Source organism: Chryseobacterium sp. JUb7 (assembly GCF_024806495.1).
Lineage (GTDB): Bacteria > Bacteroidota > Bacteroidia > Flavobacteriales > Weeksellaceae > Chryseobacterium.
The window spans coordinates 1-57,671 of the sequence record NZ_JANUFF010000015.1; the positions used below are offsets into that span (position 1 = coordinate 1).

Sequence of the window (57,671 nt, forward strand, 5' to 3'; positions counted from 1 at the left end):
ACATTGTATAATCTCGCTGCGTGCGCTTGGCTTTTATCTTATCTCGATTTTCCATAATAAGTCTATTTTGTGTAAACTTATTGTAGGACGGGACAAACTAAAAAAGAAAAGCATTTCACTTCGAAATGCTTTTTTTGTGGTGTTGAAATATACTATTGCTGATTAATGTGATTATTCATTATGATATGACTTATTTTTAGGTTTAATTTTTAATGATTAATCTTTTAATTAACAATTTTTATTAATTATTAGTAAAATATAATGATACAGACGATGAATTTTTTTTCAGGAAAAATATTATATACAACGATTGTTTTGCTAAACATTTTTAATTTCCAATAGTAAAAAAGCTTCTTAAGGTTTTAAAATAATCATTCTTTAATTAATTTTAGTGTAGTTAACTGTTTGTTTTTCAAATAAATATTGGTTTGATATGTTAACTGTTATTAACATATTTGTCCCCATTAAATACTAAAATTGAAAAACATGAATGTGAAACTATGCATTATAACGACTGCTGCTTTATTCTTTACAGGGCAGGTTGTAATGGGACAAAAGAAAACGAATGATTCAATACAAGAAAAAAATATTGAAGAGGTTGTAGTAACGGGATATCAGAAGAAATCAAAAGATGAGGTGACTTCAGCAATTACTGTTGTTTCAGGTAAAGCATTATCAAATTTTTCCTCTTCCACAATGGGGACTAATGCTTTACAGGGTAAAGCTGCCGGTGTAGACATCGCTGCTTTAAATGGTAAACCAGGTGGAGGATCAATGATAAATATTTGTGGATTAGGGAATATTACAACAACTGTAGGGGCATCAAACCCTTTGTTTGTTATTGATGGGTTCATCGTAGGTAATGATCAGAGAGCGCAGGATGTTTTCAATTCCATAAATCCAAATGATTATGAAAATATATCTATTTTAAAAGATGCCGCCGCTGCTGCTATTTATGGATCGCAGGGAGCAAATGGTGTTATTGTTTTGACTACAAAAAGTGGAAAATCAGGAAAACCTGTTATTACCTTAAGTTCTCGTATAGGATTCTCTGAAAAAATTAAAGATATCAATTTCAGAATGATGAATTCTGCTGAAAAAATTGATTATGAGAAAAAAATGTTGGGCCTTGGAGTTGCAGGATACACAAACTGGACGGATGCAAACATGGCTTCGGCCTTAGCTTTAGACCATAATTGGCAAAAAGATATTTTGAGAACTTCTGCAATAGAATCTTATCAAGTTGGGATACGAGGAGGGAATGAAAAATCAAAATATACTTTCTCATTAGGCTATGATTCGGATAATGGGATTGTTGAAAATGTTCATGCTTATAAACGCTATACGGGGAGAATGAAGTATGAAGCCAATCCTACTGACAGATTGAATATAGGAGGTTCAATGGGCGTGAATTATACGATGTCTCAAGAAATAAGAGACAGAAATAATGCTCAAAATCCATTTAGAGCAATGTATTCTTATAATCCTTATGAGCCAGTTTATAATGCAGATGGAACTTATAATCCAACAAAGCAAGGTTTCCCTATTTTAGAGGCTTTAAAGAATAATCCTGAAAATATTAATTCTTTAATTTTTGACGGAAATATTTTTGCTCAATATAAAATTGCTAATGGACTGAATTTCAAAACTCAGCTGGGTGGCTACTTTAATAATATCAGAAGAACTTCTAAGACTTTAAGAGGTTCATATTTAGATACCATCTTAGGAATAAATGGGAGTGTTGTGGAGCAGAATCAAAATCGTTTCAGATATACAAATTCTAATACACTTAATTATGTAAAGTCTTTTGGTGATCATAGTTTTGATTTATTAGGATTAGTCGAATACACTGAATTTAGAAATGATTATATCAGCGGAACGGGTAGAAACTTTTCATCACCTTCTTTAAGCGAACTGGATAACGCTTCAACTCCTTTTGAAGTGAAAGGGTATAATGAGCTCTACAGAACCTTCTCTTATGGAGCCTTTTTAACCTATGACTATGCAAAGAAATATGTATTAACGGCTTCAATCCGACAAGATAAAGACTCGAGATTTGGTAAAAATAATACTTTGTCGGAGCCATTCTGGTCATTAAGCGCTGCCTGGAATCTTACCAATGAAGACTTCTTAAAGTCAAATGATGTTTTGTCGTTATTAAAACTTAGAGCTTCTATCGGAACTAGAGGTTACAATAATATTGGTCTCAATCTGAATAATGTATTAATGTCAGGAAGTAGCTACGGAAGTAATCCTACGATTTCTCCAAATGCTAATTATGGAAATGCCGATTTAAAATGGGAAGTTACTAAGTCACAGAATTATGGTGCTGAATTTGGATTCGTAAAAAATAGAGTAAGAGGTACTTTAGACTATTTCATTGATCAAAAAAAGGATTTTATCCTATTTGTTCCTAACCTTAGTTCAGAAGGAGGAGCTTATTCTCAGAGTATCAATGCGGGAGATCTTAAAAATAAAGGTTTAGAGGCTAGCTTATCTGTAGATATCATAAAATCTAAAGATTTTGTATGGAGTGTAAGAGCTAATACAAGTTTAATGAGCTATAAACTTAATAAGTTAAGAGATAAAGAAACAGAAAGAGTGGTTGGCTCAATCAATATGTTAAGAGAAGGTCAGGAGCCGTTTTCTTTTTATTTAGTTAGAAGTGCCGGGATTAATCCTGAAAATGGGAATGAAATTTATTATACAAAAGATGGAGGCACTACAGAAATATACAATTCTAATGATGCTGTTTTGTTAGAAGGAAAATCTCCACTCCCTAAATTATATGGAGGCTTTGGGACTTCATTATCATATAAAGGATTTGATCTTCAGGCTGATTTTACTTATAAATCAGGGAATTATACGTACAACTACATGGCACTTAATATGTTGAACTATGCAAATGGTACAACTAGTAATATGAGAGCCGACGCAGCAGATTATTGGACTGCACCAGGGCAAACGGATGTTTTGCCTAGACCGAATAATACAAATAATGCCCCAGGAGGTATAACTGGTCTGCAGACAACAGATAGATTTTTACAGGATGCTTCATACATAAGATTGAGAAACGTAAGTATAGGATATACTTTTGATAAAAGATCATTTGGGGAGTCATTCCCGGTAAATAAAATTAGACTGTCGCTTACTGGTCAAAACCTGGCAACCTGGACAAAATTCCAGGGAGATCCTGAGGTGTCAATTGGTTCTGGGGAAAATCAGACAGGGGCTGGACAGACATTTATTAACGGAGCTTTCGCCTTATACAGTTATCCGGCAGTAAAAACATATTTATTCGGAATAGAAGTAGAATTTTAAAAACACATAGAATTTATGAAAAAAATTTTTAATATATCGTTATTATCTCTGGTATCCTTATTTTCATTACAATGTAGTGATGATAGATTTGATGTTCTTCCAAACAATCAGGATTCTCCAGAAACGATTTTTACGACAGAAGCAAACTATAGACTGGTATTAGATGGAGCTTATGATGCCTTTAAAAGCCCTACATATTATAATGGCGATACGGGAAGCTCTATTATTTTGGGAGATGTATTGGCTGATAATCTTATATTAAATACACAGGGTAGACAAACTAATAAAGCGGCGTACGAATGGTCTTACACTCCTCAGAGTGGTGCTGTAACATCTTTATATTCCTCGGCATATTATGTAATTTCCAGAGCAAATATTGTATTAGATAACCTTAATAAAGTGCCTTATACTAATTACATGAAAAATGTAGAAGCCGAGGCAAAGGCAATCAGAGCGATAGCTCATTTCGATCTAGCGAGAGCTTATGCAAAAATACCAACACAAAGTGCAGACGCATCATCATCTTTAGGGGTGGCTTATGTAACGACTTTTGATCCGAATATAAAATTATCAAGAGATGCATCTGTTACTGTAACTTATGATAAAATTATCGCTGATTTACAGGAAGCTTTATCCAAAATAAATACTGATAACGGAACTATTGGAAGACTGAATAAAACATCTGTATTAGGTTTTTTGTCCAGAGTTTATCTGTATAAAGGAGATTACGACAAGGCTATACAATACGGAGAACAATGTATTTCAGCAAGCCCATCGGTAGGAGCAAATGCTAATTTTGTAAATATTTGGAGAGATGCGTCTGATGATGGAGAGCTGTTTTCTATTTTGAACGCTAACGTTAGTAATGATAATGTGAATGTTGGAGTGGCTTATAATCAAAACTCATCAGGAATTCGTTCAGAATATAATGTAAACTATGATTTGTTCACAAAATATGGAAGCTCAGATGTAAGAACCTCTGCATATGTTCTTACTGCTAACTTTGGATCAACTCCTTACAATAATGTCATAAAATATAGATCAAGAACAGGTTCCACAGTTGGTCAGGTTGTAGATGTTAAATTTTTAAGATCAGCAGAAGTATACCTTAATGTGGCAGAAGCATATATGAAATCGGCTACACCAAATCCGGTACGGGCGATTCAGCTACTTAATATTTTAAGAGCTCAAAGGTATTCATCTTATATTCCGGGAGCAGAAACAGGAACAAATCTGTTAAATGCTATTTATAATGAAAGAAGATTAGAGCTAGCTTTTGAAAACGATAGATTTTGGACAATCAAAAGATTAGGACAATCTGTTGTAAGATCAGATTTTGGATCAGCGGCTAATGGAGGAGGAGGAGATGCTCCTACAGGAGCATTGAAAACATTGCCTGCCAATAGTTTTAGATTTGTATTGCCAATCCCACAAGATGCAATTAACTTAAATCCTAATTTGGTTCAAAACCCAGGATACTAATAATTTAAAAGCTCTGCTTCGGCAGGGCTTTTTTTATGATCCCAAAAATAAAACTTTATCCTGATAGCTCTTTGGCGTCACGCCTACAAACTGTTTAAAGACTCTGGTAAAATAGTTAGCATCAGAAAAACCGGTTTGATAAGCCGTTTCTTTAATACTATTCTGGCTGGCTAACAATTCTTTTGCTTTGTTAATTCTTTCCTGCAGAATAAACTCATTCGGAGAGGTACCCAGTTCATCCTTAAACATTTTAAAGAAATTCGACTTGCTTACATAAGCCAACTTGGCAATGCTGTCAATAGACAGCTTCTGGTGTAGATTTTTTTTAATATAATCCACTGCAAAACCAATTCTTGACTTATTTTTAGCGATATTTTTTTCTACCATACTTCGTGCCTGAGTCTGCATCAGCCGGATTAGAAGTTCCTTTAGTGCAAAGTCTGCCATAATATCCTTTTGTGAATTATCATCCATTGCAATTCTCATAATATTGTTCGTGGCAGAAGCCAGAGATTGATTATTAAAAAGAAAGTATTCATCCAGTTCAATATTCCATTGAGAAGTTTCGTCAACTTTCGGAAGATGGTAGTTGAGATGATTCAGAGAATTCTCAATAAATTCAGGGTTCAGACTCAAAGAAATACATTGTGATGGCGTTTCATCAGCTTCAGGAAAATCAATAACCATAGTTTCTCCGGGCGATACCAGAACACTTTCTCCAGGAAAATAATCGAAATAACCGGTTTTATTATCAAGTTTCATATGCTTTTTCCCACGAAGCATAGCCGTAAATGCAATCGTCTCAAAATGCAGTTTTACGTCGAAAGCAGCCTTGTGAGTTTCATAAATGCTAAATTCACAGTTGTTTAGATTGAATTTTGTCTGATTTTCAATTAGGCTCAAAAGCTGATTTTCCTTCTTTAATTCAGGAGTATTTAATAAAAATTTATGATCATTCATCTCTAAACATTTTTTGTTGCCCGTTTACTCAAATATAGAAAATTATCAACGTATATAACTGTTAATGAAATGATAAAATTAGCAGTCTGCACGATTTTGATATTTTTTTATACGATTGTGCTATACGAATGTCAGCGGTAAGTGTAATTTGGCAATAGATAAAAATTAAAATTACACTAATATGAGCACTACAACACAACAGCAATCAGACACTCTTTTGAAGTGGCCTGAATTCAAAAACAGATATGATAATTATATTGACGGAAAATTTACAGCGCCGGTAAACGGACAGTATTTTGACGTTGTTTCACCAGTTGACGGCAGAAACTTCACACAGGCGGCTCATTCATCCAAAGAAGACTTGGAATTGGCTGTTAATGCTGCTGATAAAGCTTTTCAAACCTGGAAAGATACATCTTCTACACAGAGAAGTATTATTTTAAACAAAATTGCCGACAGGATTGAGGAAAACCTTGAATATTTAGCTACAGTGGAAACAATCGATAACGGAAAAGCGGTAAGAGAAACACTGGCAGCTGATTTACCTCTGGCCATTGATCACTTTAGGTATTTTGCGTCAGTAATCAGGGCAGATGAAGGTTCTCACAACGAATTGGATAAAGATACGGTTTCATTAATTGTTCACGAGCCACTGGGGGTAATCGCTCAGATCATTCCATGGAATTTTCCTTTGTTAATGGCAATCTGGAAGCTTGCTCCGGCGTTGGCAGCAGGAAACTGCGTCGTTTTAAAACCGGCAGAAAGTACACCTATTTCTATTATGGTTTTAATGGAAATCATAGGAGATCTGCTTCCTGATGGAGTGGTAAATATCGTTAACGGTTTTGGAGCAGAATTAGGAAGAGCATTGGTTACCAATCCAAAGGTTGCAAAAGCCGCTTTCACGGGTTCTACAGCCACGGGTCGTCTGGTAATGCAGTATGCAACCGAAAATATCATTCCGGTAACATTGGAATTAGGAGGGAAATCTCCAAATGTTTTCTTCAGTTCAGTGATGGATGCAGATGATGAGTTTTTAGATAAAGCGATTGAAGGAGCGGTTCTTTTTGCTTTAAATCAAGGAGAGATCTGTACTTGTCCGTCAAGATTATTGGTTCAGGAAGATATTGCAGATGCTTTCATTGCAAAAGTGATCGAAAGAGTAAAAGCCATTAAGGTAGGAAATCCATTGGATAAAACGGTAATGATGGGAGCACAGGCTTCTCAGATTCAAAAAGATAAAATTCTTTCTTACATCAAATTAGGAAAAGAGGAAGGTGCTGAGGTTCTTGTCGGAGGCGATGTAAACCATGTTGGAGAAGGTCTTGAAAGCGGTTACTACATTCAGCCGACAATCTTTAAAGGAAACAACAGAATGAGAATTTTCCAGGAAGAAATTTTCGGGCCTGTTTTGGCATTCACGACATTCAAAGATGAAGAAGAAGGTATCAAAATCGCTAACGATACAATTTACGGCCTTGGAGCAGGAGTATGGACGAGAGATGCACATCAGCTGTATAATGTTCCGCGTCAGATCCAGGCGGGTAGAGTTTGGGTAAACCAGTATCATTCTTACCCTGCAGGAGCGCCTTTTGGGGGGTACAAGCAGTCAGGAATCGGTCGTGAGAACCATAAAATGATGTTGGATCATTACCGTCAGACCAAAAACATGTTGATTTCATACAACAAAAACAAACTAGGTTTCTTTTAATTTTAAATATTAGGGCGTGCCCGTTTTCCCCGTCTCGGCAACGGGGAAAAACGGTCGGGCTATCCAGGGCTTCACTTCGTTTCGGTGCTCCGCACTCTCGTTTTTCAAACGAGACCCTTTCTATCCCTCACGTAAAAATATTCGTTCTTATCTGAACATTTCAGATGAGCAATAGATCTTATGTCTTTGCTGAGCCTTGTCAAGGTTCAAAACCTTGACAAGGCTTTTACATAAAAAATTGCAAGGTAAAATCCTTTGCAGTAAAACAATTGTCAATTTAAATAAACTAAAAGCTAACTCAAAAAAATCAAAATATTATGATTCCAAAAACAATGAAAGCAGCGGTTGTTCAAGGCTATGGACAACCTTTAAAGATAGAAGAGGTGCCTGTAAAAGTACCGGGAAGATATGAAGTATTGGTCAAAGTAATCGCCTGTGGAGTTTGTCACACCGATTTACATGCTGTTGATGGTGACTGGCCTGCAAAACCAAAAATGCCTTTAATTCCGGGGCACGAAGGAGTCGGAATTGTGGTGGCCTGCGGACCTGAAGCTCAGGTGAAGGAAGGAGATGCTGTTGGAGTTCCATGGTTGTATTCTGCCTGCGGATGTTGCGATTATTGTATCACAGGTTGGGAAACATTGTGTGAAGCTCAGAAAAATGGAGGTTACAGTGTCGACGGAGGTTTTGCTGAATATGTAATTGCTGATTCAAGATATGTGGGGCATTTAAAATCAGATGTTAACTTTTTAGAAATTGCTCCCATCCTTTGTGCGGGAGTGACGGTCTATAAAGGTTTAAAGGAAACAGAAACAAAACCGGGAGAATGGGTTGCTATTTCAGGAATCGGAGGATTGGGACATGTTGCGGTACAATATGCAAAAGCAATGGGAATGCACGTTGCGGCAATTGATGTTGCAGATGATAAGCTGGAGTTGGCAAAAAAATTAGGAGCAGACTTAGTTGTTAATGCAAAAAACACAGACCCAGGTGAATATCTACATAAAGAAGTCGGCGGAATGCACGGCGCATTGATTACGGCAGTTTCTCCGATCGCCTTCAAACAGGGAATTGATGTATTGAGAAGAAAAGGAACGATTGCCCTGAACGGACTTCCTCCCGGTTCTTTTGAACTTCCGATTTTTGAAACAGTGCTGAAAAGAATTACCGTAAGAGGATCGATTGTAGGAACGAGAAAAGACCTTCAGGAAGCATTGGATTTTGCCAATGAAGGATTGGTGAAAGCAACAGTGACTTCAGCAAAACTGAAAGATATCAATGATGTTTTCGATAAAATGAAAAAAGGGCAGATTGACGGTAGAATTGTACTCGATATTGCCGGAAGTGCCAGCTAAATTATGATGAGTTTTTTTAAGATTCGGCGAAATGAAATTTCGCCGAACTTTTTAACTTTATATAAAAAATGTCATTGCGAGAAACGAAGAAACGAAGCAATCTCAGTAAGAATAGAATTTTTAGTTATTCAATAAAATAAAAGAATATGCAAACCAAAATATCACGGCTGTCAGCCACAGAAAAGGCTTTAGAAGTCATCTGGGAGTTAGAAAAAAAATATGGTGATCTGATGTTTTATCAGGCCGGTGGTTGCTGTGAGGGTACTCAGCCTCAATGTTTCGAAAAAGGAGGTTTCTTCCCAAGAATGAATGATGCCATGATCGGAACACTTAATAATCATGAGTTTTGGATAGATCGCGACCTTTTTGAATACTGGAAATATTCACATTTCACCTTAGATGTTGTTGATGGTTTCGGACCGGGTGGATTTTCTTTGGAAACACCTTTAGGAAAGACATTCAAAGTGATTTATAAGCTTTTTACTCCTGAAGAACTTGAAAATTTGGAACCAGTTAAACGCAGTGAATAATTTTGAAGAAACCTTCATAACTAAACATACTTTGTGTATAAGATAAATCAGAGCCACAAAGTAGGGCATAAAATAGGATAGGGTGAAATCCTGTGTAAAATAATATAAAAATTCAGACGATTATATTTAAAAAATTCATGTAATTTTTGCCTAAACAATAAATCAGACCTTCACAAACCGATTCACAAACATCGAAGCCACCAATTGCCCAACAGCGTTTAAAACCGTTGCCAGAGGATCTACCAGAGTTCCGATAATCATTACTGCAGGAATGGCCTCCTGTGGTAACTTATACACAGAGATCATCAGCATTTCCCCGATATATCCGCCATTTGGAATTCCGCCTGCAACGATGCTTACAAAAACAGTAATTCCTAATGCCAAAAGTAAATTCATCGGATCAAAAAAATCTCGTCCTATGATTAAAAATGCAACATATATCTTTATAATAGATGACATTGACGAACCGTTTTTATGTAAAGTTGTTCCAATCGGAATTACAATATTTGAAATCTGACTCGGAACGCCGATTTTTGTAGCAGCCAGTAAATTGGCTGGCATTGTAGCAAAACTGCTGCAGGTACTTAAAGCGGTTAATGTCGGATAAATGGCATTTGTCCAGAAGCTTTTCACTCCATTCTGACCCTTTGCCATAAAGGCATACAGTGAAAAAAATACTAAGAAATACACAATTCCGGCAATATAATAAAGCCCTAAAGGCTTAGCATAAAATCCAAAAAGCTGAGGTCCCAACGTGGCCACCTGATATGCAAAGTAGGCCCCTAAACCGATCGGTGCAATTTTCATGATTAATAAAAGGAGTTCTTTCATGACTTCATATCCTGAAGCGATAAAAGCTCTGAAAGCCTGTCCCTTTTCCCCCGCTTTTCTGGCCGAAAAGCCCGTCATGAAGGCAAAAATCAAAAGTGCAAGCATATTTTGTCTCGAAAAAAGCTGCGTAAATTCTCCAACAGTAAAGAAGCCGACAATTCTGTTGCCCCAACTGTCATTATCAGATGCTGCTTCTACAACTTCCTTGCTTCCTGAAACTCCTGAAACCGGAAAAAGATAGACTGCACAAATGGTGAAAATGGCTGCTGTTAAAATGAAAAACAGAAAAGTAAAAGCCATCGTTACCATGATTTTTCCAAACTTCGACTGCTGTTCCAATGAGGCAATAGAATTGGAAACCGCAAAAAAGACCAATGGAACGACACTCACAAAAAGTAAGTTCAGGAATATATCTCCTAAAGGTTTTATGTAATCAACAATGGAGGGTGCAACGATTCCGATGATGCTTCCAACAGTGATTCCGAACAATAAAAGTATAATTCCTGAATAGTTTTTTAAGACTTCTTTCATGCGTGCTTTTTAATCAAAGATAGCTTTATTTTTAACATTCCGTTATATTAATTTCAGGCATAAAATTCTTAAATTTGAGTAAATATCGTTTCTATGGCTTATATAGATTACTATAAAATTTTAGGCGTAGATAAAAGCGCAACACAGGAAGACATTAAAAAAGCGTATCGGAAACAAGCCAGAAAATTACACCCTGACCTTAATCCCGATGATAAAGAAGCTGAACGGAAATTCAAAGAACTGAATGAAGCTAATGAAGTTCTCAGTAACCCAGAAAACCGTACTAAATATGATAAATACGGTGAAAACTGGAAACATGGCGAAGAATACGAAAAAGCTCAACAGCAACAACGACGACAATATCCGGGAGGTCATGCAGGTGGAGCATTCTCTGGTGCTGACTTCGGGGAGGGAGAGGATTTTTCAGACTTTTTCCAGAATATGTTTGGTGGAGCTGGAGGTGGCTTTGGCAGAAGCACGAGGGGAAGTGCTTCAGGGAAATTTAAAGGCCAGGATGTGAATGCAGAACTTAATTTAAGTTTAAAAGAGGCGGCAACAACGCATCAGCAAACGTTTGATATCAATGGTAAAAAAGTAAGAATTACAATTCCGGCGGGAGTGTATGACGGGCAGCAAATTAAGCTGAAAGGTCATGGTAATCCCGGTTTTAATGGTGGTCCGAACGGTGATTTGTATATTACGTTTAATATTCCGGCTGATTCCAATTTTGAACGAATCGGAGATGATCTGAAAACAAAAGTCTCGATTGATCTGTACTCTGCTGTTTTGGGAGGTGACGTAAAGGTGGCTACTCTGGACGGAAGCGTCAATCTTAAAGTTAAACCGGAAACACAAAGCGGAACAACAGTCAGACTGAAAGGAAAAGGATTTCCTGTCTACAAAAAAGATGGGCAGTTTGGAGATTTGTTTGTGACCTTCGATGTGAAATTACCAACAAATTTGACTGAAAAGCAGAAAGAACTTTTTGAACAACTTAAAAATTCCTAAGCCATGAGTGAAAGAATATCGCGGGAAGAACTCGTAAAAATATACAATATTGAAATCACTTTTTTTGATGAACTGGTAGATTCCGGGTTGCTGAACATTCAGACGGAAAATGAAATCCGTTACCTGATGTACGAAGATTTACCATCTTTTGAAAGGTTTACCAATTGGCATTACGATCTCGAAATCAATCTCCCAGGTCTTGAGGTTATTCATGAAATGCTTCAGAAAATGGAAAATTTAAAACAAAGAAACCGTGAACTGATCAGTAAACTTTCAGCAATTGGGGATGATTTTGTTGATGGCTGATGGTTGTTGGTTGCTGGAAGTCCCGAAGGACGAATTAGGTCAGGGAAGGATGTAATGCTATCATTGTTTGAATTGAAGAATGCAATCCTATTGAATATAGATGTGAATTTCTAAATTTTTCATTTAGCTTTGCACACAGAAATTAATAATTATGAGTGAAGAAAAAGTGATCGTTTTAAAACCTGAAAGACAGGACTTCGAAGAAATATATTTTAGTGGAAATCAGGGGAGTTTATTTTTTTCGTCGACAACGAAAGGAAAAATGGTTACTACGATTGTAGTAGGATTGATTTTGTTAATAATGTTTTTCTTTAAAGATGATTTTACAAAAGAAAAATTCGGAATTTTATATTTTGTCAGTTTCCTGTTTTTACTTTGTGCAGTTTTTCTTTCTGTAAGTATCAACAAGGTTTCAATATGGAAAAAACAGGTGAACGGTTATTTGACTAAACTTGAAAACTGTAAAGTCTATGAAATCACATTCGATCAAAATTTCTTTACCGTAAATATTGATCACGAAAAAGAAACCAGTGAATGGAAAGATTTTCAGTATTTCGACAGTACTGAAAAATATATAGCCTTGGAAGGAAAATACAGCTATATGTTTCCGAAAAAATCAATGAGTGAAAAAGATTATAATATCTTAAAACAGACCGTAAAGAAAAATATCAAAGAATAGCATAAAAAAACTCAGAGCATTTCTGCTCTGAGTTTTATTTTTATAATGAAAAGCTGATTAATCCAACCAACCCATTTCTTTCATCCATTCATCGTTGTAAATTTTCCCAACGTATCTTGAACCGTGATCGTGAAGAAGTACAACAATCACATCATCTTTTGTAAACTGATCTTTCATCTGAATCAAAGATGCAATCGCACTTCCTGCAGAATATCCACAGAAAATCCCTTCCTCTTTAGCTAATTTTCTGGCATAAACAGCACCGTCTTTATCCGTTACTTTCTCAAAATGATCAATGACAGACATATCATAATTTTCAGGAAGAATATCTTCACCAATACCTTCTGTGATATAAGTGTAAGCATTTCCTAAGTTAATTTCTCCTGTTTCATGAATTTCTTTCAGAATTGAACCATAGGTATCAACACCAATTACTTTGATATCAGCATTTTTCTCTTTAAAGAATGTACCACAACCGGTAATCGTACCTCCTGTTCCGGCACCAACCACAAAGTGCGTCAGCTTTCCTTCCGTCTGTTCCCAGATCTCTGGAGCCGTTGACTCATAATGAGCCGCTCTGTTGGATAAGTTATCATATTGATTGACATACCATCCGTTTTCCGTTTCTTTCGCTAATCGTTTGGAAACTGAATAATAAGAACGTGGATCTGTAGGCTTTACGTCTGTTGGACAAACAATTACTTCAGCTCCCACGGCACGAAGGATATCACATTTTTCTTTTGACTGTTTAGAGTTGGTTACAAAAATACATTTGTAGCCTTTGATGATGGCCGCAAGAGCCAGCCCCATCCCTGTGTTTCCGGAAGTTCCCTCAATGATGGTTCCACCAGGTTTTAATCTTCCATCTTTTTCTGCGTCTTCAATCATTTTCAGGGCCATTCTGTCTTTTACAGAGTTTCCCGGATTGAAAGTTTCAACTTTTGCCAAAACTAAGGCAGGAAAATCATCACCCAAAACTTTATTAAGCTTTACCAATGGTGTGTTCCCGATAGTTTCAAGTATGTTGTTTGCGTATTTCATAAATGTTTTTTATAACCGGGCAAAGATACGGCTTTAAAATTATTATTCGAGTTAAGGGAGCGTTAAAGAAAATCAATTTAAAACGATGGAATGATACCAAACAAAACCTCATAGATTACGGAGACCTATGAGGTTTGGATATGTAAAATATATTTTTTAAATAATTGCCGTAGAAAATATTAGTTATATTTAATCGCCTTCACAGGAGAAATTTTACTGATCAGATAACTGGGAATAATTAATGCCAGACCTGAAATAATTAAAATTCCTACAGAGATAGAAACAATCGCAATAGGATTGAGGTCTACAGGAACAGTGCTTACATAGTAGTTTTCGGGATTCAGTTTAATGATACCGAAGAATTTTTGAAGCAGAATTAGCCCTAAACCGATCGCATTTCCATATAACAGCCCCGGAATCATAATAATCAGCGTGTAATTAATGAATGTTGCTCTGATCTGAGAATTGCTGGCTCCTAAAGTTTTTAATAAACCGATAGAATTTGTTCTTTCAATGATTAAAATTAAAAGAACCATGATAATATTAATAACCACTACAATCAGCATAATAATGATAATTAATGCGATATTCGTATCAAAAATACTGATCCAGTCGGTAATCTGAGGGAATTTTTCAGTAGCTTTTTCAGCATAATTTTTATACCCTATTAAACCCTCAATTTCAGGAAAATCACTGTCGATATCATTTACATTTTTTAGAAAAATATCAATTCCTCCGATATCTTCAGGCTTCATATCCTGAATCTTTCTTACGTGATTGATATCCCCGATGACGAACTGCTCATCAATCATTTTGATATCAGTTTTGTAAATTCCCAAAACTTCAAATTTTCTGTAAATGGGTTTTTGATCAGCTTTGGAAAAGATAGTCACAATGCTGTCTTTTACTTTTAGGTGAAGGTCATTAGCTATTTTCTGTGAAATAGTGACTCCATTATTGTAGCCTGTACCGGTAATTTTCGGAGTAGTTCCTGCGATAAGAAATTTCTTAAACCGTAAGCTGTCGAAGTCTTTTCCGACTCCTTTAAAAATAATACCTGCAAAATTATGTTCATTACGCATGATTCCTGTAACGGTAGCATATTTTTGAACACTTTCGACATCAGGAAGATCTTTAATTTTTTTTATGTCCAATCCCTGATTATCAAGAATTGAAGTATTGTATGAAGAGTTGGATTTTGTAGATCGTACCGTAATATGGCCACTGAAATCTGCTAATCTCTCTTTAATTGCTTTTTTGGAGCCGAATCCTGTTGCAACAGTGATCAGAGAAACAATAATTCCCAAAGCTACAGAAAGCCTGCCAATAAAGATGATAACTCTCGAAAGGTTATTTTTGTTATCTTTGGAAAACGCTATTTTTCTAGAGAAATATAAAGGAAATTTCAAGCTTATGAATTTAGATTTCAAAATTAAAAATTTACTTCTTATTTGCCTAATTTTTTTAGGAGTATTCAATCAATATTATTCTCAAACTCAATATAAAGTTGATTTTAAAACCGGAGCAGACCAGCCTGAGCTGTATTTACCTTTACTAAAAGGAAAAACGGTTGGGGTGGTGACCAATCAAACCGGATTAATGAGTGACAGAACACACGTAGTAGATTTTTTAGTTAAAAATGGAATTACTATAAAGTCAATTTTTGCTCCCGAACATGGTTTCCGGGGTGATGCAGATGCAGGAGAAAAAGTGAAAAACGGGGTTGATGTAAAAACAGGAATTCCTATCGTTTCTTTGTATGGAAATAACAAAAAACCAAAACCTGAGCAATTGAAGGGTATTGATATTGTTGTTTTTGATATTCAGGATGTTGGAGTGAGATTTTATACCTATATTTCAACGCTGACTTATTTAATGGAAGCGGGTGCTGAAAATAATGTAGAGGTTATGGTTCTAGACCGCCCAAATCCACATGACGGCTATACGGATGGTCCTGTTTTAAAGAAAAAATGGACGAGTTTTGTAGGGATGCACGAAGTTCCGGTAGTATACGGACTGACAATAGGTGAATATGGAAAAATGGTGAATGGTGAAAAGTGGCTGAAAAATGGAGTTCAGGCAAAATATACTTTAATTCCGATGAAAAATTATCATAAAAATCAGCGTTATGCTATTTTAGATAAGCCATCTCCCAATTTACCCAACGATAAGTCGATCAATCTGTATCCAAGTCTGTGTTTTTTTGAAGGGACGCAGGTTTCTGTAGGAAGAGGGACAGATTTACCTTTTCAGATTTATGGTTCTCCCTGGACAGTAAATCTACCTTATCAATTTACTCCTAAACCAAATTTTGGAGCTAAAGATCCGTTCCTGAACGGAAAATTATGTTATGGTGAGAACCTTTCTGATTATCCGGATGATTTGAGATCATTAAATCTGGAATGGGTTATTAAAGCATATCAGAATTATAAAAATCCACAGCAGGATTTTTTCCTTAAAAATTTATGGTTTGATACCTTATCCGGAACAGATGAGCTAAGAAAACAGATTATTGCAGGAAAATCTGTTGCAGACATTAAATATTCATGGAAAGCAGATTTAGAAAAATTTGAAAAGATCAGAACCAGATATATTGTTTATGAAAACTAAAAAAAATGTCAATTGTAAAATCTACAATTGACATTTTTATTTCATATTTAATTAATCAAAATGCTGGGGAGGGTTTTTATCATCTTTTCCTTTATTCATGATGACAAGGCCAATCGTTAAGCCTATGACACCTGCTCCTGCTATCATTAATGCACTTTCCAGTTTATCAGGCTGATCGTTTCCCAGATAATTCATTAAAAAAAGAATTCCGAATGTGATGATACAGATAATGATATGATTTTTTCCGAATATTTTCATTGAATTATTTTAGTTTATAAGAAATCATTACGCCACCTCTGTAAGGAAGAATTTCGCCGCTTTTATTGTAACCTTCAGGATGATCATATCGCTTGCCTGTTGTACGGTCATAGCCTTTATAGAAATCCTGAGAAGATCCGATACTGGCATATACATCGATATTTAATCTGTCAGAAACCTTAAACTGGTAACCTCCTGTAATACCAAAAATTATTGAATATCCTTTTTGATAAAGGTTTGATTTGTTATAAGTAATTCCAGTGTCCTCATCAGTGAAAATACCATCTTTCCAGTAATTCCATTTTTGGGCAATAAAACGGGATCCTGCAATATTTGCACCGATGTACCAGTGTTTAAAGGCTTCATCAAAATAATATCTTCCTTCTAAAGATAATGAATAATACTGTAATTCGTGCCCCGCAAAAGACTTCCAGGGAGAGATCAAAACATCTCCCTGTACGGTAAATTTCTTGCTCAACTGGTGTTCCAGCCCTACATTTACAATTCCGATCGGAATAAGTAATGCATTACCTTTTACATAAACGCTTGTTTCATCGGTTTTTTCCTGTGCATTTATGGTTCCTAGTAAAAATAAACAAAAGAAACCTGCGTACAATTTTTTCTTCAACATTAGTATTTATTTGATTTGCTTTAATAATTCTTCTGCCAAAGCAGAGTCTTTATTAGCTTGTTTTGCTAGATCTCGGGACATTTCAGCATATGTTTTTGCCATTTCTTTATTTCCGGTTAGAGAATAAATTTTGGCAAGAATATAGGTGTTTTCAGAAGTTTCACTTCTCATCACTGATTTTTCTGCCCATTCAGCTGCTTTTTTTAATGATGCAGGAGTTTTTACATGTTCAGAAAAAATCCATGCTGCCTTTAACAATTCGTTGGGTTCAAAAGAATCTGAATTTTTATAGTATTCCAATGCTGCTTTTTCATATTCTGCAAAATTTGCATTCTGTTCGTAGTAGCTTAATTTTGTCTGATTTAACTTAAGTTCAGCATTGTATTTTCCAACTAAAGGTTCTGCTGTTTTCATGAAATACTCTTCATTGATCCTTTTGTTTTTATCATCAATAGACTGTTCCAATACTTTTGAAAGTTTGATTTGATTGTCAAATTCTTTGTAGGTTTCTTCGGGAAGATATTTGATGATATCTGCTTTTTTTGCAGTAAAAACTTTGTAGTTCGGATCATCAGCAGATTTCAGAAAGAATAATAAAAATCCGATGTCTTCTTTTGAAAGCTCTTCTGTTGCTTTTTTATTTTGAAAATATCTTTCTGAAGCCTTTTTAGCAAAATCGAAGTCTGATGCAGAGTTTAATTTCATAATATTAATTAAAAACTCAGAATCTTTTTCTCCTTTAGCAAAGCGCTCTTTCAAAGAACCTTTTTTGTTGTTGGGAGAATTGATCTCTTTTGCCATTGTTATAAAAGGAGCTTCTTCCATATAGCCGAAGTTCTGGGAAACAAGTTCGCCATCACCATTCAGAAATAGGTAAGTAGGATAGGAGCGAACGCCATATTTTGCCGCAACTTCTCTTCCTTCCCCTTTTTCCATATCGATTCGGGCATTTACGAAGTTGGCATTATAATAATCACCAACAGCTTTTTGGGTAAATATATTTTTCTCCATCATTTTGCAGGGTCCGCACCAAGACGCATAGGCGTCAATAAAAACAATTTTGTTTTCTTTTTTCGCTTTTGCAATAAGATCCTTGAAAGGGATATCCTGAAACTGGATAGCTTCCTGTGCAAATGTAATGATACTGGTAATTAAAAATAATCCAGAGAAAATCTTCTTCATTTTTAGAATAAAATTAAAAAAGCGAATATACTTCTTTTCAACGTAAATTATGAGGTTATTAGTATTGTAAATACGACCATATCTACAAGTTTAACATAGCTTTAACACATAAATGACTTTAATAATTCAATTCTGATTCATAAAAAAGCCGCCCTTGGGAAGGCGGCCAACTGATGACTGTGAAACCATTAAAAAGTTATTTTTTGATAACTTTTTTAACTATCGTAGGTGCATTTCCCTGATCTATTTTCAACAGATAAACTCCTTTCGTAAGATCTGAAATGTCAATGCTTGTTTTGTTTTCCGCAGTTAAAACGAGCTGTCCTGCGGTGCTATAGATTGTAGCTTTAAATTTAGCGGTGTTATTGGCAAATTTAATATGGATAACATCCTGGGCCGGATTAGGATAAATACTGATATCATCTTTGGTGATCGCAGGATCAGATGTTCCTAAGGATGAAAAATTAATTACATCTTTCAGCACGCCTAAAGAATAAGTTGTAAGATATACTTCAGCGATTGTAGGACTTACAAAGCGTACTGCACCATCCTGAATAACAGTATTGAAATAATTGGAAGCATTTCTTTCCTGCCACGTGGTCCCGAAATCATTACTGTAGATTACTTTTGAAGGCGTATTGTTTGTAGTCTTTGCTAGCGCAACAATTTGTCCGTTTTGTATCGTCGAATGCTCAACTTTGCTAATGATTCCATTATATATTTTAGTCCAGGTGTTTCCGGAATCTGTGGAAGTATAGATTCCGTTTGTAGTAGCCAGTGTATACTGATTTACATTTAACGGGTTTTGAGAAAAGCTGATAATATAGTCTGGTAAATTCAATCCCTGTACTGTTGTTTCAACCCAGCTGCTTCCTCCATTTGTTGTTTTATAAATACTGTTTCCTATGGTAACCATTGCAATATTAGAATTGCTTTGGTTTATTTTAATTCCCGATATTCCATAATCGTAAGGATAAGTTGGGAAATTAAGATCGGTTGTAACAGGATTTGACATAGTACTGAAATCAACCTTTGTTAGCGGAGTGCCTCCATTATAAGTGGCAAGCCATGCGATATTAGAATTTGAAGGATCAGTTTCTGCCGCGGTAAGTGTATTGTCATAAGTTTCCAGTAATGTATTGGTTGTAGCACCATAATCATTACTCATTTTAATCACTCTTGGGAATGCTGTACCATCAAAAATATATGTTCGTCCCGCTATATTTTTGTTGATAAAGAAGGGAGCCATTTCCTGTCCGTACGGGAATGTTCCTAGCGGTAATACTGTGGTCGGTGTTTCCTGATTGTTTTCAAGATTTTTTACAGTATAGCCCCATTGTACTCCATAGACTAGCTTATCAACATTATTATCTTTTAAAGTGTAAACGGTGCCCATGTTAGTGAAAAAAGGATTGAGGATCGTTGTAAGGGTAATTCCTCCATCTGTTGAGATTTTCGGAAAACGCTCGTTTGCAATCAATACCTGATTGGTATTGGTAGGATTAAAGGTAGCTCCTGACGGATAAAAATAAGAAGTTCCATCTGCAAGTCCATTATGAAAAGTAGTGGTCCATGCACTTCCTCCATTAGTTGTTACAGCAATTTTATGAACACCTAATGCTAGAACATGATTGGTATTATTCGGGTCAATAACGAGTTTGATCTTTCTTATGGTAGCTAGCGGATCAGTTGAGCTCCAGTCAATCCCGGTCTGCTCAGTCCATGTTAAAGCTCCATCGGTACTTTTATAAACTGCCGGGTGCATGTTCGGCATGGCGCCCTGAACAAAATGAGCCGTTCCTGTATAAATGGTATTCGGATTTTGAGGATCCACAGCGATTGATTCTAAAATGATATTATTTAACGTCTCTGTCCAGGTTGCTCCGGCATCCATAGATTTAAGAAAACCGCCCTGAACAGATGATTGTGGTCCTAATCCTTTTGCAATATAAAGTATCTGTGGGTTTTGAGGATCTGTTTTGGCATCCGATAATATATGCTGCCCGGAATCATAAATATTAGACCATGTTGTTCCGCCATTGGTCGTACGGTATAACTTTCTGTTATAGCTGGAAAAACCACTGCTGCTGTCCTGTACAATCATAAGGACTGTGTTCATGGTTCCGTCATCAAAAACAGAATATCCGCCGATAGCATCTATCTCCCCCTGAGGGAGATTAAACTGCTTAATGATGTTTAGAGAATTTAAGTTTAATATACTTATTTTACTCTGGTTACTGGGGCCAAAATCTTCAATAAAACTTAATGCCGTTCCATTATTGACAAGACGCATTTCTTTAATGCTAGGAGCTTGCAGAGGATAAGGAAGAGTGTATAATACATTCCACGTAACGCCATTGTCGCTGGATACTAAAATGTGTTTATCAACATTGGTCGTTGCATAGATTTTACCTTCTACTGTTTTGTCATAAACAAAATTCTGCATACGTCCATACTCAGGATTTCCGGTAAAGCTTACCTGGGCAGATATTGTTTGTACCGAAAGCGTAAATAATAAAGTAAATAGTAATTTCTTCATAATACTGTCTTTTTCTATTTTCAAACAAATGTATTTTTTAAAGAAAATTTTAAAGAATATATGTTGAGAAATAGTAAGACGAAAACAGGAAAAAACGTGACTTTATTATTTAAATATTTGATATATAGCTGAATAGGTCATTGGAGTTCGAGAGGTTTAATTTTTTTGAAATCCTTTCTTTTCTTTTTCTGCACGCTTCTATGGTGATGTTGAATATCGATGAAATCTCCTTTGTAGATAGATTCATATAGATGTAGCTGATATATCGAATGTCATTTAAGGTGAGGTCTGGATGTTTTTCCTTAAGGTTGTCGATAAATTTACTGTTGATCTTTTCAAAATGAGTTAAAAAATCATCATTAGTATCTTCTTTGGTCAAAATTAATTTTAACTGATCCAGCTGCTGAGAAAGCTGCTCATTTTTCAGAATTTCCGGGCTCTTTTTTAGCCTGAGAATATACTGTTCTATTTTATCATTTCTTTGTGCAATATGAATAGCATTGGCGGCTAGCTTTCTGTTTCTGCTTTCCAGTTCGTTTTTAAGCTTCTCTTTTTCGAGTAAAGCTTCTGTTTCTTTCTCCTTGATCTGCTGTTCAAGAAGGAGGTTGTCATTTTCTTTATTTTTAAGTTCCAATGCGATGATCTGTTCATTTCTTTCTGCAATAGTTCTTTTCTGTCTGTTCTTTAAATAAAGAGTTCTGAATAACCAGCTTAATAATCCCAATATCAGAATGCAAAATCCAACAATATAAAACTTTAGCTTCTTCTCACTTTTAAGCTCTTTCTGAGAATCCTGAAGCTTCAGTTTTATTTCGCTGTTCTGATACATGGCCTGATTTTTAATGGCATTCATGGAGTCTTTTACAAGTACAACAGAATCTTTATATTTCATCGCTTTCTCATAGTCTCCTAGACCCAAATAAATATTTGAAAATTGTGTATATATGTCTTTTGTATTGCTGAAATTTAAATTTTCTTTCTGGGCTTGCTGAATGTAATTTTTTGCCTTGTCATTTTGCTTTTGAGCCTGAAAAACTTTGGAAATAAGGATTAAGGCAGAAATCTTATGATCTATATTTTCTTTATTTTTTAATTTGGTTAGTAAAGGAGTAAGAATGTTCAGAGATTGATCATATTCTTGTCTTTCCAGAAAATTTTTTGCTTCTGCAAGATCAAGGTCAAGATCGATTCTCGGGTCATTATTTATTTTTAAAGCATTTCTTGAAATTTTAATATATTCTGAAGCTTTATTTAGCTGATGGGTCGTATTGTAAAGATCTGCCAGCCCGCTGGAATATATAGCAATACCAATCTGATCATGATTTGAAACGGCCAGGTCATAAGCCTTTTTCAGATGTCTTTCGGATTCTTTATATTTTCCCTGTTGAAGATAGACAAGGGCAATGTTATTTAAAACTGTCATCTCACGATCGCTTTTGAGATGCTTCACGGCAATAGAGTAGGCCTCGAGATAATAATCTAAAGCTGTGCTGTAATCGGACATTTGATAATAGTTTAACCCGATACAGTTTGTGGAAATAAATTGCTGCTCATACAGCTTATTCTGTTCCGAAAATTTTTTGACTTCCGAAAATATTTCTAAAGAAGTCGAATGGTCCTTTTTGTACAATGCATCAATCCCTTTTTTTATTAAGGCATCAGAATATTCTTTAGGGTCATCAGAAGTTGATGTAAATAAAAATGCAAGTAAAAAGAACAAATATTTCATTATTTCAATTGATGGTAATGTTTTAGGATAGGTGGAATATGTATTGTGATTAAAATTACATAAAAAGTATAAATTGATCAAAATAATAAGATTTGATTTGAAATATCAGAAAGAAGAAAGCCTCTAAAAATAAAAAAGTGATAAAATGAATGTCTGACGGATAATGATTTGCGCAATAAATTGTGGAGTTATTGGTGTTAAAAATTAGATTTTACGGCAGTGTGGCTTTCTGCATTATGTTATTTGCAGAGAGAAAGATAATAATTGGAGCATGGGCAATACATAATACACGCAACAGATACCGTCATCAAATATTCGGAAATATAGCAACCTTTGATTGTAAACCCCAAAGCATTTAATTAATTCCTACTTTTCAGATCTCCGGTTATAAACATGCCCAGAATTACAAATCATAATCTTACTGTATTTCGGATAAAATACAATTAGGTTAAAATATTTTATTCGATTTGGCAGAAGTCACTATAGAAGTGCTTTGAAGTTATCATTAACAAATTTACTCTTCTGTTTATCATCCTTCTTTAGAATCTCAAATTGATTATAATTTTGATATTACTTTCATTGAAAAAATATCTCATTATTTCTAATTGATTTGCATCTAATTTTTTATTTAAATAATTTTTTATTGAAAATTACATAGGAGATTTTATAATTAATCACTTCACCAGATAAGAAATCAACATGTAATTTTTTCTGATAAATACCGAATAGATAAGATGAAAGAATATATACAAGCTGCTTTTCTTCAGTATGATCTGGTATACTGATTTTATAAAATTCTTCTATTTCAGCTTTAATAAGATGCAACAAACTATTTTTAGATGTACACATGGCGATAAAAAGATAAATTAATAGATTTCAACAGAAATTTTTAACAAGATTAGCAAAGAATAGGCGGGGAATAGCAACAATTTTATTTACGGAAAATGTCTGCTGAAAGGCCGTGATGGTTTAGTGAGTGCAATTTTATTAAACCCTAGCTATACAAATGTAAATGCTTAAACAATCATAAAAGAAGTAGAAAAACCTTTTCCATAAAAATATTTTATAAGTATTTTTAGTTTAGTGTTAAATGTACAAATTTTTACAGAATTTTTTTAATTTATTTTAATTATAAGTGAAAAATAATGTTTTTGTCATATTTTATAATTCATGATAAACGTTATTAGTTTAGTATTCCCATTAATGAGATAGAATATATGACTAATATTGATATGATTTCTACAAATATTAATTCCGGTTTTGCCAACTGAAAATAATAACCAATCCAAAATATTATAACTCAATGGAAACAATGTATTTACCCTCGATGGACAATCCTACACCATGGTATCATCACATGCAGAAAGGAAATTCAATTTATTTTGACCCTGATTTTAACTTCTTTTTTGGAGGTAAGGGAGGGTGGCAAATTTTTAATTATGATGATGTTAAGCTGGCAGCAGTGATTATCAGCTTTTCTCCAATCAGTACCTTCCGAGCTTAGGGGAAGATATTCTTGGGGACAGTTTAGTGACTATGGATCCGCCCCGTCACAAAAATTTACATGCCCTGGCAAGCAAGGCTTTTTCAATGGGTATGATTTCCCGGCTGGAACCATGGCTTTATGAGCAGTCCCGGAAACTGATTGACCCATTTCTGCAATCTGGCGAAATGGAGTTCGTAAGCGGTGTAGCTGTGCTTCCAAGTCTTACTATTGCGCGTTTGTTGGGTGTCCCTGAAGAAAATAATCAGCAGATTGGTAAATGGGTTAGAGCATTGATCTCTGATCCTGCTGTGATAGGGATGGAAATTTATCTGCAGAGTATGAAAGATATGGCCTCATTTTTCATGGAATTGATAGAAGAACGGGCGCAGCATCCTCAGGAAGATTTGATAACGGGTCTTTTACGGGCAGAAATTGATGGAAAAAAGCTGGAGCGTAAAGAGGTGTGGCTTTCAATATTACTTTATTTATTGGAGGAACAGAAACCACTCAGGCATTGGCAATATTGGCAATGGATACTTTTATAAAATATCCGGAAATACAGAAACACCTGATCGCAAACCCGCAGGATATTCCCAAAGCACTTAATGAAGTACTGCGTTTCAGATCTCCGATTATGAGTATGCCCCGAATTGCAAAACAGGATTTTGAATTTAAAGGTAATCTTATTAAAAAAAATGATCTGGTTAATTTATGGATCGGTTCTGCAAATCATGATCCTGCTGTATTTCCCAATCCGGACAGCTTTGATATCAACAGAGATAATTCCAAACTGATTACTTTTGGATATGGAATTCACTATTGCATCGGTTCGGTGTTGGCAAAACTTGAAATGCGTATTCTTTTTGAGGTAATATTTCAGCATATGAAGGATATTCGTCTCCAACCCGGAACAGTTTTGAAAAGGATACCAAGTACTGTTGTTTATTGCTATCAGGAACTTCCTGTTATTTTTAACAGAATTTGATATAAAAAATAATCCCTCAAATTGTACAATTTGAGGGATTTTATTAGAAATTGTTTAACTTCTGTGGTTTCTCCAGGAATCGAACCAGGGACACATGGATTTTCAATCCATTGCTCTACCAACTGAGCTAAGAAACCATTTAATTTTTACTTCTTTTTTGAAGTGGTGCAAAAGTAATAATAATTATTAACTCTCACAAATTTATTTAAAACTTTGAAAATAAAACCACCTTTTTACAGGTGGTTTTTTAAGTGGTTTCTCCAGGAATCGAACCAGGGACACATGGATTTTCAATCCATTGCTCTACCAACTGAGCTAAGAAACCATTCTTGTTACTTCGTTGTTTTAAAGTGATGCAAAAGTAGTAAGTTTTGGTATATGAAGCAAGTATTAACGGTACTTTTTTTAACAAAACTTAAAAACCTATTGATTCTCAGCTTGATTATTTTCCTGTTCCTTGCGGATCTGATCGCTCATTTCCTCTAATACAGGCTTAATCGTGCTTTCAGGAAGATCACTAATTCGGATATACATCAATCCATCGATCGCATCATTGAAGTTTGGATCGACATTAAAGGCAATAACTTTTGCGTTTTGTTTGATATATTTTTTAATTAAAACAGGTAATCTCAACTCCGGTTCCAGGTCATCGATGATCTTATCCAATTTATTTAAATCAGATTCCATTTCTTCAAAAAACAGATGTTTATCTCTGTCACGAAGCTTAACTTTATATTCGTTTCTTGGAGTAATATATTGTGCTACCGCAGAGTCGTAGTAATTTGAACGCATAAATTCGATCATCAGAGATTTTGAAAACTCTGAGAATTTATTGGAGATACTTACTCCTCCCATCAGAAATTTGTGATCGGGATTTCTCAGGCAGACGTGTACAATTCCTCTCCATAAAAGGAAAAGCGGGAGAGGCTTTTGCTGATATTCCTGACAAATATATGCTCTGCCCATCTCAATCACCTTTTTAAAGAAAGGGTGGATGTCCTGTTCAAATTCAAATAAAGAACTCGTGTAAAAGCCTTTAATACCTGATTTTTTCATGACTTCTTTACCCAAAGCCATTCTGTATGCTCCTACCAGTTTTTCTTCGGCATTATCCCAAAGGAAAAGGTGATGGTAATGTTTATCATACTCGTCAAGGTCAAAAGGAAGATTGCTTCCTTCACCCACGGCACGGAATGTAAGCTCTCTCTGACGCCCGATTTCCCTCATAATAGAAGGGATTTCTTCATATGCGGTAAAGTATACTTCATAGTTTCCGTTGCTGAAAAACATTTTATCAGTGCCTTTCAGCTTATTGATATCCTTAAGAATATCTTCTTTCGGAGTTTCATCAATGATATTCTGAACAATATTTTCTTCTTTAAGCAAAGGAAATTTTACAGATAAATTCTGAAGATTAATCGCCTGAGCAAGAGATTTTCTCTTCTCATAGTAAGATTTCATCATGTAAACCTTACGTTTAAGAAATTCACCCAGTTCTTCAATATTTTCCATTTCATCCATCGCTTTTACAGCAATAGGTTTTCCGATTCTTATACGGATCGGTTTTTCCCTGTCGTTCATCATTTCTGCAGGAAGCATCAATGTCTGTAAATTCGGATGTATTTTGGAAACCTGATAAAATAAGCGGCTGTTTTTGGCATGGAAATACATAGGAACTACCGGCACTTTTGCCATTTTTATAAGCTTAAGAGCCGGTTTTTCCCATTCTTTATCTAAAATTTCTCCATAAGGATTGTTTTTATTCGAAACTTCTCCTGCCGGAAAAATACCTACGCAACCTCCATCTTGTAAATGCTTCAGTGTTTCACGCATTCCTGAAGAGCTGCTGTAAGCACCTTTTCTGTTTTCAAAAGGGTTTACAGAAATTACGAACGGCTCCATAGGTTTTATTTTTTCCAAAAGAAAATTACCCATAACTTTGAAATCCGGACGTACTTCTGATAAAACTTTGCACATTAAAATCCCGTCAATCGCTCCCAGTGGATGATTCGAAACCAGAATAAACGGTCCCGTTTTCGGAATTTTTGCCAAGTCTTCTTCAAAAGCGATATAGCTTAAGTTTCTCTCTCTCACAAATGAGTCGAAAAAGTCTTTACCTTCCTTGTCTTTTAGTTTATCGTATAGCTTGTTAACTTCATTAATTTTAGCAATGCTCATAACAGCGGATGCTACAGGATTTTTAAGAAATCCTATTTTACTTAAGCCGGAAGCTTGAATTAAATCGTTTTTCGAAATTAAACTCATATGTGTTTAGTCGCAATTTGTTTTAGTGTGTTACCATTTGAAGTGTATTCTTCGCAATCTGCTCCAATAATACACTTTTTTCCTGGTAAAATTGATCAATGTTCTCCATCTTCGCATTTCTCACGGTAAATAAAGATACATTTTTAACTACTTCAGTTGAAAATACTTTCTGTAGTTCTTCATTAAGTTCATCTACATGGTTGAATTTATCTTCCAGACATAAAGCTAATGAAATTGCAGAATTCTGCATCAAAGAAACTTTAATTTTGTACTTGGATAAATATCCGAATATCAAACTCATATGGTCTTCTGCAATGAAGGAGAAATCTCTCGTTGAGATTTTTAATAGTGTTTGATTTTCTTTTAAAATATAAGATTCTTCGCTTTGGTTTTTTTCTGAAGCACCTACTTTTGTCCCTTCTTTGGTAGGATCTACGAAAGATTTTACATAAAAAGGAATATTTTTTTGCTGAAGAGGCTGTAATGTTTTCGGATGGATAACACTTGCTCCGTAATAAGCCATCTCAATAGCTTCTTCGTAAGAAATATTCGAAAGAAGGCTTACATCTTTGAATTTTCTTGGATCTCCTGTCATCACTCCCGGAACATCTTTCCAGATTGTCATGGCATCTGCATTCAGACAATAAGCAAAAATAGCTGCAGAATAATCCGAACCTTCTCTTCCCAAAGTCACCGTAAAATTGTTATCATCTGATCCGATGAAACCCTGCGTAACATAGCAGATTTCTTTGTTTAAGTTGGAAATAAATTCTTCAGTTCTTGTCCAGTCTACTGTTCCTTCTCTGTATGAGTTATCTGTTTTTACATAATCCCTTGCATCCAGCCATTGGTTGGTAAATTGAATTTCGTTCAAATACTCACTTACAATTTTAGTAGAAATCATCTCTCCGCAGCTTACCACCTGATCGTAAACGAAATTGTAATTCGGAGATTTGTTTCTTCTTAAAAAAGAATCAATATCATCAAAAAATAAATTGATTTCTGCGAAAACTGCATGATTTTCAGGGAATAGACCCTCCGCGATTTCAATGTGTTTTCGTTTTATCTTTTCAATCTCAGTTTGATAGTTATCCTTCTTGAAATAAAGTTCTACAACTTTTTCCAACTCATTAGTCGTCTTGCCCATTGCTGAAATTACCAGCAAACATTTGGCAAATCCCTGGCTTTTTAATACCATAGACACATTCTTTACACTTTCAGCATCCTTTACTGATGCTCCACCAAACTTGAAAATTTTCATTAAATTGTTAATAATAAAATTGTTAGATAAAAATTAGTTGAGTTTTTTACGGGTGTCAAAATTATAAATTTACAACGAGATATGAAATAGTCCGGCGAAAGGATAGGCTTAAGATTTTATTAAAATCAGTAATTAGTTTAAATTTTTCAGATTGCTTCAACAGATTGGGGATAGATTTTTCGGATAAATTCTATCTATAATGAATAAATGATGCTGTATCTTGCTGTAATACAAGTATTAAAGTCTTTTGTGCGAAAATTCTTTCAAATGTAATAAATTTTACGAAATTTGGTGAAAACGTAAAAAGAAAAAATATGTCAGATCAGCCATTACAGACTTTAGGGGAATTTCTTATTGATAAACAGGACGATTTTCAGTACTCTACAGGGGAATTTTCTCGTCTTTTAAGTGCAATAAGATTGGCTTCAAAAGTCGTAAACAGGGAGGTGAATAAGGCCGGAATTGCGGATATTATCGGGAAAGCCGGAAACGAAAACGTTCAGGGCGAAGAGCAGCAGAAACTGGATGTTATTGCCAACGATATCTTCATTACAGCATTGTCTCAGAGAGAAGTGGTTTGCGGTATTGCTTCCGAGGAAAATGATGATTTTATTGACATTAAATGTGGTGAAAACGGTCACTTAAGCAAGTATGTTGTGCTAATCGATCCGCTTGACGGATCTTCAAATATTGATGTAAACGTTTCTGTAGGAACTATTTTTTCAATTTACAGAAGGGTTACAGAGCCCGGAACCCCGGTTCAGCTGGAAGATTTTTTACAAAAAGGGATCAACCAGATTGCGGCGGGTTACGTAATCTATGGTTCTTCAACGATGATCGTTTATACGACAGGAAACGGTGTAAACGGATTTACACTGGATCCATCTTTAGGAACTTATTATCTTTCTCATCCTAATATGCAGTTTCCGAAAACAGGTAAAATTTATTCGATTAATGAAGGAAATTATATTAAATTCCCTCAGGGCGTTAAAAATTATCTTAAATATTGTCAGATGGAAGAAGGAGACAGACCTTATACCTCAAGATATATTGGTTCATTGGTTGCCGATTTCCACAGAAATATGCTGAAGGGCGGAATTTACATTTATCCGTCTTATTCACAGGCTCCAAACGGAAAACTGAGATTATTGTACGAATGTAATCCGATGGCTTTCCTAGCAGAACAGGCTGGTGGAAAAGCAACAGACGGTTTCAGAAGGATTCTGGAAATTGAACCGACGGAACTGCATCAAAGAATTCCGTTTTTCTGCGGAAGTATCAATATGGTTGAAAAAGCTGAGGAATTTATGCGAATTGATAGTGTGAAATAAATGACAGCAAAATATTTTAAATATTTATTAGAATTCAAACGCCCGAGTGGAACATCTCGCGGCGTTTTGCATGAAAAGGAAACTTTTATTCTTGAGATTTCAAAAGACGGAAAAAAAGGAACAGGAGAGTGTGCTATTTTCAGAGGATTAAGCTTTGATGACCGCCCGGATTATGAAGAGAAATTACAATGGTTATGTGAAAATATCAATCAGGATTCTGAACTTTTAAAAGAGGAATTAAAAGAATTTCCATCACTTTGGTTTGGATATGAACAGGCTATTTTAAATTTAAAACACGGTGAAAATCTTTATTTTCCAAGTGAATTTACAGAAGGAAAAAACTCAATTGTTATCAATGGCCTGATCTGGATGGGCGATATCAATTATATGGAAGAACAGATCCAGGATAAACTAGAGCAGGGATTTCACTGTATTAAATTAAAAATAGGTGTAGACTGGGAATCTGAGCACGAAGTTCTTCAAAAATTAAGAAAAAAATTCTCAAAAGATACTCTGGAACTCCGTGTTGATGCCAATGGAGGTTTTAATAAGGAAAAAGCGAAACTTGTTTTACAGCAGTTAGCAGATTTAAATATTCATTCAATCGAACAGCCGATTAAAGCAGGAAACTGGAATCATATGGCTGAATTGTGCGCCGAAACGCCAACTCCGATTGCATTAGATGAAGAATTAATAGGAATTATTGATTTTAATGAAAAGAAAAAATTATTAGAAACCATAAAGCCACAATACATCATCTTAAAACCAGCTTTAGTAGGTGGTTTTTCAGGTTCTGATGAGTGGATTGCCCTTGCCGAAGAACAAAATATAGGCTGGTGGATTACTTCTGCTTTAGAAAGCAATATCGGGCTCAATGCCATCGCACAGTACACTTTTACAAAAGAAAATCCGATGCCACAGGGTTTGGGCACCGGATCTTTATTTGTCAATAATTTTGAATCCGTATTGGAACTCCGAAATGAGTTGTTATGGTTCAAAATATAACTGAGAAACATTAACTAGCAGAATGGTGGAGGTGAATCTGGGCAGGTAGTATTGCCGCAATAGCCTTCACCCCATGATCTGCAGCACATAGCAGATGGATTCCAGTTGTTACATCCAAGAGGTGGTCTTCCTCCGTTGATTGTTTTTAATTGTTCTCTGTTGATTTTTTGTAGATTTTTCATAATAATAGTATTAAATTGATTTGTAAAGTAAATATCAATTTAATTTTTCGTTCGTGCAATGTTTTTAACTAAGATTAACGCACATTGAAGTGAAATAATTGGATGAGTTATCTTAAAAACCAGATAATAACTTGTCTATGATGTAGTAATTTTAGGCTCGAATACTGTTCGTTTATTTGGAGTTGATATTGATGTAACTAAATTACGTCTTTTACAAAAATTGCTTTCTTAATATACTCAAGTATAGAAGAAAACTTTCTTTTAACCTTTTTCATTATATTAAATTTAGTATTTCTCTGGTTGATGAATTTGCAAGCGCTGTGCCATAGTGGAGGATTTTTTTGAGTTTAACATATGACTTATTTCATGGGAGTATTTTATTATATTATTAAGAAATAATTGTGAAAATGTTTTCGTTATTCTTTGATCTGTTGGTGATAAGATTCCTGTCCACACCATATAAGTTTTGGAAAATATCATTCTGTACCTGGGAACTCGAAAGATATCCCCAATGATTTCCGATATCATATTTTAGTCCGGTAAGCACATCGTCTTTCACAAAAGTACAGTCGATGATAGATACGATATCTTTGAACTTTTCAATATCACTCGGACCGTTTTTGCCCAGCCTTGGAGTTAGAATGTTTTTGGTGAATTGCGAAATTCCCAAGACCGTATCTTTTCTGTTTAAATAAATGGAAATTCTGTTGGCAAGCAACGGTAGCTTGTTGAATGAATCTTCAGACTCTTCAAAAACCTTGTATGTGACATCTGAATTTAATAATAAAACCTGATCAATGACTCTCAGAATATTTTCCTTTTTCAGACTGTAAAGCATGCTTTGAAGAACCCGATTGCCCATAGAATGTGCCATTATATGAATTCTTTGATTGCAGGGAATTAAATCTCTGTTCGAAAAAATATCTTTTAAAAACTGAGTATAAAAATAAAACAGTCTCATCAGCGAACTTCCGGAATTGATGCTTGAAGCTTTATCATCAAAATAAGTCAGCGGAACAATACTGCTCGAAGCAGGCCAGCTTACGAATAGAATATGTTCAACAGGAGATGCCGGATTATCAATAAATAATTTTTTAAGATCTAGAATGGCTTTCAATTCATCGTCAAAATCGTAGGCATATCCGTGAATAAATATCAAAACGTCACTTCTGTCCTTTGTAGAAGACATATTTTTATACAATTCATAGAACATTCTCTGGGTACCACCAAGGTTATTGGCTGTTAAGGCTGAATTTTTAATGCCTTTTTCACTCAACAGAACATCTAAAACATCCTGATATCCTTGTTTTTCAGGTTCCGAGAAGAGCTGATAATTTACAATATTACGATTGGTATAATTTTTTTTCTTTTTTTCTGTAGCGGTGGGCTCTTTATAGTTTTTAAAATCACACTTTGCAATCCTGAAATTAGGAATGGAGTACTCATCATTGGAAAAAGAATCCTCTTTTTCGCCTTTATGACGAACGATTTTTCGATTGCTTAGGATGTAAACAGCCATGTTCGGGATTTTTGAGAAAACGGTTTTAGTTAATTTCTAAGTTAAATAAAAATATTGAATTATTAATAATTATTGTTTTAAATTATAATTTCCATAAACCCTTAAAATTTCCTAAATTTGCAAATTGTTGTATAGTACGACATTTTAAAGCGAATTTTAATGGAAGAAGAAAAAAAATCACTCAATTTTATTGAGCAAATTATCGAAGATGATTTGGCAAACGGTCTGAAAAATGATCAGATACGTTTCCGTTTTCCACCTGAACCAAACGGTTATCTGCATGTAGGTCATACAAAAGCGATCTGCATCAACTTCGGTTTGGGTGAAAAATACAATGCTCCCGTAAACCTTCGTTTCGACGATACAAATCCTGAAAAAGAAGAACAGGAATTCGTAGATTCTATTATGAAAGACGTTGAATGGTTAGGTTTCAAATGGGATAAAGTTTTGTACGCATCCGATTACTTCCAGCAGCTTTACGATTGGGCCGTTCAGTTAATTAAAGAAGGAAAAGCTTATGTAGATGAGCAGCCATCTGAAATTATTACCGAGCAAAGAAAAAATCCTACAGAACCAGGTGTGGAATCTCCATACAGAAACCGTCCTGTTGAAGAGTCTTTGGACTTATTTGCAAGAATGAAAAACGGTGAATTTGAAGAAGGTTCAATGTCTCTTCGTGCAAAAATCGACATGGAGTCACCCAATATGAACATGCGTGACCCTGTTATGTACAGAATTTTGAAAAGACCTCACCACAGAACAGGTACTGACTGGAAAATTTATCCGATGTACGACTGGGCACACGGTGAATCTGATTATTTGGAGCAGGTTTCACATTCATTATGCTCATTAGAATTTGAAAATCACAGACCGCTTTATAATTGGTATCTGGAGCAGGTTTATGATGAGTCAAAGGTAGCTCCTAAGCAAAGAGAATTTGCAAGGATGAATGTTTCTTATATGATCACTTCCAAAAGAAAACTGCAAAGGCTTATTGCTGAAAAGGTAGTCAACGGATGGGATGATCCGAGGATGCCTACGATTTCCGGAATGAGGAGAAAAGGTTTCACGGCAAATGCAATCAGGAATTTTATTGATAAAGTAGGGGTTGCAAAAAGAGAGAATTTAATTGAAATCCAATTATTAGATTTCTGTGTTCGTGAAGATTTAAATAAAGTAGCTAAGCGTGTGATGGCGGTTGTAGACCCTGTCAGACTGGTCATTGAAAACTACCCTGAAGGACAGGAAGAGTGGCTGGATACTGAAAATAATCCTGAGCAGGAAAATGCAGGGACAAGACAGGTACCATTCTCAAGAGAATTATATATTGAACGCGAAGATTTCAAGGAAGAAGCTGGTAATAAGTTCTTCAGGCTGAAATTGGGTGGTGAGGTTCGTTTGAAATCTGCTTATATCATTAAAGGTGAAAGAGTAGAGAAGGATGAAAATGGTGAAATTACGACGATTTATGCAACTTATGACGAAAAATCCAAGTCAGGAAGCGGAACCGAGGAAAGTTTAAGAAAAGTAAAAGGTACAATTCACTGGGTGTCTGCTAAGCACGCAATTCCTGTGGAAGTAAGAAATTACGAGAAGTTATTCACTGTAGAACAGCCTGATGCTGAAAAAGATGTGGATTTCTTAAACTTTATTAATCCTGAATCTGTCGCAACAATTCAGGGATTTGCTGAGCCTAGCTTAAAGGATGTGGCAGTGGGAGAACCTCTTCAATTCCAGAGAATTGGCTATTTTACAAAGGATCAGGATTCGACAGATACAAATTTTGTGTTCAATAGAACTGTGACATTGAAAGACTCTTATAAGCCGGAGTAGAAATTATTTATATCCATATAAATGAAACAGGGCTTAATTTTTTTAAGCCCTGTTTTTTTGTTTAAAATCTTGTGTTGTTGTCTTCACTGGTGTATGGCGTATCCGGATGAAGTTAAAAAACATTTATTACAGAAAAAAATTATTAAAAAACCCAAACAACAAATACAAATTATTAAAACTAAAACTTGAGAAATTGTGAAATTAATAAATCTATACACAAATTCGTTTAAAGGACTTTCGCAGGAAAGCTGGATGCTGGCACTTGTAATGCTCATCAACCGTGCGGGGTCTATGGTACTCCCGTTTTTGGGAGTTTATATGACAGACCATTTACATTTTAGCATCGAAAATACAGGAGTTGTTCTGAGCTTTTTCGGAATAGGTTCTGTGCTGGGTTCATGGTTAGGAGGAATGATTACCGATAAAATCGGTGAATATAAAGTGCAATATCTCAGTTTATTATTAAGTGTGCCGTTATTCTGCCTGATTCCAATTTTTAAAACAGAAATTGGAGTAGCGGGTATTATTTTAATACAAAGTATTGTAAGTGAGACCTTTCGTCCTGCCAACTCGGTTGCGATTACAAAATATGCAAAACCTGAAAATATTACGAGAGCGTTTTCATTAAACCGTATGGCAGTCAATTTAGGGTTCTCAATCGGACCTGCTTTAGGAGGGATTTTATCTGCTATATCTTATGAGTTTTTATTTTTCAGTAATGCTTTTGCAGCGTTATCAGCTGGCTTAATGTACATCTGGTTCTTTGCAAAGCGTAATAAATTAGCAAAAGTGAAAGCGAAAAAAGTAAAAGAAGCAATTGTTATTAAAAAAGAGAATTCGCCTTATCGTGACGGTAAATTCTTAATTTACTGTTTCTTCTGCATGCTGTTTTCAATCTGCTTTTTCCAGTTATTCAGCACACTGACAATATTTTATAAAGATACGGCTAAATTGAGTCAGCAAAATATAGGCTATATTTTAGGATACAGTGGATTCCTGATTGTATTGCTCGAAATGGGATTTGTACAAATTGCAGAAAAATACTTCAGTCTGGCAGTAACCATGCTTTTAGGAACTTTCATTTGTGGACTTTCTTATGCAATGCTCGCGTTTGATTACAGTATGATTACCTTATTGGTTTCTATGACCATCCTATGTATAGGTGAAATCTGGACATTGCCTTTTATGTCGACGATTACGGCTTTGCGTTCAGGGGAAAACAATAAAGGGGCATATATGGGACTGAATGGGATTTCATTTTCCATTGCATTCATCATTACTCCCTATATAGGTACAATGCTTGCCGAAAGATTTGGCTTTAATGCATTGTGGATCGGGACAGGAGTTTTAGCAACTTTTATCGCAGTTGCCCTTTATTTCATTGTTCCGTGGATGATCAAAGACAAAAAAGAAAAAGCCATCAATTAGATTGGCAAAAAGAAAGCTGCAGATTTTGTAGCTTTCTTTTTTTTTGTAATACTCACTGGTAAATTTAAAACTGTATAATTTTTGCTGGTCTTATTCTACAACTTGCTTTAATGATAAAAATATACTTTCTTATATCTCTTCTTGTTAGTCATATTTATTTTTCTCAGAAAAAAGATTCTGCAACGCTGATTTCGGAAGTTCAGATTGATGCATATAAAAAATCGACTCCTTTTATAACTTCTACTAAGGCCGTTTCTGTAGTTTCAGAAAACTTATTGAATCAAAATACTCCGGAAAGAATGTTGGAGTCTGTTAATCAGATTGCCGGAGCAAGAATGGAAGAAAGATCGCCCGGAAGCTATAGGATCTCTCTGCGCGGAAGTACGTTGAGATCACCTTTCGGAGTTCGTAATGTGAAGGTTTATCTGGATGATTTTATTTTGACAGATGCTTCGGGAAATACTTATTTTAATATAATTTCTCCTGAGCTTATTCATAAAATGGAAATTTATAAAGGTCCGGAAAGTGGTGATTTTGGGGCTGTGACTGGCGGAACAGTGTTGTTACAGACGACTACTTCTGAGCATTTATCAGCTGATTTATCCATCGGAAGTTATGGAACATTCAGTCAGAGTTTTGATTTTTCTAAACAGTTGGGAAAACATTTTTTTGAGATTTTTCAGAATTATTATCAGACTGATTCTTATAGAGAGCAGTCTGCAGTTCAGAGAAAACAGATATTTTTAAAAGACCATTTTCAGTATTCGGAAAAAGCATTATTGAAAGCTATGATCTTATATACAGATCTCGATTACCAAACTCCCGGTGGATTGACTCTGGAGCAAATGCAGTCTGACAGAAAACAAGCCAGACCTGCTACAGCTGCCCTTCCTGGAACGAAAGAACAAAATGCAGGGATTCGTAACAAAATGCTTTTGGCAGGACTTTCCCATGAATTCAATATCAATCCTGAATTTTCTCATTTTATACTGATTCAGGGTTCTTATGTGGATTTTGAAAACCCTTTTATCACCAATTTCGAAAACCGTTTTGAGAAGAATTTTGCATTGAGAACCCATTTTAATTATGGGAAAAACTGGAGTGGAATTTCGCTGGCATACCGCTTAGGCTTTGAAGGGGGAATGAGCGATATCTTAATTAAAAATTTCGATAATAATAAAGGTGCTGAAGGTAATCTACAGAATTTTGATCGCCTGAAAAATGGATCAGGTTTTTATTTTCTTTCGCAAAAATTAAATATCGGTGAAAAATTATTTACTGATATTTCGTTAAGTTTAAATTCAAACTCTTATCAATGGGAGCGTCAGTATCCGGGAATTGAAAATGGGAATATTAGATTTAGAAATCAGTGGCTTCCAAATTTTGGGATCACATATGTTTTTGAAAAAGGGTTCTCGATTAGAGGTAAGATTGGAAAAGGCAATTCTGCTCCGACCAATGAAGAAATACGCTCTTCCAATCAGGAGTTTAATATGAATTTAAGTCCGGAATACGGTTGGAATATGGAAATTGGATTTAGAAAACAATTTGGGAGTTTTATTTTTGCAGAAGGCAGTTATTTTGATTTTCGAATGAAAGATGCGATCGTCAGAAGACAAAATGAAGCCGGACAGGAATATTTTGTCAATCAGGGAGAAACAGTTCAGAAAGGAGTTGAAGTTCTTTTGGAATCCAAAAAAATAGATCTGAAAAATAAATTTTTAAACAATTTTAAATTCAGATTTTCAGGAAGTTTTTACAATTTTACATTTGAAAACTATCGACAGGTTGATAATGATTTTTCAGGAAATGATTTGACAGGGGTACCTAAAACAAGCATAAACAGCTTATTGAACTTTACATTATTTAAAAGCATGACTGTGGACTTATCACACTTTTATATTTCAAAAATACCTTTGAATGATGCCAATTCTGTTTGGTCTGAGCCCAGCTTTGTTGGAAATATCAGGCTTGGATTTCCAGTAGACGTTGAAAAAACAAGATTAAATTTATCTTTACAGATTCAGAACTTATACAATACAGACTCTGTTTTAGGCTTTGATATCAATGCTTTCGGAAATCGTTTTTACAATCCTGCAGCCAAAAGGAATTTTATTTTTGGAGTAAAAATGGATTTTTAATTATTCTCCTAACATATAGGCTATCATTCCATAAAAAATCGGCAATATAAAGTAGTTTGCTTAAACTTTTATCTGAAGCTTTTCCAGCTCTTCGCACTCGCTATTTTTTGGATTTCGGCGAGCCAAAGGCTCGCCGAAATCCAAAAAATGAGCTCAAACAAATGCTTCGATCTGGGCTAGGAGGATCATTTTTTCAGTATTTGCTAAAAAATTACTTTAACAGAATATTTTTTATAATCATCTCTGCATGAATTCTTGAGTTTTCAATAAACCATAGGTGTGTATCTTTTCCGCCGCAGACAACCCCGGCCAGATACAAATTTTCAATATTGGTTTCCATAGTTTCAGGATGGTAAAGCGGATTTAAACAATCACCCTGTAATTCAATCCCTGAATTTTTCAAGAAATCAAAATCCGGAAGATACCCTGTCATTGCGAGAACAAAATCATTCTCAATTTCAATAACTTCGCCGTTTTCATCTTTGAATAGAACCGAACTTTCTTTAATTTCAATAATTTCTGAATTGAAATGAGCTTTGATACTTCCTTCAGCAATTCTATTGTCAATATCTGGCTTTACCCAATATTTTACACTTTTTGAAATTTCAGAGTGGCGAACAATCATAGTTACTTCAGCACCTTTTCTATAGGTTTCCAATGCTGCATCCACAGCAGAATTACTGGAACCTACAACTACAATCTTTTGTTTTGCATACGGGTAGGGTTCTGTATAGTAATGTTTTACTTTTTCCAGATTTTCTCCAGGGATATGCATTAAATTTGGAATGTCATAGAACCCTGTTGATATGATTACATTTTTTGCGAAATATTTTCCTTTTAATGTTTCGATTTCAAAAACGCCATCTTTTTTAGAAACATTAGAGACTTTTTCATAGAGATTGATGTTTAAATTTCTCTGTCGGGTAATTCCCTGATAATATTCCAAAGCTTCCTGTCTCCCAGGTTTTGGAGCCGTTGATATGAATGGAATATCAGCGATTTCCAGTTTTTCGGCAGTGGAGAAAAATCTCATATATAAAGGATAGTTGTACAAAGAATTTACAATGGTTCCTTTTTCAATGATTAAATAGGTAAGATTATTTTTCTGAGCTTCAAGTGCACAATTAAGACCGATTGGTCCCCCTCCGATGATGAGAATATCTAGAATTTCCATGATGCTAAGATATTGAAAAACTTTCTTACCTTTAATTGAATTCATTAATATCCAAGAATGAAATATTATATTGCTGTAGCATCAAAAGATCATGTAGAAAGAGGAGTTCAGGGCGGATTTATGCAGGCTAATCATGGAAAAGCAACGTCCTTAAAGAGATTGAAGACAGGAGATAAAATAATTTTTTATTCTCCTAAGCGCTATTTTGAAAAGGAGGAAAAATGCCAGTGTTTTACTGCAATAGGAGAGGTAAAAGATGAAGAGCTTTATCCTGGAATAATGGCTGAGGGTTTTCAGCCGTTTCGAAGAAATGTGAAATTTTATGATGCTGAAGAAATATCGATCTTTCCTTTAATCGAGCAACTCGATTTTATTACAGATAAAAAGAAGTGGGGCTTCTCTTTCCGGTTTGGTTTTCTGGAAATTTCTGAAAAGGATTTTGATATTATTAAAAATAAAATGTTGTAACTGATCCGGCAACTGAAGCACTTTAATTCAAAAGCTGGCATCAGTTTTGGTGAATTTTATCCAATATTATTTAAAAATATGAAAAAAATATTCTTTTCAGTATTGATTTTAAGTGCTGTTGCCTGTAAAAAAAATCCTGATAAATTCATTAATGATAAAACAGATTCTACCGCTCAGGTAAAAGGTGACAGTATAGATAATAATGAAAGTATTGTGGATAAAGATGCAGCATTGAAGCAAATTAACGAAGAAGTTGTACAGAGTGTGAAGGACAGAGATTATAAAAAATTTGCAGCATTCATTCACCCGGAAAAAGGCGTGAGATTTTCCATGTATGCTTTTGTAAATCCAAAAGAAGATAAACAGTTTTCTAAAACGGATTTTGAGAAATATCAGCCTACAAAAACACTTTTTACATGGGGAACTATGGATGGATCTGGAGATCTTTACAAAGCCACGATCAATGATTATTTTACAAAATGGGTATACTCGAAAGATTTTGCGACCGGACAGGTTTCATTCAATGAGTTTCAGGGAAAAGGAAATTCACTGAATAATATCAAAGAAATTTATCCGAAAGCAGATTTCACTGAAAATTTCATCAAAGGGTCAGACGCCAATGCAGAAATGGATTGGAAAACACTTAGATTGGTTTTTGAAGAATATCAGGGGAAATATTACCTGATAGCAGTTGTTAATGATCAGTGGACAATTTAGATAGACACTTATTATAATTAACCCATTGTGCATTTTGCGAAATTTTGGTATTAGATTCGTCAGTTCGAGTGTTTTTTCGTAATAAAGTGGAGAAAAAATGTATCGAGAACAGATTCGTCTTCAAAACTACAAACTTCTCGATACGATTTTTTTTCAAAAATCTACTCGAAGTGACGAAAACAAATTAATATGCACAACGGGTTATAATTAAGATTTTAAAAACACTCCGACAGGCTTAGTGCGGTATTTCTAATGCTGACTGCTATATTTGAAAGAATGACTGTAGCAATGTCAGGCAGAGCTTGTCGAAGTCTTATGTACAATAAACGAAATCTATCCCAAAATATCAACCAATTGCCGAGTCAGGTTTTTTCTTGAAAATTGCTCTATATTTTGACTGTTTTCAAAGAGGTTTCCATTTTTCCACAATTCAAATTTCTCCAGGATAAAATCTTTAATTGTTTCAGAACCATCATAGCCAAAATGTTTTCCGGCTTTGGTTTCATCTAATATTTTGGAAACATCGGCATCATTGGGACCGAACGAAATAATCTGTTTTCCGGTGGCCAGATACTCGAATATTTTCCCTGGAATAATTCCTTTAGATGATTCATTGGGAAAGTTGGTAATCAGTAAAAGAGATGAATTTCCCATTTCCTCAATTGCTTTATCATGAGAAAGGTAGCCTAGGTTCAGGATGTGAGATCTCAAATTCGAATTTTCAAAAGAACTTAAAATTTTATCATCAATTCTTCCCACAAACTTCAAAATGAAATTCTCAGCAAAGGAAGGATTGTTCTTAACCAGCTCATCAAGTGCTTTCCAAAGATTCTCCGGATTTCGGAGTTGTTCTAAAACACCGATATAGCTTAAAGTAAACTTATCTTTGCTTTCAGGAAGAGTCTGAGAATTGGCATCTGTCTCATCAAATCCATTGGTGATACACATTGCATTGGCTCCGTTTTTCCGGAAATTTTCTGCATCCGTGTAGCTTGTTGCTAAAGTTATATCTGCATTTTTAAAAACATCATTTTCCAGCTGGCGATGTTTTTTATCGGAACTTTTGGTGAGTTTTAAATGTTTATAATAAGAAATTTCCGTCCAGGGATCACGGAAATCAGCAATCCATTTTAAGTGGGTGAACTTCTTTTTTAAATTTAAACCGATTAAATGTAAAGAGTGTGGCGGTCCTGAGGTGACTACGACTTCTATTTTATTTTCTCTTAAATAATGTTCCAGAAATTTTACTGATGGCTTTACCCAAAAAACTCTGGCATCGGGAATGAAAAAATTTCCTCGTACCCAGATCGAAAGTTTTGATTTCCAGCTTTGATTTTTACCAACATCAAATTGCCCGGCTTTGAATTTTTTATTGCTCTTATTCAGTTTTTCAGCGAGCTGATAAGGTTCCCATATTTTTGTTTTAACGATTTCAACGTTTTCAGGAATATCTTTCATCAGGCTTTCATCAAGCAAAGGATAGCTTGGATTTTCCGGAGTATAAATCACCGGTTTCCATCCGAATTCAGGTAAATATTTTGCAAACTTCAGCCATCTTTGAACACCAGGACCTCCCGCAGGAGGCCAGTAATAGGTGATGATCAATATTTTTTTCTGTTCCATCTGAACTTTAAATCTTTTCAACCGGAATTTCTTCCTTCTTTTTATTCTTATTCATCCAGAAAATTCCAAAGGCACTTAATGCAATAAATAATCCGAAGCAAAGCATTGAAATCCATTTTCCGGTTTCAATAACTTGCGGTTCAAAAATCATTCTGATGTTATGTTTTCCTGCAGGAACATGTACGGCACGAAGTAAATAGTCGGCTTTGATGTACGGTACTTCTTTTTCGTCTACAAACATTTTCCATCCGTGAGGATAGTAGATTTCGGAAAATACAGCTAATTGAGGAGTCTTAGAATCTGATTTAAATTCCAGTTCATTCGGACGGTATTTTGTTAAACTGATCACAGCTGTCGGATCTGCCTGTACCGTTTTTCCGGTGAAGTAATTTTTATCTGAAGAGGCAATTACGGCTGTTTTTTTACTATCGATTACACCAATTGATTTAATTTCTTCATTCGGAGTGTTCACAAACTTTAAATCACTTACAAACCATGCATTTCCGTTAGCTTTAGGATTCGGAACGGCCTGAGGCTGCTCTGGTCCGCCTACAACCCAATATTTGGCATTCAGTAAATTCAGTACATTCGGCACTTTCACAGAATCCATGATCTGGAAATATTCATTAATGACATCATCATATCTTCTTAATTTCACGGCGTGATAGCCACCGATTGAAGACTTGAAATAAGACGTATTGGTTTCACTGAATGTTCCTAAAATATTATTGAAAACTCTATAATGAGTTTTATCTTTTTCGGCAATGGTCTCTAATGTTTTATTAACATGAACACTTGATAAAATAGAGCTTAAACTAGGGTTGGCTTCCACTTTTTCAGCCAGAAGATCTGAGCCTTCAGTCTGGAACGGGTTTTCAGCAAATACTTTATCAACATAATTTTCATCGTTTAAATAGCGCTTATTTACTGTCCAAAGATCAAATAAACTTACGGCTCCGATGATCATCAAAGCAATATTCTGACTTAGTTTTTGCTTTAATACCATAAATAAAGCAGCTGCTGTAATTGCTACATAAATAAAAGCTTTTATAGCATCGATTCTGAATAGTTTAAATCTTTCTTCTGTTAAATAATCAAGTAAGAATGGCGGTAAATAGGTTCTTTCATTTGAAGTTGAGAACCCTAACAAAGATTTTCCGGCTATTAAAAGAATTAATAATAATCCTAAAGTTGCCCCACTTACATAGAGCAGAATTTTCTGCTTATATTCCTGGGTTAATTTTTCATCAGTAAAGAATCTGTATAATCCGAGAATGGCTATTAACGGGAACAGCAATTCCACTACCACTAAGATAGAAGATGGTGCTCTGAATTTATTGTAAAACGGAACAAAATCTATAAAGAAGTCCGAAAGCACCATAAAGTTGCTTCCCCAAGCCAGTAATATCGTTAAAATGGATGCTCCCAGAATCCAGTAGCGGTATTTTTTTGAAGCAAAAAAGAATCCTAAAACCGCAAGGAAACAAACGATCGCTCCCTGATAAGCCGGTCCGGAAGTTCCGGGCTGGTCGCCCCAGTAGGTTACTGATCCAAAGCCTTTTGAAACACGGTCCATTTCAGATTGAGAACTTACATTTTCCTGAACAAGCTCCTGAATTTTATTCATCATTTCTTTTCCTTCAGGTTCCTGGCTTCCGCCACCCATTAATCTTGGAATGAAAAGATTCAGTGTTTCCAATTGTCCGTAGCTCCACATCAGTATGCTTTCTTTGTCCATTCCGGATTTTCCTGAAGTGTGGCTGTCATTCGTTAAGATCTGTTTTCCACGAACAGTTTCCTTAATATATTCTGAATTGGCCATGATTCTCTGAGAGTTCATTCCGATTCCGATAATTCCCGAAGCTGCAATGATCCCCGAGGAAATCAGAAAATGCTTCATCGGTGTTTTCTTCTGAATCGCTCTGATTAATTCAGATAAAAATAAAAACCCTAATGCTAGAAACAGATAATAGGTCATCTGAGGGTGGTTTGCCGCTATCTGAAGTCCCATAAACAGGGTAGTGACAATGAATCCCCAAATGTATTGTTTCCTGATATAAACGAGTAATATTCCGGCCAGAAGCGGTGCGAAATATTCAATAGTGTTTACCTTACCATTGTGCCCCGCTGCAATGATGATATAAAAATAGGTTGAGAGTCCGAAGAAAGTGGCTCCCAATAGAGCGTACTTCCAGTTTCTGACTACAACCATTCCCAACAGGAAAAATCCTGCAAAGAGTAAAAAAAGATAGTTAACAGGTCTTGGAAGAAAGTTAAGATTACTATCAATCTTTTTGATAATATCACCTTTAAACTGGCTTCCCATCTGATAGGTAGGCATTCCTCCAAACATGGAATCACTCCAATATGTTTCTTTTCCGGTGTCTGCTCTGTAGTCCAGAAGCTCTTTTGCGCCTCCGCGATATTGTACAATATCATGCTGGAAAAGCTGTTTTCCTGTAAAAACAGGGGTAGAGTATAAAAATGCTAAAACTATAAATACAACTAATGAAATTGCAATATAAATTAAGTTTTTATTTTTCGCCATGCTGGTTATTATCTTTTATTTTCTGGGATTTTTTTACCTTTTGCCATTACTTTCTTTTACCTCTTCGTAATCTACAGTTTCTGCATCCCACTTGAGATTCTGATTGGTATTCTTGTGAGAGTTTAGATCTTGTTGATTATTATTTTGGTTGTTATTATTGTTAAATCTATAACTGTAAAATGTTTTAAAGAAAATCCTTTTCAGAATATTCCAGACAAAGAAAATAATAATCGCGGTGAGTACTAACTCAAGAATGTACTTCATAACTTTTAATTTTAAAAACTTCTACATTATTTTGCGGAAGGATTTACCATTACAGAAGATTTTGAAACGCTCTTCATAGACTGAGACTGTTTTCCGTCTGAAATAGTTTCAATCTGAGTGGTTACAACATTAATATTCTGGTTGGTGATCCATCCTGTATTTTGATCAAACTTCATTGTACCGTTTTGTACAAGTTCACTGCTTAAGCTGTGTGTGATAGGTCCCTGATTTTGTTTTTCTGTTTTCTTAGGAATTCCTCCGGTTACAGAAACTTCAGCAACACCATTTCCAACACTTGTTAAAACATAGTTTGATGTTACCTTTATTTTACCACTCGGATCTGCATTTTCGCTGTTGGTCCATTTTCCACCTAACTTGATTCCTTTTTTAGGAATAATCGTCAGGTTTTTTGTAAACTGATCTTTAAGTACCTTTTCATTAAAAGATTCTTTAAGACTGGCAACAACACTTTCTTTTTGATTTTTATCTTTAAGAATCGTCCCTACAGCATTAGAAACTTTAGTATAAATGGCATCAAAACCTGTAATTGAAATTACATTTCCTTTAGTATCCATTTTCATATTTAGCTTGTTACCTGTAAGAGCTTTGTTGATGTTCCAGATCATTTTAAGGTCATCCTCTTTAGGAATTGGCAATTTTGTATCTACAATGATTGTTTTTCCGTCTGCGGTCTGAGAATTTCTTTTTCCGATGAGATTAAGGGTCATGTCATATACATTTCCTTTGATATCATTCACTGTGAAACTCATTTCGTCAGTAGATTCACTTGTTCCGTTAAGGGTTTTTCCTTTAGGATCGGTCATGGTTTTTGTATCTCTCTGATAGGTTGTCAGAGGATAGGTTTTTCCTTTTTCAAGCTTGAAAGTCTGAGTGAAAATACCTGCAGAATCTTTAATTGCGGGATTTGCCTCCACTTTAGCTACTGAATCGGCAGGAACTTCTACCGTGATGGTTTTTCCTGTTTTAGGATCTACTTTTGTGATTTTTGTCGTCTCTTTTTTACAAGAAATAAGAGCTATAGATGATATAAGTGCTAGTGCTGCAATGTTCTTCATTTGAATTTTTTTAATTTTTACTACTATTTTTAAATATATTTTCTGCGATATCCTGCAGTTTCCCCTGCGAAGACATATCAGATTCATTGGAAAGTACAATTACTCCCATATTTTTTGACGGATAGATATGAAGGGTACTCGAAAAACCGAATGTTCCTCCGGTATGCCAAATAGTTTGGCTGCCATCTTCATTTTTATGAATTCTCCAGAATAATCCGGTTTCGTCACTTTCATTTTTTACAACGGGAGTATGAGAAGCCTGAACATATTGGTCATTTTTATTCAGATGATACTGAATATATTTTACAAGATCTCCTGTGGTAGAGTAAATTCCTCCTGCAGGGGCCATGATGGTTGTAATATTTCGGGGCATTATCTTTCCCTTTTCATTATAGCCGGTCAGCAGTTGAGATGAATTCGTACCAACAATGGTTTGATTCATTTTTAAAGGCTTTGTAATGTATTCAGAAAGTAATTTTTCATAACTTTTAGTATACACCTTTTCCAGAATATCTCCTGCAATCTGTGTTCCGACATTCGAGTATTTAAAATCTGTTCCCGGGGCAAAACCAATTTTAGCCTCATGAAGATCTCTGTAAAAATCTTTTTTAGAATAGTTCTTATAAAAATCAGCGAGCAAAAAGGCAACAGAATCCATCGGTTTTTTAAAAGTCTCAGACTGATCCGGTAAAAACTGAGGCAACCCCGATGAATGTTTGGCTAAATTACCAATGGTTACCGGATGCTTTTCAAATTCCAGGTTAGGATAGTTTCCTTCTAAATATTTTCGGATGTCATCCTCCAGTTTTACTTTTTGGTCGACTAATGCATGAGCCAAAATTGTTCCAGTAAAGGTTTTGGTAATCGATGCAATCTCATAGACGCTTTTAGAGGTCGGAAGTTCAGATTTTCCTAATTCTGATGTTCCGTAATTATAAAAATAACTTTTACCATCTTTAAAAATGCCTATAGAAAGTCCGACACGGGCAGGATCTTTCATATACGCAGCAGCTTCCTTCTGAACAAGTCTGTCAAGTTCACTGACCTGGCGGTTGTCAGTAGGAATTTCTTTATTTTGAGCCTTGCATGTGACTAATGCAAGGCATAATGGTAAAAGTAATAGGGTTTTCATACATTATAGATTTGGAACTGCAGTCATTTTCTGCCTTACCGCTTCATACAAAATAGCTCCACAGGCTACAGATACATTCAGAGACTGTGTCTTTCCTTCAATTGGAAGTTTTATTTTTTCGTCTGAATGATGTAAAACTTCCTTGGAAATTCCGGTTTCTTCATTTCCCATTACAATAGCACATGGCTCTGTAAAGCTTACATCATAAATGAGTTTTTGAGCTTTTTCAGTAGCTGAGAATACAGAAATTCCACTTTGCTGTAAAAAATCTACAACATGAGCTAAGTTAGGCTCTTTACAGATTTTAATATTGTAAAGTGCTCCTGCAGAGGTTTTTATAGCGTCAGAGTTAATCGGTGCTCCTCCTTTTTCAGGAATAATAACGGCGTCTATACCTACACATTCTGCCGTTCTGCAGATTGCTCCGAAATTTCTTACATCAGTTAATCTGTCCAAAATTAATAAAAAAGGCGTTTTTCCTTCTTCAAATAATTGAGGAACAATATCTTCAACTTTGTGAAATGGTACATCTGAAATAAATGCCACAACACCCTGATGGTTTTTTCTCGTAAATCTGTTCAGTTTCTCAACCGGAACGTAATTGGGACGAATTTTGTTTTTAGCTAAAACAGTTTTTAATTCAGCATAAATTTCTCCCTGTAGCGCGTTCTGCACAAAGATTTTATCAATTGTTTTCCCTGCTTCAATAGCTTCAATTACGGGACGCAGCCCGAAAATAAAATCGTCTTTCTTATCTGTCATTTTAATATTTTTCTCCTAAAATTGCTCTTTTTTGCGACATGATATATCCATAATGCAAGCTCTCGTGCATATTGTTGAAAATGATCGCATCCTGAATACTTTTCAGATCCATCCCGAAACTTGTAGTATAAGGGGTATAGTCTGAAAAAAAATCACTATCATAATCTTTCATCAGAATTTTTGAAGTTTCAGTCAGTAAAAACTCAAGGTCTTCCACTTCTGATTTTTGAACATTTAAGTTCGGTAAGGTTCCCTTTTTGTAGGTTTCAATCCAATATTTATCAATTCTGAAAGGGTTTCCACTGAGGTAGTAATGCAAAAGCTGCTGTGTGGCAACGGTATGTGCAATGTTCCAGTAAATATTGTTGTTAAAACCATCCGGAATCAACAAAAGGTCTTCGTGAGAAGTATTCTGCAGGATATCCAAAAGGTTTCTTCTTACCTGTCTGTGAGCTTGAAAATGATAATTCATTTTGCAAAATTTTTAATCACCAAAAATAGTTTAATAAACTGGAAATGACAATTTTTGAATGGTAGATTAAAGCAAAATTTATATATTTTTATGAAAAATTTCAATAATAGTATTGAGTTTTAAGGTTTCAAGTATTCTGAATCTCGCATTAATGCTGGAATATTTAACAAACTTTAACTCAAATATGGCATTAATTGTGTTGATTAATGCCAGTATTTATTAGAAATTTACCAATTATTTTAAATTAGACTATGTCAGATACATATCAAGCAGAAGATATTCGTCAATTAACGGAGCAGGTAAAAGAGGCAAACTACCACTTTTCCCGTCTTCGGGACGAAATCAATAAGGTTATTATTGGTCAGGAATACATGATAGACCGCCTTTTGGTAGGTCTTTTGGGAAATGGCCATGTTCTCCTGGAAGGGGTACCGGGGCTGGCTAAAACTTTAGCGATAAAAACGTTGGCGGAAGCTGTTCATGGTGAGTTTTCAAGAATTCAGTTTACTCCGGATCTGCTTCCTGCGGATGTCGTGGGAACAATGATCTATAACGTAAAAGACAATGATTTTTCTATAAAAAGAGGTCCTGTTTTTGCCAATTTTGTATTGGCAGATGAGATCAACCGTGCGCCTGCAAAGGTACAGTCGGCTCTTCTGGAAGTGATGCAGGAGAAACAGGTGACCATCGGTGATGAAACAATGAAGCTGCCGAAGCCTTTCCTCGTTTTGGCTACTCAAAACCCGATCGATCAGGAAGGTACTTATCTATTGCCGGAAGCGCAGAGTGACCGTTTTATGTTGAAATGTACGATCGATTATCCAAAATTTGAAGATGAAAGAACGGTCATGAGAATGGTTTCGACTTCTCATCAACCTGAAATAAAACCGGTTATTTCTCTTGAGCATATTGTAGCAGCTAAGGAATTGATCAATCAGATTTATCTGGATGAAAAGATCGAAAAATATATCCTGGATATGGTTTTTGCCACTCGTTTCCCAGAAGATTATGGTCTGTCTGAGCTTAAAAATTATATCAGTTTCGGAGCGTCTCCAAGAGCGTCAATTAACCTGGCGATTGCTTCGAGAGCCTATGCGTTCTTAAAAGGAAGAGCTTTTGTCATTCCTGAAGATGTAAAAGCATTAGCAAAAGATGTGTTGAGACACAGAATTGGTTTAACGTTTGAGGCAGAAGCAGAAGAGGTTTCATCGGAAGAAATTGTAAACAGGATTTTAGCAAAAATTCAAGCGCCTTAGTTTTTAATGGAAGAAATTGTAATCAGAAAGGCTGTTCAACAAGATTGTGCTTCCATGTTGGAGCTCATCAAAGAATTAGCCGAATATGAAAAGGCATTGCATGAAGTGACGTTAACTTTAGAGCAGTTTATTGAAGACGGGTTCGGTGAAAATCCTGTTTGGGGAGCTTTTGTAGCGGAATTTAACAGGAAGATTGTTGGTATTTCATTATACTATGACAGATATTCAACCTGGAAAGGGAGAAGATTATATCTCGAAGATTTGGTAGTCACTGAAACATTGAGAGGAAAACAAATCGGAAAGAAGCTGTTTGATGCTACACTGGGGTACGGAAAATCAAAACAATACAGTGGAATGGTTTTTCAGGTATTGAACTGGAATGAGCCGGCCATTAATTTTTATAAAAAATACAGTCCGAAGTTTGACGATGAGTGGTTTAATGTATCTATTGAATTTAAATAAAATAGAAGTTGGAAGCTGGATGCAGGAAGTTTTTAAAATGTCAAAAAAACGCTCAAACACGAATACTCTCAAAAGCAGAATATGCAAATAAAAGATATTGTAAAAAAAGTAAAGCAGATTGAAATCCGTACCCGAAAGAAAACGGAAGCTTCTCTGATGGGACAATATCACAGTGCTTTTAAGGGGCAGGGAATGACTTTTTCGGAAGTTCGTCCTTATCAGTTCGGAGATGAAATCCGTAGAATCGATTGGAATAAAACAGCTCGTTTTCGGGAGCCATTTGTAAAAGTGATGGAAGAGGAAAGGGAATTGACGATGATGATTTTGGTAGATATTTCAGCTTCGATGGATTACGGTACCAAAACGCAGCTGAAAAGAGAATATGTAGCAGAAATTGCGGCAAGTTTAGGCTTTTCTGCAGCCGGAAATAATGATAAAGTAGGATTGATTTTGTTCGCGGATAAAGTCTACAAAGTCATTCCGCCTCAAAAGGGAAGGAAACATATTCTCTCAATTATTAGTAATATTTTAACCGCGGATTATGTTCCTGCTGAATCAAAAATTGATAAAGCGATGGAATATATGATGGGAATTTTTAAAAGAAAATCGCTGGTTTTCTTATTTTCAGATTTTGAAGATGACTATGATTCTAAAATACTCAGAGTTGCATCCAAAAAGCATCAGCTGCTCGGAATGAGAATTTATGATGAAAAAGATAATGAAATTCCGGATGTTGGATATACTTTATTGTATGATTCGGAAACAGGAGAACAGGTCTGGGCAAATACTTCCAGTGCAAGATGGAGATACACTTTTGCTGAAGCTCAAAAACAGAAATTAAAAGCTTTGGAAGAAGATTTTGCGAATAGTTCGGCCAGTTTTATGAATGTAAATACTGGTGAAGATTATTCAAAATTGTTGTATAATTACTTCCAGAAAAAATAGATAATGGGCAATGATCCTTCGCCTGTCGGAGGAAGCCCGTGGAGATTTAGAATAGAACAGAAGGCTTTAGCCAAATTTATTTACTGACCATTGAAAAAAATACTATTTATAATATGTTCCTTAGTCTGTGTCAACGCATTTTCACAGATACTGTCTTCGAATGTTGAAAAGAAAACCATGGCTTTGGGTGAAGTCAATCATTTTATAATAAAGATTGATAATCTTAGTAATCAGCAGGTCACCGCAGCTCCTAAAAATGAACTGCTTCCTTTTCATTTTGAAGAAACAAAAGACAGCATAGGACAGAATCAAAATTTATACGAAAGAAAGATTGAATTTACAGTATATGATGAAGGAAAGTTTACGATTCCAGAACTTGAATTCAAAGTAGGAAGCAAGGTTTTAAAGACGATTCCTTATGAAATAGATGTGATCAATACTGCCCAAAAAGCCGATCAGATCACAGATATTATGAATAATAAGGAGGTAAAGCTTGAAGTAAAAGATTACTGGGAGCTTTATAAATTCTATATTTTAGCGGGATTAGGAATTATTGCTTTGATTATTGCGGTCATCATGTTTATCAAATGGGGCAGAAGATCTAAAGATTCGCCTGTTATTGCAACGAATCAGACGTTAAAAGAACTGGATGCACTTAAGAAGAAAAAGTATGTGGAAATTGGTAATTACCGCTCATTCTATGTAGAACTTATTGACATTTCAAGAAAATTTATTACCCGTCAGTATCATTTGCCTGCAGATGTTTTGTTGACGGATGATTTGATTGATTTAATAAAAAAGAATAATACGATTTCCCAGGAAAACGAGAAAGTGGTAGAAAACGTATTTTTGAGAGGGGATATGGTAAAGTTTGCGAAAACTTTTCCTGATAAAGAAACGATGGAAAAAGATTTTGCAGATATCAGAGATTTTGTGAAAAGATCATCAAAAGACTTGGAATTCGAAAACTTAAGAAAGGATGTTTAATTTTGAATTTTATAGTCCGTGGTTTTTACTGCTTTTCTTTTTGTTTATTCCTTTATTATTTAAGGATGTAAGCATAAAAAAAAGAAAGGGAATAAAAGTTCCGACAATTAGAAATATGGAAGGCAGCGGAGGAATCCAGGCTGTACTTTTCTTTCTGAAAACATCCAAGTATGTGATGCTTTCTGCATTGATCATCGCTATGGCAAGACCGAGAACTTTTACAGTATCTCAGGACCGTGATGATACAAAAGGAATTGATATCATGCTTTCTGTGGACGTTTCGTTGAGTATGCTGGCCAAGGATTTAACGCCGGACCGTCTTACTGCACTGAAAGATATCGCTATAAAATTTGTCGAAAAAAGACCCAATGACAGACTCGGTTTAGTAACTTACTCCGGGGAAGCATTTACAAAAGTACCTGTGACATCAGATCATCAGGTGGTTATCGATGAACTGAAAAATCTTAATCCCTTGGAACTTCAGCCGGGAACTGCAATAGGTGAGGGGCTTTCTGTAGCGGTCAACCACCTTAAAAACAGCAAAGCAAAAAGTAAAATCATCATTTTGATGACCGATGGTGTCAATACAATAGAAAATGCGATGCCGCCTGCCATTGCTGCTGAACTCGCAAAAAATAACAATATTAAAGTATATTCCATTGGTATCGGAACAAACGGATATGCTCTGATGCCGACTCAGACAGATATTTTTGGAGATCTTGTTTTTACAGAAACAGAAGTGAAAATTGATGAGCCTGTATTACGGGAAGTTGCAGAAATGACTGGTGGAAGATATTTCAGAGCAACCTCAAACAGCAGTCTCGAGGAAGTATATGATGAAATTAATCAATTGGAAAAATCAGATATAAAAGTATCAAAACTATATAATTACGAAGAGTATTTCAAAATTTTTCTTTGGATTGCTTTAGGAATGCTGTTGTTTGATGCTTTGTTGAGATGGGTTTTCTATAAAATTTTAAGCTGATGGAATGGTATTTAGGTAATTATTGGTATTTATTGTTGCTGTTGCTTTTACCGCTTTTAGCTGTTTTTCTGATCCGCTATTTAAAGTGGAAAAATAAAAAAAGAGAAATTTTTGCAGACAGTCAGTTTCATGAACTTTTATTTGAAAAAAGATCGGGATTTACAAAATTTTTTCCGGCCCTGTATTTATTGGGGACTCTTTTTTTAATCTTTTCAATTATTGATTTATTAAACGGTTCGGAAGAAGTAAAAACGAATCAGAAATTAAATAATGTGATTTTCATGCTTGATGTTTCCAACTCTATGAATGCGGAAGATATCAATCCAAGCCGTTTGACGGAGGCTAAAAATCTTATGATCAATACGATGCAGAAGATGAAAAGCGATAAAGTTGGGATTGTGATTTTTGCAGGACAGGCGGCTTCAATCATGCCATTAACAACAGACTATAATTCAGCGGAAACATATGTCAATGCAATTGAAACCAACTCAATGCAGATTCAGGGAACAGATTTCCTGAAGGCAATGGAAACTGCTGTTCAGAAATTTAAAAATGTAAACAAAGGCGCCAGAAAAGTTGTGCTGTTAAGTGATGGTGAAGATAATGAAGGAAATGAGAATGCAGCAATAAATCTGGCAAAGAAAGAAGGAATAATGGTGACTTCGGTAGGAATAGGATCAGATGAAGGAGCTCCGGTTCCAGAATATGTTTTCGGTCAGTTAATGGGTTACAAGTCTGATATGAATGGTGAAACGGTGATTTCTAAAAGACAGACTGAAGCACTGAAAAAAATGGTAGAATCAACAGGTGGATCTTATATTGACGGAAACAATATCAATGAAGGTCCGGAAATGATTGTTGATGCATTAAGGAGAAAAGCTTCATCTTCCGAAACTTTGGTCAAATCTCAGAATGCTAATCATTATTATCAATATTTTTTAGCGATTTCTATATTTTTATTCTTTTTAATTTATATTTTTAATCCTAAAAGAGATTTTAATGTTTAATTTTCGTCTTGTTCAAAGAATGTTACGGTATGACTTTAACCCAATTTTAACAAATAAGACGCTGTTTATTAACATATAAAGGAATAATTTTGCAAGTGATGAATACTAAAATCATTTTTTTATCGTTTATAATTGTTTTTTCATTCTCAGGTATTTTATTTGGGCAGGAAAGCTATAGAACTTTGGTATATGAAGGTAACCAAAAATTCAACGGTAAAGACTATGATGGAGCTTCTTCGAAGTATATGGAAGCGATAAAATCCAATGAGAAAGATTTTACCGCTCATTATAATCTTGGAAATGCTTTGTATAAAAATAAAAAATATGAAGAAGCAAAGACGGAATTTGAAAAGGCACAGCAGCTTTCTCAGACTCTTCCCGATAAAGCGGCCTCTCTTCATAATTTAGGAAATACTTATATGCAGATGAATCAACCGGAAAAAGCGGCGGATTATTATAAGCAATCCTTAAAACAAAATCCTTACAACGAATCGACCAGAAAGAATTATGAAATTGCAAAGTTGAAGGAAAAAGAAAACCAACAAAAGAAAAACGACCAGCAGAATAACTCAGGTAAAGGAGGCGGTGGTAAAGACCAACAACAAAATGATGATCAAAAAGGAAATGATCAAAAACAAGATCAGGGACAAGGCCAGCAAAATCAAGGCAAGAGTCCGCAAGGAGATAACCCTGATCCGAACCAGAATAATGAAGGAAAATTACCCAAAGATCTTGAAAACGCAATATTAAATAAAGTAAGCGAAAAAGAAAAAGAAACCGCCAGAAGAATTTTGAATAAAAATTCTTATTCGATGCCTGAGAGCAACGAGAAAGATTGGTGATGCAGTATAGATTTGCCCACATATTACTTCTTCTTATATCCGTAATTTCTTACGGACAGGTCAATCTAACTTTAAAATCAGATAAAACAGATTATAATGGTAAGGAAGCTATTAACCTTACGATTATTTTGGAAATGAATGGAGGAGATCTCGTACAGCAGACAGGTTTCCAGCTTCCAGATCTGTCAAAGTTTAATATGATCGGAAGTGGGTCTGTAACCAATACGCTGGTAGATCCTGAAACCAATACTGTTATTATTCAAAAAGTATCCAGAATTGCTCTTGAGCCCAAACAAAAAGGAAAGGTTAAGATAGGCTCGGTTCTGGTGACAGTCAGCAATAAGATTTATAAAACAGAACCTTTTAATATTTTTATAAAAGATGTTGATAGGAAACCTGTTGCTGCCAATACGTCGAATGATGTATATCTGAACATGGAGATTGAGGATCGTGATGTGTATCAGGATCAGCCTACAATTGCCGTTCTGAAGGTGTATTCAAAGAATATGGATAATTTCAGGAAGGTGAAAAATATCAGTCTTCCTAAGAATGAAAACATTAATGTACATCCGGTAAGTTTTGCAAAATCTGAAATTGATCCCTCTGATAACGGAAGTATGGCATCGCAGGTTTTAGCCGTATTTATGGTATTTCCAAACGAAGCCGGTTATATAGAAGTTCCTTCTGTTTCGGCATCAGTAAGTTCTTATTCCCATAAAAATAAAATTGTCTCCAATAAGGTAAGAATTAATGTAAAAAAATTGCCGGAAGGTTCTCCTGAATATTTTAAAAATGCTGTCGGAAACTTCAAGGTAAGTGTTTATAACGAATCCAAAGAAAAAGTTGAGGTTAAAAAACCGATCAATGTCGTTATAAAAGTTGCTGGAGAAGGAAATTTAGCAGATATGGAGCTTCCGAAAATTGCTGCTTCACCAGACTATGAGATTTTTGCGCCGAAAATTACGGCGAAAACAGCTCCGGGTACTACAGGAATTAAAGGAGAAATTCAGGCGCATTATGTGGTTATTCCTAATAAGGCTGGACCACTTTCTATAAAAACAGAACCCTTTGCTTTTTTTGACCCTGCTGAAAAAGAATATGTAGATTTGGGCCAGCAGACTTTATCTTTAAATTCATTATCCCATGAGCAGGTCATGGCATCCCGTTCTACGGTTGAAAAAGTAAATGAATATACCAACACATTTTTAGAAACTGTAAATACACCTGTTTTAAAAACCACTACCTTTAAAGTAAAGGAAAAGAGCAAGTTTCACTGGAATGTACTTTTAACTAATATTGCCATATTAATAGGATTATTTATTATCTATCTTTTGTTTAAGACTTGGCAAAAAAAACGTAATTTAGTTAAGGAAACTGTACCTGCGAAATCGTTAGGTTCTATTGCGGAAACAGAAAGTGAAATCAGAGAAACTCTAAAAACAGATGTCAATGATTATTTCAGTTATCTGGAAAATCTTAAAGATAATGAAGAGTATCAGAAGTTTTTTGATACCGTAGAGGAGTTGGATTCAGAAGTACGAACTCAGTATTCACAAGGCTCTAAAGAAGATTTTAAGATATTTTTAGAAAATTATAAAGGGAGTGGCGTTGCAGAAGAATACAGAATTCTTTCTCAAAGAATTCAAATGGAGAAGTTTGTTCCCGTAAAGTCGATAGAAGGAATAGATGAGCTTTTAAAAGCAATTGTTAATTTGTATTCTCAAATTGATAAATAATCAATTTATTTTCATATTTTTGCGAAATTTTTAATTACAAAGAGATGGAAGTTTTTAATGATTTTTCTATAAAAGAGATCGTTACCTGTTTTATGGTACTATTTGCCGTAATTGATATTATTGGTTCAGTTCCCATTGTGGTAAGTCTGCAGCAGAAATTCGGACAGATTGAAGCTGGTAAAGCTTCTATTACCGCAGGAGTGATCATGATTATTTTTCTGTTTGTCGGAAACAAAATCCTTAAGCTAATCGGAGTAGATGTTAATTCATTTGCTATTGCCGGAGCTTTTGTGATATTTATCATAGCCCTGGAAATGATTCTGGGAATTGAGATTAACAAAACAACTGAAGCAAAGGCTGCATCCATTGTCCCTATTGCATTTCCGCTTGTTGCCGGAGCCGGAACCCTTACGACTACCTTATCGCTTAGAGCTGAATTTCATGATATTAATATTATTTTAGGAATCGTTCTCAATACAATTTTCGTATATTTGGTGCTGAAATCTGCGAAATGGCTAGAGAAGAAAATGGGCGAGGCTACGTTGTCTATTCTGCAAAAGGTTTTCGGAATTATCCTTTTGGCAATTTCAATAAAATTATTCACCGCAAACTTTGCACAATTAGTGCAGAATTATATTAATTTTTAAGTATCATGCAGAAGTTTTATAAAGTATTTTTAGTAGTGTTAATTATTATTGTTGCAATTAATGTATATGCAATAGATTGGCAATCAGATGTTTTGTCAGAAGATAATCTTAAGTTTATTTTCTCAATTGCCGCAGGTGTTCTTGGTTTAATCTTACTTTTTGTAATGAATACATGGAGTAAAATTGGCGTAAAGAAATAAATAGTACAATATTTAGTCTATATAAAAACCTCTTTCAGGCGAAAGAGGTTTTATTTTTTTATTGAATGTCTTACGGAGCTTTGGAAGTCTATCAGGAAATGACTAAATTTTTCAAAACAGCCTCAGACTTCAATTCTGTTTCAAGCCATTCTTTATGGGGGTCGCTTTGAGCTGTAATTCCACCACCGACAAATAAATGAACTGCATTTTGGTAAAGCTTTGCACAAC

The 57,671-nt window shown here is 35.1% G+C and carries 51 protein-coding genes and 2 tRNA genes (1 of these 53 running past the window's edge); 29 read left to right on the plus strand and 24 right to left on the minus strand.

The window, feature by feature from the left end; genetic code table 11:
- The first annotated feature begins 486 nt into the window (after positions 1 to 486).
- The gene (locus M2373_RS19985) at positions 487 to 3,321 is read left to right on the plus strand and encodes a SusC/RagA family TonB-linked outer membrane protein (RefSeq protein WP_259113028.1); all 2,835 of its coding nucleotides are present in this window, start codon (positions 487 to 489) and stop codon (positions 3,319 to 3,321) included.
- Between the two features lie 15 nt (positions 3,322 to 3,336).
- Positions 3,337 to 4,803, plus strand: coding sequence for a RagB/SusD family nutrient uptake outer membrane protein (locus M2373_RS19990; RefSeq protein ID WP_259113029.1), 1,467 nt, complete (start codon positions 3,337 to 3,339; stop codon positions 4,801 to 4,803).
- A gap of 33 nt (positions 4,804 to 4,836) precedes the next feature.
- Here the strand turns inward: M2373_RS19990 and M2373_RS19995 are convergent, their stop codons facing one another.
- Entirely contained in the window at positions 4,837 to 5,763 is a 927-nt protein-coding gene (locus M2373_RS19995; RefSeq protein WP_259113030.1) for a helix-turn-helix domain-containing protein, read from the minus strand.
- 181 nt (positions 5,764 to 5,944) lie between these two features.
- Here M2373_RS19995 and M2373_RS20000 point away from each other — a divergent pair, with 181 nt between their 5' ends.
- The 3 genes from M2373_RS20000 to M2373_RS20010 all read left to right on the plus strand — a co-directional run bounded on the left by M2373_RS20000 (position 5,945) and on the right by M2373_RS20010 (position 9,359).
- On the plus strand, positions 5,945 to 7,474 hold the full coding sequence (locus M2373_RS20000; protein ID WP_259113031.1) for an aldehyde dehydrogenase family protein: 1,530 nt from the start codon (positions 5,945 to 5,947) through the stop codon (positions 7,472 to 7,474).
- Between the two features lie 317 nt (positions 7,475 to 7,791).
- A complete protein-coding gene (gene adhP, locus M2373_RS20005) occupies positions 7,792 to 8,829 on the plus strand; it encodes an alcohol dehydrogenase AdhP (RefSeq protein ID WP_259113032.1) in 1,038 nt (345 codons plus the stop codon).
- Between the two features lie 146 nt (positions 8,830 to 8,975).
- The gene (locus M2373_RS20010; RefSeq protein ID WP_259113033.1) at positions 8,976 to 9,359 is read left to right on the plus strand and encodes a DUF779 domain-containing protein; all 384 of its coding nucleotides are present in this window, start codon (positions 8,976 to 8,978) and stop codon (positions 9,357 to 9,359) included.
- Between the two features lie 162 nt (positions 9,360 to 9,521).
- Here the strand turns inward: M2373_RS20010 and M2373_RS20015 are convergent, their stop codons facing one another.
- Positions 9,522 to 10,721: a dicarboxylate/amino acid:cation symporter gene (locus tag M2373_RS20015; protein ID WP_259113034.1), complete on the minus strand. Its 1,200-nt coding sequence runs from the start codon at positions 10,719 to 10,721 to the stop codon at positions 9,522 to 9,524.
- Positions 10,722 to 10,814: 93 nt separating this feature from the next.
- On the opposite strand from M2373_RS20015, the gene M2373_RS20020 reads away from it, so the two are divergent.
- The 3 genes from M2373_RS20020 (at position 10,815) to M2373_RS20030 (ending at position 12,714) form a co-directional block, all read left to right on the plus strand.
- Positions 10,815 to 11,729, plus strand: a complete 915-nt coding sequence (locus M2373_RS20020; protein WP_259113035.1) for a J domain-containing protein — start codon at positions 10,815 to 10,817, stop codon at positions 11,727 to 11,729.
- Positions 11,730 to 11,732: 3 nt separating this feature from the next.
- The gene (locus M2373_RS20025) at positions 11,733 to 12,035 is read left to right on the plus strand and encodes a chaperone modulator CbpM (protein WP_259113036.1); all 303 of its coding nucleotides are present in this window, start codon (positions 11,733 to 11,735) and stop codon (positions 12,033 to 12,035) included.
- Between the two features lie 151 nt (positions 12,036 to 12,186).
- A complete protein-coding gene (locus M2373_RS20030) occupies positions 12,187 to 12,714 on the plus strand; it encodes a YcxB family protein (protein WP_259113037.1) in 528 nt (175 codons plus the stop codon).
- Positions 12,715 to 12,771: 57 nt separating this feature from the next.
- On the opposite strand, the gene M2373_RS20035 is transcribed toward M2373_RS20030, so the two are convergent.
- Both M2373_RS20035 and M2373_RS20040 read right to left on the minus strand, forming a co-directional pair.
- Positions 12,772 to 13,755: a PLP-dependent cysteine synthase family protein gene (locus tag M2373_RS20035; RefSeq protein ID WP_259113038.1), complete on the minus strand. Its 984-nt coding sequence runs from the start codon at positions 13,753 to 13,755 to the stop codon at positions 12,772 to 12,774.
- Positions 13,756 to 13,934: 179 nt separating this feature from the next.
- Positions 13,935 to 15,164 carry an ABC transporter permease gene (locus tag M2373_RS20040; RefSeq protein WP_259113039.1) on the minus strand — a complete coding sequence of 410 codons (1,230 nt, stop codon included), beginning with the start codon at positions 15,162 to 15,164 and terminating at the stop codon, positions 13,935 to 13,937.
- Positions 15,165 to 15,168: 4 nt separating this feature from the next.
- On the opposite strand from M2373_RS20040, the gene M2373_RS20045 reads away from it, so the two are divergent.
- Entirely contained in the window at positions 15,169 to 16,365 is a 1,197-nt protein-coding gene (locus tag M2373_RS20045) for a DUF1343 domain-containing protein (RefSeq protein WP_259113040.1), read from the plus strand.
- Positions 16,366 to 16,416: 51 nt separating this feature from the next.
- Here M2373_RS20045 and M2373_RS20050 read toward each other — a convergent pair whose 3' ends face one another.
- The 5 genes from M2373_RS20050 to M2373_RS20070 form a co-directional block, all read right to left on the minus strand.
- Positions 16,417 to 16,623 (minus strand): hypothetical protein, encoded by a 207-nt coding sequence (locus M2373_RS20050; RefSeq protein ID WP_259113041.1) that lies wholly within the window; start codon positions 16,621 to 16,623, stop codon positions 16,417 to 16,419.
- A gap of 4 nt (positions 16,624 to 16,627) precedes the next feature.
- Positions 16,628 to 17,254, minus strand: coding sequence for a DUF3575 domain-containing protein (locus M2373_RS20055; protein WP_259113042.1), 627 nt, complete (start codon positions 17,252 to 17,254; stop codon positions 16,628 to 16,630).
- A 6-nt stretch (positions 17,255 to 17,260) separates the two neighbouring features.
- Positions 17,261 to 18,436, minus strand: coding sequence for a thioredoxin fold domain-containing protein (locus M2373_RS20060; RefSeq protein WP_259113043.1), 1,176 nt, complete (start codon positions 18,434 to 18,436; stop codon positions 17,261 to 17,263).
- A gap of 196 nt (positions 18,437 to 18,632) precedes the next feature.
- Positions 18,633 to 20,975 (minus strand): T9SS type A sorting domain-containing protein, encoded by a 2,343-nt coding sequence (locus M2373_RS20065; protein ID WP_259113044.1) that lies wholly within the window; start codon positions 20,973 to 20,975, stop codon positions 18,633 to 18,635.
- 109 nt (positions 20,976 to 21,084) lie between these two features.
- Positions 21,085 to 22,704 carry a tetratricopeptide repeat protein gene (locus tag M2373_RS20070; RefSeq protein WP_259113045.1) on the minus strand — a complete coding sequence of 540 codons (1,620 nt, stop codon included), beginning with the start codon at positions 22,702 to 22,704 and terminating at the stop codon, positions 21,085 to 21,087.
- 1,303 nt (positions 22,705 to 24,007) lie between these two features.
- Between M2373_RS20070 and M2373_RS20075 the strand changes: the two genes are divergently transcribed.
- The 3 genes from M2373_RS20075 to M2373_RS20085 are packed head-to-tail and all read left to right on the plus strand — an operon-like array spanning position 24,008 to position 25,175.
- Positions 24,008 to 24,208, plus strand: coding sequence for a hypothetical protein (locus M2373_RS20075; RefSeq protein WP_259113046.1), 201 nt, complete (start codon positions 24,008 to 24,010; stop codon positions 24,206 to 24,208).
- A 32-nt stretch (positions 24,209 to 24,240) separates the two neighbouring features.
- A complete protein-coding gene (locus M2373_RS20080) occupies positions 24,241 to 24,735 on the plus strand; it encodes a hypothetical protein (protein ID WP_259113047.1) in 495 nt (164 codons plus the stop codon).
- Positions 24,654 to 25,175 (plus strand): cytochrome P450, encoded by a 522-nt coding sequence (locus M2373_RS20085; protein WP_259113048.1) that lies wholly within the window; start codon positions 24,654 to 24,656, stop codon positions 25,173 to 25,175. Before M2373_RS20080 ends, M2373_RS20085 begins: the two co-directional genes overlap by 82 nt.
- Positions 25,176 to 25,239: 64 nt before the next feature.
- Here the strand turns inward: M2373_RS20085 and M2373_RS20090 are convergent.
- The 4 genes from M2373_RS20090 to M2373_RS20105 form a co-directional block, all read right to left on the minus strand.
- Positions 25,240 to 25,312: transfer RNA gene (locus M2373_RS20090), tRNA-Phe, on the minus strand.
- A gap of 115 nt (positions 25,313 to 25,427) precedes the next feature.
- Positions 25,428 to 25,500 (minus strand) — tRNA-Phe (locus M2373_RS20095).
- A 98-nt stretch (positions 25,501 to 25,598) separates the two neighbouring features.
- A complete protein-coding gene (locus tag M2373_RS20100) occupies positions 25,599 to 27,440 on the minus strand; it encodes a lysophospholipid acyltransferase family protein (RefSeq protein ID WP_259113049.1) in 1,842 nt (613 codons plus the stop codon).
- 22 nt (positions 27,441 to 27,462) lie between these two features.
- A complete protein-coding gene (locus tag M2373_RS20105; protein WP_259113050.1) occupies positions 27,463 to 28,701 on the minus strand; it encodes an aspartate kinase in 1,239 nt (412 codons plus the stop codon).
- A gap of 314 nt (positions 28,702 to 29,015) precedes the next feature.
- On the opposite strand from M2373_RS20105, the gene fbp reads away from it, so the two are divergent.
- Together fbp and M2373_RS20115 are read left to right on the plus strand one after the other, a co-directional pair.
- Complete coding sequence (gene fbp, locus M2373_RS20110; RefSeq protein WP_259113051.1) at positions 29,016 to 30,032, plus strand: class 1 fructose-bisphosphatase; 1,017 nt, start codon at positions 29,016 to 29,018, stop codon at positions 30,030 to 30,032.
- On the plus strand, positions 30,033 to 31,037 hold the full coding sequence (locus tag M2373_RS20115) for an o-succinylbenzoate synthase (protein ID WP_259113052.1): 1,005 nt from the start codon (positions 30,033 to 30,035) through the stop codon (positions 31,035 to 31,037).
- A 14-nt stretch (positions 31,038 to 31,051) separates the two neighbouring features.
- Here the strand turns inward: M2373_RS20115 and M2373_RS20120 are convergent, their stop codons facing one another.
- Both M2373_RS20120 and M2373_RS20125 read right to left on the minus strand, forming a co-directional pair.
- Positions 31,052 to 31,219 carry a bacteriocin-like protein gene (locus M2373_RS20120; RefSeq protein ID WP_259113053.1) on the minus strand — a complete coding sequence of 56 codons (168 nt, stop codon included), beginning with the start codon at positions 31,217 to 31,219 and terminating at the stop codon, positions 31,052 to 31,054.
- A gap of 388 nt (positions 31,220 to 31,607) precedes the next feature.
- Positions 31,608 to 32,738: an alpha/beta hydrolase gene (locus tag M2373_RS20125; RefSeq protein ID WP_259113054.1), complete on the minus strand. Its 1,131-nt coding sequence runs from the start codon at positions 32,736 to 32,738 to the stop codon at positions 31,608 to 31,610.
- 159 nt (positions 32,739 to 32,897) lie between these two features.
- On the opposite strand from M2373_RS20125, the gene M2373_RS20130 reads away from it, so the two are divergent.
- The 3 genes from M2373_RS20130 (at position 32,898) to M2373_RS20140 (ending at position 38,140) form a co-directional block, all read left to right on the plus strand.
- Positions 32,898 to 34,571, plus strand: a complete 1,674-nt coding sequence (locus M2373_RS20130) for a glutamine--tRNA ligase/YqeY domain fusion protein (RefSeq protein ID WP_259113055.1) — start codon at positions 32,898 to 32,900, stop codon at positions 34,569 to 34,571.
- A 252-nt stretch (positions 34,572 to 34,823) separates the two neighbouring features.
- Positions 34,824 to 35,999: an MFS transporter gene (locus tag M2373_RS20135; RefSeq protein ID WP_409013220.1), complete on the plus strand. Its 1,176-nt coding sequence runs from the start codon at positions 34,824 to 34,826 to the stop codon at positions 35,997 to 35,999.
- Between the two features lie 110 nt (positions 36,000 to 36,109).
- Positions 36,110 to 38,140: a TonB-dependent receptor gene (locus tag M2373_RS20140; protein ID WP_259113057.1), complete on the plus strand. Its 2,031-nt coding sequence runs from the start codon at positions 36,110 to 36,112 to the stop codon at positions 38,138 to 38,140.
- A gap of 211 nt (positions 38,141 to 38,351) precedes the next feature.
- On the opposite strand, the gene M2373_RS20145 is transcribed toward M2373_RS20140, so the two are convergent.
- Positions 38,352 to 39,314: a YpdA family putative bacillithiol disulfide reductase gene (locus M2373_RS20145; protein WP_259113058.1), complete on the minus strand. Its 963-nt coding sequence runs from the start codon at positions 39,312 to 39,314 to the stop codon at positions 38,352 to 38,354.
- Positions 39,315 to 39,371: 57 nt separating this feature from the next.
- Between M2373_RS20145 and M2373_RS20150 the strand changes: the two genes are divergently transcribed.
- Positions 39,372 to 39,782 (plus strand): EVE domain-containing protein, encoded by a 411-nt coding sequence (locus M2373_RS20150; protein WP_259113059.1) that lies wholly within the window; start codon positions 39,372 to 39,374, stop codon positions 39,780 to 39,782.
- A gap of 78 nt (positions 39,783 to 39,860) precedes the next feature.
- Positions 39,861 to 40,499, plus strand: coding sequence for a hypothetical protein (locus M2373_RS20155; protein WP_259113060.1), 639 nt, complete (start codon positions 39,861 to 39,863; stop codon positions 40,497 to 40,499).
- A gap of 333 nt (positions 40,500 to 40,832) precedes the next feature.
- Here M2373_RS20155 and M2373_RS20160 read toward each other — a convergent pair whose 3' ends face one another.
- The 7 genes from M2373_RS20160 to M2373_RS20190 are packed head-to-tail and all read right to left on the minus strand — an operon-like array spanning position 40,833 to position 48,376.
- Positions 40,833 to 42,122, minus strand: a complete 1,290-nt coding sequence (locus tag M2373_RS20160) for a glycosyl transferase family 1 (RefSeq protein ID WP_259113133.1) — start codon at positions 42,120 to 42,122, stop codon at positions 40,833 to 40,835.
- Positions 42,123 to 42,129: 7 nt separating this feature from the next.
- A complete protein-coding gene (locus tag M2373_RS20165) occupies positions 42,130 to 44,670 on the minus strand; it encodes a YfhO family protein (RefSeq protein ID WP_259113061.1) in 2,541 nt (846 codons plus the stop codon).
- A gap of 33 nt (positions 44,671 to 44,703) precedes the next feature.
- Positions 44,704 to 44,934, minus strand: a complete 231-nt coding sequence (locus M2373_RS20170) for a hypothetical protein (RefSeq protein ID WP_259113062.1) — start codon at positions 44,932 to 44,934, stop codon at positions 44,704 to 44,706.
- A gap of 26 nt (positions 44,935 to 44,960) precedes the next feature.
- Entirely contained in the window at positions 44,961 to 46,010 is a 1,050-nt protein-coding gene (locus tag M2373_RS20175) for a DUF6263 family protein (protein WP_259113063.1), read from the minus strand.
- A 10-nt stretch (positions 46,011 to 46,020) separates the two neighbouring features.
- Positions 46,021 to 47,142: a serine hydrolase gene (locus M2373_RS20180; protein ID WP_259113064.1), complete on the minus strand. Its 1,122-nt coding sequence runs from the start codon at positions 47,140 to 47,142 to the stop codon at positions 46,021 to 46,023.
- Between the two features lie 3 nt (positions 47,143 to 47,145).
- On the minus strand, positions 47,146 to 47,904 hold the full coding sequence (gene rlmB / locus M2373_RS20185; RefSeq protein WP_259113065.1) for a 23S rRNA (guanosine(2251)-2'-O)-methyltransferase RlmB: 759 nt from the start codon (positions 47,902 to 47,904) through the stop codon (positions 47,146 to 47,148).
- A gap of 1 nt (position 47,905) precedes the next feature.
- Positions 47,906 to 48,376: a DinB family protein gene (locus M2373_RS20190; protein ID WP_259113066.1), complete on the minus strand. Its 471-nt coding sequence runs from the start codon at positions 48,374 to 48,376 to the stop codon at positions 47,906 to 47,908.
- 251 nt (positions 48,377 to 48,627) lie between these two features.
- Here M2373_RS20190 and M2373_RS20195 point away from each other — a divergent pair, with 251 nt between their 5' ends.
- The 10 genes from M2373_RS20195 (at position 48,628) to M2373_RS20240 (ending at position 57,443) form a co-directional block, all read left to right on the plus strand.
- A complete protein-coding gene (locus tag M2373_RS20195; RefSeq protein WP_259113067.1) occupies positions 48,628 to 49,632 on the plus strand; it encodes a MoxR family ATPase in 1,005 nt (334 codons plus the stop codon).
- A gap of 6 nt (positions 49,633 to 49,638) precedes the next feature.
- The gene (locus M2373_RS20200) at positions 49,639 to 50,094 is read left to right on the plus strand and encodes a GNAT family N-acetyltransferase (protein WP_259113068.1); all 456 of its coding nucleotides are present in this window, start codon (positions 49,639 to 49,641) and stop codon (positions 50,092 to 50,094) included.
- Positions 50,095 to 50,175: 81 nt separating this feature from the next.
- Positions 50,176 to 51,039: a DUF58 domain-containing protein gene (locus M2373_RS20205; RefSeq protein ID WP_259113069.1), complete on the plus strand. Its 864-nt coding sequence runs from the start codon at positions 50,176 to 50,178 to the stop codon at positions 51,037 to 51,039.
- A gap of 90 nt (positions 51,040 to 51,129) precedes the next feature.
- Positions 51,130 to 52,026 carry a BatD family protein gene (locus M2373_RS20210; protein ID WP_259113070.1) on the plus strand — a complete coding sequence of 299 codons (897 nt, stop codon included), beginning with the start codon at positions 51,130 to 51,132 and terminating at the stop codon, positions 52,024 to 52,026.
- The gene (locus M2373_RS20215; RefSeq protein ID WP_259113071.1) at positions 52,019 to 53,011 is read left to right on the plus strand and encodes a VWA domain-containing protein; all 993 of its coding nucleotides are present in this window, start codon (positions 52,019 to 52,021) and stop codon (positions 53,009 to 53,011) included. Before M2373_RS20210 ends, M2373_RS20215 begins: the two co-directional genes overlap by 8 nt.
- Complete coding sequence (locus M2373_RS20220; RefSeq protein ID WP_259113072.1) at positions 53,011 to 54,018, plus strand: VWA domain-containing protein; 1,008 nt, start codon at positions 53,011 to 53,013, stop codon at positions 54,016 to 54,018. Before M2373_RS20215 ends, M2373_RS20220 begins: the two co-directional genes overlap by 1 nt.
- Positions 54,019 to 54,116: 98 nt before the next feature.
- On the plus strand, positions 54,117 to 54,860 hold the full coding sequence (locus M2373_RS20225; RefSeq protein WP_259113073.1) for a tetratricopeptide repeat protein: 744 nt from the start codon (positions 54,117 to 54,119) through the stop codon (positions 54,858 to 54,860).
- The gene (locus M2373_RS20230; protein WP_259113074.1) at positions 54,860 to 56,596 is read left to right on the plus strand and encodes a BatD family protein; all 1,737 of its coding nucleotides are present in this window, start codon (positions 54,860 to 54,862) and stop codon (positions 56,594 to 56,596) included. Before M2373_RS20225 ends, M2373_RS20230 begins: the two co-directional genes overlap by 1 nt.
- A gap of 44 nt (positions 56,597 to 56,640) precedes the next feature.
- Positions 56,641 to 57,243 (plus strand): MarC family protein, encoded by a 603-nt coding sequence (locus tag M2373_RS20235; protein WP_259113075.1) that lies wholly within the window; start codon positions 56,641 to 56,643, stop codon positions 57,241 to 57,243.
- A gap of 5 nt (positions 57,244 to 57,248) precedes the next feature.
- Positions 57,249 to 57,443, plus strand: a complete 195-nt coding sequence (locus M2373_RS20240; protein ID WP_259113076.1) for a hypothetical protein — start codon at positions 57,249 to 57,251, stop codon at positions 57,441 to 57,443.
- Positions 57,444 to 57,534: 91 nt separating this feature from the next.
- On the opposite strand, the gene M2373_RS20245 is transcribed toward M2373_RS20240, so the two are convergent.
- Positions 57,535 to 57,671 carry the final stretch of a chorismate-binding protein gene (locus M2373_RS20245; RefSeq protein ID WP_259113077.1) on the minus strand. It continues 832 nt past the right edge of the window, so the window shows 137 of its 969 coding nt (coding positions 833-969); the start codon falls outside the window, past its right edge; its stop codon occupies positions 57,535 to 57,537.

What these genes read in the sequence shown, in the direction of transcription:
- M2373_RS20130 (WP_259113055.1), top strand. Translation starts at nt 32,898, where the DNA reads ATGGAAGAAGAAAAAAAATCACTCAATTTTATTGAGCAAATTATCGAA.
- M2373_RS20100 (WP_259113049.1), bottom strand. Translation starts at nt 27,440, where the DNA reads ATGAGTTTAATTTCGAAAAACGATTTAATTCAAGCTTCCGGCTTAAGT.
- M2373_RS20020 (WP_259113035.1), top strand. Translation starts at nt 10,815, where the DNA reads ATGGCTTATATAGATTACTATAAAATTTTAGGCGTAGATAAAAGCGCA.
- M2373_RS20240 (WP_259113076.1), top strand. Translation starts at nt 57,249, where the DNA reads ATGCAGAAGTTTTATAAAGTATTTTTAGTAGTGTTAATTATTATTGTT.
- M2373_RS20120 (WP_259113053.1), bottom strand. Translation starts at nt 31,219, where the DNA reads ATGAAAAATCTACAAAAAATCAACAGAGAACAATTAAAAACAATCAAC.
- M2373_RS20165 (WP_259113061.1), bottom strand. Translation starts at nt 44,670, where the DNA reads ATGGCGAAAAATAAAAACTTAATTTATATTGCAATTTCATTAGTTGTA.
- M2373_RS20225 (WP_259113073.1), top strand. Translation starts at nt 54,117, where the DNA reads ATGAATACTAAAATCATTTTTTTATCGTTTATAATTGTTTTTTCATTC.
- M2373_RS20180 (WP_259113064.1), bottom strand. Translation starts at nt 47,142, where the DNA reads ATGAAAACCCTATTACTTTTACCATTATGCCTTGCATTAGTCACATGC.
- M2373_RS20015 (WP_259113034.1), bottom strand. Translation starts at nt 10,721, where the DNA reads ATGAAAGAAGTCTTAAAAAACTATTCAGGAATTATACTTTTATTGTTC.
- M2373_RS20105 (WP_259113050.1), bottom strand. Translation starts at nt 28,701, where the DNA reads ATGAAAATTTTCAAGTTTGGTGGAGCATCAGTAAAGGATGCTGAAAGT.
- M2373_RS20075 (WP_259113046.1), top strand. Translation starts at nt 24,008, where the DNA reads ATGGAAACAATGTATTTACCCTCGATGGACAATCCTACACCATGGTAT.
- M2373_RS20070 (WP_259113045.1), bottom strand. Translation starts at nt 22,704, where the DNA reads ATGAAATATTTGTTCTTTTTACTTGCATTTTTATTTACATCAACTTCT.
- M2373_RS20000 (WP_259113031.1), top strand. Translation starts at nt 5,945, where the DNA reads ATGAGCACTACAACACAACAGCAATCAGACACTCTTTTGAAGTGGCCT.
- adhP (WP_259113032.1), top strand. Translation starts at nt 7,792, where the DNA reads ATGATTCCAAAAACAATGAAAGCAGCGGTTGTTCAAGGCTATGGACAA.
- M2373_RS20205 (WP_259113069.1), top strand. Translation starts at nt 50,176, where the DNA reads ATGCAAATAAAAGATATTGTAAAAAAAGTAAAGCAGATTGAAATCCGT.
- M2373_RS20190 (WP_259113066.1), bottom strand. Translation starts at nt 48,376, where the DNA reads ATGAATTATCATTTTCAAGCTCACAGACAGGTAAGAAGAAACCTTTTG.
- M2373_RS20150 (WP_259113059.1), top strand. Translation starts at nt 39,372, where the DNA reads ATGAAATATTATATTGCTGTAGCATCAAAAGATCATGTAGAAAGAGGA.
- M2373_RS20145 (WP_259113058.1), bottom strand. Translation starts at nt 39,314, where the DNA reads ATGGAAATTCTAGATATTCTCATCATCGGAGGGGGACCAATCGGTCTT.
- M2373_RS20155 (WP_259113060.1), top strand. Translation starts at nt 39,861, where the DNA reads ATGAAAAAAATATTCTTTTCAGTATTGATTTTAAGTGCTGTTGCCTGT.
- M2373_RS19990 (WP_259113029.1), top strand. Translation starts at nt 3,337, where the DNA reads ATGAAAAAAATTTTTAATATATCGTTATTATCTCTGGTATCCTTATTT.
- M2373_RS20080 (WP_259113047.1), top strand. Translation starts at nt 24,241, where the DNA reads ATGGATCCGCCCCGTCACAAAAATTTACATGCCCTGGCAAGCAAGGCT.
- M2373_RS20035 (WP_259113038.1), bottom strand. Translation starts at nt 13,755, where the DNA reads ATGAAATACGCAAACAACATACTTGAAACTATCGGGAACACACCATTG.
- M2373_RS19985 (WP_259113028.1), top strand. Translation starts at nt 487, where the DNA reads ATGAATGTGAAACTATGCATTATAACGACTGCTGCTTTATTCTTTACA.
- rlmB (WP_259113065.1), bottom strand. Translation starts at nt 47,904, where the DNA reads ATGACAGATAAGAAAGACGATTTTATTTTCGGGCTGCGTCCCGTAATT.
- M2373_RS20230 (WP_259113074.1), top strand. Translation starts at nt 54,860, where the DNA reads ATGCAGTATAGATTTGCCCACATATTACTTCTTCTTATATCCGTAATT.
- M2373_RS20030 (WP_259113037.1), top strand. Translation starts at nt 12,187, where the DNA reads ATGAGTGAAGAAAAAGTGATCGTTTTAAAACCTGAAAGACAGGACTTC.
- M2373_RS20025 (WP_259113036.1), top strand. Translation starts at nt 11,733, where the DNA reads ATGAGTGAAAGAATATCGCGGGAAGAACTCGTAAAAATATACAATATT.
- M2373_RS20135 (WP_409013220.1), top strand. Translation starts at nt 34,824, where the DNA reads ATGCTGGCACTTGTAATGCTCATCAACCGTGCGGGGTCTATGGTACTC.
- M2373_RS20200 (WP_259113068.1), top strand. Translation starts at nt 49,639, where the DNA reads ATGGAAGAAATTGTAATCAGAAAGGCTGTTCAACAAGATTGTGCTTCC.
- M2373_RS20125 (WP_259113054.1), bottom strand. Translation starts at nt 32,738, where the DNA reads ATGGCTGTTTACATCCTAAGCAATCGAAAAATCGTTCGTCATAAAGGC.
- M2373_RS20010 (WP_259113033.1), top strand. Translation starts at nt 8,976, where the DNA reads ATGCAAACCAAAATATCACGGCTGTCAGCCACAGAAAAGGCTTTAGAA.
- M2373_RS20045 (WP_259113040.1), top strand. Translation starts at nt 15,169, where the DNA reads ATGAATTTAGATTTCAAAATTAAAAATTTACTTCTTATTTGCCTAATT.
- M2373_RS20050 (WP_259113041.1), bottom strand. Translation starts at nt 16,623, where the DNA reads ATGAAAATATTCGGAAAAAATCATATCATTATCTGTATCATCACATTC.
- M2373_RS20170 (WP_259113062.1), bottom strand. Translation starts at nt 44,934, where the DNA reads ATGAAGTACATTCTTGAGTTAGTACTCACCGCGATTATTATTTTCTTT.
- M2373_RS20115 (WP_259113052.1), top strand. Translation starts at nt 30,033, where the DNA reads ATGACAGCAAAATATTTTAAATATTTATTAGAATTCAAACGCCCGAGT.
- M2373_RS20175 (WP_259113063.1), bottom strand. Translation starts at nt 46,010, where the DNA reads ATGAAGAACATTGCAGCACTAGCACTTATATCATCTATAGCTCTTATT.
- M2373_RS20235 (WP_259113075.1), top strand. Translation starts at nt 56,641, where the DNA reads ATGGAAGTTTTTAATGATTTTTCTATAAAAGAGATCGTTACCTGTTTT.
- M2373_RS19995 (WP_259113030.1), bottom strand. Translation starts at nt 5,763, where the DNA reads ATGAATGATCATAAATTTTTATTAAATACTCCTGAATTAAAGAAGGAA.
- M2373_RS20220 (WP_259113072.1), top strand. Translation starts at nt 53,011, where the DNA reads ATGGAATGGTATTTAGGTAATTATTGGTATTTATTGTTGCTGTTGCTT.
- M2373_RS20140 (WP_259113057.1), top strand. Translation starts at nt 36,110, where the DNA reads ATGATAAAAATATACTTTCTTATATCTCTTCTTGTTAGTCATATTTAT.
- fbp (WP_259113051.1), top strand. Translation starts at nt 29,016, where the DNA reads ATGTCAGATCAGCCATTACAGACTTTAGGGGAATTTCTTATTGATAAA.
- M2373_RS20160 (WP_259113133.1), bottom strand. Translation starts at nt 42,122, where the DNA reads ATGGAACAGAAAAAAATATTGATCATCACCTATTACTGGCCTCCTGCG.
- M2373_RS20195 (WP_259113067.1), top strand. Translation starts at nt 48,628, where the DNA reads ATGTCAGATACATATCAAGCAGAAGATATTCGTCAATTAACGGAGCAG.
- M2373_RS20215 (WP_259113071.1), top strand. Translation starts at nt 52,019, where the DNA reads ATGTTTAATTTTGAATTTTATAGTCCGTGGTTTTTACTGCTTTTCTTT.
- M2373_RS20060 (WP_259113043.1), bottom strand. Translation starts at nt 18,436, where the DNA reads ATGAAGAAGATTTTCTCTGGATTATTTTTAATTACCAGTATCATTACA.
- M2373_RS20065 (WP_259113044.1), bottom strand. Translation starts at nt 20,975, where the DNA reads ATGAAGAAATTACTATTTACTTTATTATTTACGCTTTCGGTACAAACA.
- M2373_RS20055 (WP_259113042.1), bottom strand. Translation starts at nt 17,254, where the DNA reads ATGTTGAAGAAAAAATTGTACGCAGGTTTCTTTTGTTTATTTTTACTA.